The 57,671-nt window shown below is 44.2% G+C and carries 53 protein-coding genes, 1 tRNA gene, 2 pseudogenes and 1 other annotated feature (1 of these 57 running past the window's edge); of the genes and pseudogenes, 24 read left to right on the plus strand and 32 right to left on the minus strand.

Features of this window, described 5'->3' with window-relative positions; translation table 11 throughout:
• Window positions 1-182: 182 nt before the first annotated feature.
• From AAEY83_RS06205 to AAEY83_RS06240, 8 genes are all read left to right on the plus strand, one after another.
• Window positions 183-734 carry a phosphatase PAP2 family protein gene (locus tag AAEY83_RS06205; RefSeq protein ID WP_025645766.1) on the plus strand — a complete coding sequence of 184 codons (552 nt, stop codon included), beginning with the start codon at window positions 183-185 and terminating at the stop codon, window positions 732-734.
• Window positions 735-1,005: 271 nt separating this feature from the next.
• Window positions 1,006-2,247: a glutamine-hydrolyzing carbamoyl-phosphate synthase small subunit gene (carA, locus tag AAEY83_RS06210; protein WP_025645764.1), complete on the plus strand. Its 1,242-nt coding sequence runs from the start codon at window positions 1,006-1,008 to the stop codon at window positions 2,245-2,247.
• 198 nt (window positions 2,248-2,445) lie between these two features.
• Entirely contained in the window at window positions 2,446-5,700 is a 3,255-nt protein-coding gene (gene carB / locus AAEY83_RS06215; protein WP_025645762.1) for a carbamoyl-phosphate synthase large subunit, read from the plus strand.
• 330 nt (window positions 5,701-6,030) lie between these two features.
• On the plus strand, window positions 6,031-6,507 hold the full coding sequence (greA, locus tag AAEY83_RS06220) for a transcription elongation factor GreA (protein WP_025645760.1): 477 nt from the start codon (window positions 6,031-6,033) through the stop codon (window positions 6,505-6,507).
• Window positions 6,508-6,743: 236 nt separating this feature from the next.
• The gene (locus AAEY83_RS06225) at window positions 6,744-7,601 is read left to right on the plus strand and encodes a hypothetical protein (protein WP_025645758.1); all 858 of its coding nucleotides are present in this window, start codon (window positions 6,744-6,746) and stop codon (window positions 7,599-7,601) included.
• A 184-nt stretch (window positions 7,602-7,785) separates the two neighbouring features.
• Entirely contained in the window at window positions 7,786-9,054 is a 1,269-nt protein-coding gene (locus AAEY83_RS06230; RefSeq protein WP_025645756.1) for a putative DNA modification/repair radical SAM protein, read from the plus strand.
• Window positions 9,055-9,254: 200 nt separating this feature from the next.
• Entirely contained in the window at window positions 9,255-10,127 is an 873-nt protein-coding gene (locus AAEY83_RS06235; protein ID WP_025645754.1) for a TIGR03915 family putative DNA repair protein, read from the plus strand.
• A gap of 160 nt (window positions 10,128-10,287) precedes the next feature.
• Complete coding sequence (locus AAEY83_RS06240; RefSeq protein WP_025645752.1) at window positions 10,288-11,577, plus strand: glycosyltransferase; 1,290 nt, start codon at window positions 10,288-10,290, stop codon at window positions 11,575-11,577.
• 181 nt (window positions 11,578-11,758) lie between these two features.
• Here AAEY83_RS06240 and AAEY83_RS06245 read toward each other — a convergent pair whose 3' ends face one another.
• Both AAEY83_RS06245 and AAEY83_RS06250 read right to left on the minus strand, forming a co-directional pair.
• The gene (locus AAEY83_RS06245) at window positions 11,759-13,222 is read right to left on the minus strand and encodes an NAD-dependent succinate-semialdehyde dehydrogenase (protein WP_037059151.1); all 1,464 of its coding nucleotides are present in this window, start codon (window positions 13,220-13,222) and stop codon (window positions 11,759-11,761) included.
• Window positions 13,223-13,640: 418 nt separating this feature from the next.
• Complete coding sequence (locus tag AAEY83_RS06250) at window positions 13,641-14,864, minus strand: acyl-CoA dehydrogenase (protein ID WP_025645748.1); 1,224 nt, start codon at window positions 14,862-14,864, stop codon at window positions 13,641-13,643.
• 286 nt (window positions 14,865-15,150) lie between these two features.
• Between AAEY83_RS06250 and AAEY83_RS06255 the strand changes: the two genes are divergently transcribed.
• Complete coding sequence (locus tag AAEY83_RS06255) at window positions 15,151-16,911, plus strand: FMN-binding glutamate synthase family protein (RefSeq protein ID WP_025645746.1); 1,761 nt, start codon at window positions 15,151-15,153, stop codon at window positions 16,909-16,911.
• Window positions 16,911-17,738: a phosphodiester glycosidase family protein gene (locus tag AAEY83_RS06260; RefSeq protein WP_025645744.1), complete on the plus strand. Its 828-nt coding sequence runs from the start codon at window positions 16,911-16,913 to the stop codon at window positions 17,736-17,738. The genes AAEY83_RS06255 and AAEY83_RS06260 overlap by 1 nt, the downstream gene beginning before the upstream one ends.
• 49 nt (window positions 17,739-17,787) lie before the next feature.
• Here the strand turns inward: AAEY83_RS06260 and AAEY83_RS06265 are convergent, their stop codons facing one another.
• Window positions 17,788-18,159, minus strand: coding sequence for a DUF7079 family protein (locus tag AAEY83_RS06265; protein WP_025645742.1), 372 nt, complete (start codon window positions 18,157-18,159; stop codon window positions 17,788-17,790).
• A 170-nt stretch (window positions 18,160-18,329) separates the two neighbouring features.
• On the opposite strand from AAEY83_RS06265, the gene ychF reads away from it, so the two are divergent.
• The 4 genes from ychF (at window position 18,330) to AAEY83_RS06285 (ending at window position 22,347) form a co-directional block, all read left to right on the plus strand.
• Entirely contained in the window at window positions 18,330-19,421 is a 1,092-nt protein-coding gene (gene ychF, locus AAEY83_RS06270) for a redox-regulated ATPase YchF (RefSeq protein ID WP_025645740.1), read from the plus strand.
• 158 nt (window positions 19,422-19,579) lie between these two features.
• Window positions 19,580-20,077, plus strand: a complete 498-nt coding sequence (locus tag AAEY83_RS06275; protein WP_025645738.1) for a hypothetical protein — start codon at window positions 19,580-19,582, stop codon at window positions 20,075-20,077.
• Between the two features lie 65 nt (window positions 20,078-20,142).
• Window positions 20,143-21,558: a deoxyguanosinetriphosphate triphosphohydrolase gene (locus tag AAEY83_RS06280; protein ID WP_025645736.1), complete on the plus strand. Its 1,416-nt coding sequence runs from the start codon at window positions 20,143-20,145 to the stop codon at window positions 21,556-21,558.
• A 108-nt stretch (window positions 21,559-21,666) separates the two neighbouring features.
• The gene (locus tag AAEY83_RS06285; protein WP_025645734.1) at window positions 21,667-22,347 is read left to right on the plus strand and encodes a TetR/AcrR family transcriptional regulator; all 681 of its coding nucleotides are present in this window, start codon (window positions 21,667-21,669) and stop codon (window positions 22,345-22,347) included.
• Window positions 22,348-22,377: 30 nt separating this feature from the next.
• Here the strand turns inward: AAEY83_RS06285 and gspK are convergent, their stop codons facing one another.
• The 8 genes from gspK to tsaA all read right to left on the minus strand — a co-directional run bounded on the left by gspK (window position 22,378) and on the right by tsaA (window position 30,041).
• On the minus strand, window positions 22,378-23,436 hold the full coding sequence (gene gspK, locus AAEY83_RS06290) for a type II secretion system minor pseudopilin GspK (protein WP_025645732.1): 1,059 nt from the start codon (window positions 23,434-23,436) through the stop codon (window positions 22,378-22,380).
• Window positions 23,437-23,439: 3 nt separating this feature from the next.
• Complete coding sequence (locus AAEY83_RS06295) at window positions 23,440-24,255, minus strand: type II secretion system protein GspJ (protein ID WP_025645730.1); 816 nt, start codon at window positions 24,253-24,255, stop codon at window positions 23,440-23,442.
• Window positions 24,252-24,803 carry a type II secretion system minor pseudopilin GspI gene (gene gspI, locus AAEY83_RS06300; RefSeq protein WP_084212631.1) on the minus strand — a complete coding sequence of 184 codons (552 nt, stop codon included), beginning with the start codon at window positions 24,801-24,803 and terminating at the stop codon, window positions 24,252-24,254. Before gspI ends, AAEY83_RS06295 begins: the two co-directional genes overlap by 4 nt.
• Before the next feature lie 3 nt (window positions 24,804-24,806).
• Window positions 24,807-25,478 carry a prepilin-type N-terminal cleavage/methylation domain-containing protein gene (locus tag AAEY83_RS06305; RefSeq protein WP_351058714.1) on the minus strand — a complete coding sequence of 224 codons (672 nt, stop codon included), beginning with the start codon at window positions 25,476-25,478 and terminating at the stop codon, window positions 24,807-24,809.
• A gap of 54 nt (window positions 25,479-25,532) precedes the next feature.
• Window positions 25,533-26,222, minus strand: a complete 690-nt coding sequence (locus AAEY83_RS06310) for a TetR/AcrR family transcriptional regulator (RefSeq protein ID WP_025645725.1) — start codon at window positions 26,220-26,222, stop codon at window positions 25,533-25,535.
• A 312-nt stretch (window positions 26,223-26,534) separates the two neighbouring features.
• The gene (locus tag AAEY83_RS06315) at window positions 26,535-27,323 is read right to left on the minus strand and encodes a TatD family hydrolase (RefSeq protein ID WP_025645723.1); all 789 of its coding nucleotides are present in this window, start codon (window positions 27,321-27,323) and stop codon (window positions 26,535-26,537) included.
• Between the two features lie 112 nt (window positions 27,324-27,435).
• On the minus strand, window positions 27,436-29,214 hold the full coding sequence (gene tfpB / locus AAEY83_RS06320; protein WP_025645721.1) for a type IV pilus assembly ATPase TfpB: 1,779 nt from the start codon (window positions 29,212-29,214) through the stop codon (window positions 27,436-27,438).
• A gap of 35 nt (window positions 29,215-29,249) precedes the next feature.
• Complete coding sequence (gene tsaA / locus AAEY83_RS06325) at window positions 29,250-30,041, minus strand: tRNA (N6-threonylcarbamoyladenosine(37)-N6)-methyltransferase TrmO (protein ID WP_025645719.1); 792 nt, start codon at window positions 30,039-30,041, stop codon at window positions 29,250-29,252.
• A 217-nt stretch (window positions 30,042-30,258) separates the two neighbouring features.
• Here tsaA and AAEY83_RS06330 point away from each other — a divergent pair, with 217 nt between their 5' ends.
• The 5 genes from AAEY83_RS06330 to AAEY83_RS06350 all read left to right on the plus strand — a co-directional run bounded on the left by AAEY83_RS06330 (window position 30,259) and on the right by AAEY83_RS06350 (window position 34,486).
• A complete protein-coding gene (locus tag AAEY83_RS06330) occupies window positions 30,259-31,032 on the plus strand; it encodes a ferredoxin--NADP reductase (protein WP_025645717.1) in 774 nt (257 codons plus the stop codon).
• A 133-nt stretch (window positions 31,033-31,165) separates the two neighbouring features.
• Window positions 31,166-31,252 (plus strand) — tRNA-Leu (locus tag AAEY83_RS06335).
• A 328-nt stretch (window positions 31,253-31,580) separates the two neighbouring features.
• Complete coding sequence (locus tag AAEY83_RS06340) at window positions 31,581-32,858, plus strand: site-specific integrase (protein WP_025645715.1); 1,278 nt, start codon at window positions 31,581-31,583, stop codon at window positions 32,856-32,858.
• Window positions 32,859-32,937: 79 nt separating this feature from the next.
• Complete coding sequence (locus tag AAEY83_RS06345) at window positions 32,938-33,219, plus strand: hypothetical protein (RefSeq protein WP_025645713.1); 282 nt, start codon at window positions 32,938-32,940, stop codon at window positions 33,217-33,219.
• A gap of 47 nt (window positions 33,220-33,266) precedes the next feature.
• Window positions 33,267-34,486 (plus strand): IS3 family transposase gene (locus AAEY83_RS06350; protein WP_413771572.1). Its coding sequence is split into 2 segments (ribosomal slippage): window positions 33,267-33,555 and window positions 33,555-34,486, totalling 1,221 coding nucleotides; the frame shifts between segments, so codons are not numbered across the junction.
• Window positions 33,542-33,658: a sequence feature (AL1L pseudoknot), on the plus strand. It overlaps the preceding gene by 117 nt.
• 154 nt (window positions 34,487-34,640) lie before the next feature.
• Here the strand turns inward: AAEY83_RS06350 and AAEY83_RS06355 are convergent.
• From AAEY83_RS06355 to AAEY83_RS06445, 19 genes are all read right to left on the minus strand, one after another.
• Window positions 34,641-36,122 (minus strand): leucine-rich repeat domain-containing protein, encoded by a 1,482-nt coding sequence (locus AAEY83_RS06355; protein ID WP_025645706.1) that lies wholly within the window; start codon window positions 36,120-36,122, stop codon window positions 34,641-34,643.
• Between the two features lie 110 nt (window positions 36,123-36,232).
• On the minus strand, window positions 36,233-36,673 hold the full coding sequence (locus AAEY83_RS06360) for an ion channel (protein ID WP_025645703.1): 441 nt from the start codon (window positions 36,671-36,673) through the stop codon (window positions 36,233-36,235).
• 106 nt (window positions 36,674-36,779) lie between these two features.
• Window positions 36,780-37,106 (minus strand): DUF6122 family protein, encoded by a 327-nt coding sequence (locus tag AAEY83_RS06365; RefSeq protein ID WP_025645701.1) that lies wholly within the window; start codon window positions 37,104-37,106, stop codon window positions 36,780-36,782.
• A 104-nt stretch (window positions 37,107-37,210) separates the two neighbouring features.
• Window positions 37,211-38,503 carry an ATP-grasp domain-containing protein gene (locus AAEY83_RS06370; protein WP_025645699.1) on the minus strand — a complete coding sequence of 431 codons (1,293 nt, stop codon included), beginning with the start codon at window positions 38,501-38,503 and terminating at the stop codon, window positions 37,211-37,213.
• Window positions 38,504-38,678: 175 nt separating this feature from the next.
• Complete coding sequence (gene tatC, locus AAEY83_RS06375) at window positions 38,679-39,512, minus strand: twin-arginine translocase subunit TatC (RefSeq protein WP_025645697.1); 834 nt, start codon at window positions 39,510-39,512, stop codon at window positions 38,679-38,681.
• On the minus strand, window positions 39,509-39,895 hold the full coding sequence (gene tatB / locus AAEY83_RS06380; RefSeq protein WP_025645695.1) for a Sec-independent protein translocase protein TatB: 387 nt from the start codon (window positions 39,893-39,895) through the stop codon (window positions 39,509-39,511). Before tatB ends, tatC begins: the two co-directional genes overlap by 4 nt.
• A 55-nt stretch (window positions 39,896-39,950) precedes the next feature.
• Window positions 39,951-40,235, minus strand: a complete 285-nt coding sequence (gene tatA, locus AAEY83_RS06385) for a Sec-independent protein translocase subunit TatA (RefSeq protein ID WP_025645693.1) — start codon at window positions 40,233-40,235, stop codon at window positions 39,951-39,953.
• An 80-nt stretch (window positions 40,236-40,315) separates the two neighbouring features.
• Complete coding sequence (locus AAEY83_RS06390; protein ID WP_025645691.1) at window positions 40,316-42,925, minus strand: copper-transporting P-type ATPase; 2,610 nt, start codon at window positions 42,923-42,925, stop codon at window positions 40,316-40,318.
• A 138-nt stretch (window positions 42,926-43,063) separates the two neighbouring features.
• A complete protein-coding gene (locus tag AAEY83_RS06395; protein ID WP_156770962.1) occupies window positions 43,064-43,219 on the minus strand; it encodes a hypothetical protein in 156 nt (51 codons plus the stop codon).
• A 98-nt stretch (window positions 43,220-43,317) separates the two neighbouring features.
• Complete coding sequence (locus tag AAEY83_RS06400) at window positions 43,318-43,596, minus strand: DUF5676 family membrane protein (protein WP_025645689.1); 279 nt, start codon at window positions 43,594-43,596, stop codon at window positions 43,318-43,320.
• Window positions 43,597-43,708: 112 nt separating this feature from the next.
• Window positions 43,709-44,362 carry a methyltransferase family protein gene (locus AAEY83_RS06405; RefSeq protein ID WP_025645687.1) on the minus strand — a complete coding sequence of 218 codons (654 nt, stop codon included), beginning with the start codon at window positions 44,360-44,362 and terminating at the stop codon, window positions 43,709-43,711.
• A 129-nt stretch (window positions 44,363-44,491) separates the two neighbouring features.
• Window positions 44,492-45,835 (minus strand): APC family permease, encoded by a 1,344-nt coding sequence (locus AAEY83_RS06410; RefSeq protein ID WP_037059147.1) that lies wholly within the window; start codon window positions 45,833-45,835, stop codon window positions 44,492-44,494.
• A gap of 145 nt (window positions 45,836-45,980) precedes the next feature.
• Window positions 45,981-46,457 (minus strand): DUF305 domain-containing protein, encoded by a 477-nt coding sequence (locus AAEY83_RS06415; RefSeq protein WP_037059145.1) that lies wholly within the window; start codon window positions 46,455-46,457, stop codon window positions 45,981-45,983.
• A 95-nt stretch (window positions 46,458-46,552) separates the two neighbouring features.
• Window positions 46,553-47,644 carry a copper resistance protein B gene (locus AAEY83_RS06420; RefSeq protein WP_025645681.1) on the minus strand — a complete coding sequence of 364 codons (1,092 nt, stop codon included), beginning with the start codon at window positions 47,642-47,644 and terminating at the stop codon, window positions 46,553-46,555.
• Between the two features lie 25 nt (window positions 47,645-47,669).
• Window positions 47,670-49,367 carry a copper resistance system multicopper oxidase gene (locus AAEY83_RS06425; protein WP_025645679.1) on the minus strand — a complete coding sequence of 566 codons (1,698 nt, stop codon included), beginning with the start codon at window positions 49,365-49,367 and terminating at the stop codon, window positions 47,670-47,672.
• Between the two features lie 67 nt (window positions 49,368-49,434).
• Entirely contained in the window at window positions 49,435-50,064 is a 630-nt protein-coding gene (locus AAEY83_RS06430) for a DUF411 domain-containing protein (protein ID WP_025645678.1), read from the minus strand.
• Between the two features lie 136 nt (window positions 50,065-50,200).
• On the minus strand, window positions 50,201-50,797 hold the full coding sequence (locus tag AAEY83_RS06435) for a c-type cytochrome (RefSeq protein ID WP_025645677.1): 597 nt from the start codon (window positions 50,795-50,797) through the stop codon (window positions 50,201-50,203).
• A gap of 125 nt (window positions 50,798-50,922) precedes the next feature.
• The gene (locus AAEY83_RS06440; RefSeq protein ID WP_025645676.1) at window positions 50,923-51,201 is read right to left on the minus strand and encodes a hypothetical protein; all 279 of its coding nucleotides are present in this window, start codon (window positions 51,199-51,201) and stop codon (window positions 50,923-50,925) included.
• A 150-nt stretch (window positions 51,202-51,351) separates the two neighbouring features.
• Entirely contained in the window at window positions 51,352-51,678 is a 327-nt protein-coding gene (locus AAEY83_RS06445; RefSeq protein ID WP_025645674.1) for a hypothetical protein, read from the minus strand.
• Between the two features lie 227 nt (window positions 51,679-51,905).
• On the opposite strand from AAEY83_RS06445, the gene AAEY83_RS06450 reads away from it, so the two are divergent.
• The 4 genes and pseudogenes from AAEY83_RS06450 to AAEY83_RS06465 all read left to right on the plus strand — a co-directional run.
• A complete protein-coding gene (locus AAEY83_RS06450) occupies window positions 51,906-52,640 on the plus strand; it encodes a heavy metal response regulator transcription factor (protein WP_025645672.1) in 735 nt (244 codons plus the stop codon).
• A complete protein-coding gene (locus tag AAEY83_RS06455) occupies window positions 52,630-54,183 on the plus strand; it encodes an ATP-binding protein (RefSeq protein WP_025645671.1) in 1,554 nt (517 codons plus the stop codon). Before AAEY83_RS06450 ends, AAEY83_RS06455 begins: the two co-directional genes overlap by 11 nt.
• A gap of 427 nt (window positions 54,184-54,610) precedes the next feature.
• Window positions 54,611-55,609: a zinc-binding alcohol dehydrogenase family protein gene (locus tag AAEY83_RS06460; RefSeq protein ID WP_025645670.1), complete on the plus strand. Its 999-nt coding sequence runs from the start codon at window positions 54,611-54,613 to the stop codon at window positions 55,607-55,609.
• A gap of 192 nt (window positions 55,610-55,801) precedes the next feature.
• Window positions 55,802-55,906: pseudogene (locus tag AAEY83_RS06465) on the plus strand (putative quinol monooxygenase); the annotation flags it as partial.
• Between the two features lie 20 nt (window positions 55,907-55,926).
• Here the strand turns inward: AAEY83_RS06465 and AAEY83_RS06470 are convergent.
• Window positions 55,927-56,121: a hypothetical protein gene (locus AAEY83_RS06470; protein WP_025645669.1), complete on the minus strand. Its 195-nt coding sequence runs from the start codon at window positions 56,119-56,121 to the stop codon at window positions 55,927-55,929.
• A gap of 529 nt (window positions 56,122-56,650) precedes the next feature.
• On the opposite strand from AAEY83_RS06470, the gene AAEY83_RS06475 reads away from it, so the two are divergent.
• Window positions 56,651-56,986 (plus strand): DMT family transporter, encoded by a 336-nt coding sequence (locus AAEY83_RS06475; protein ID WP_025645667.1) that lies wholly within the window; start codon window positions 56,651-56,653, stop codon window positions 56,984-56,986.
• 105 nt (window positions 56,987-57,091) lie between these two features.
• Here AAEY83_RS06475 and AAEY83_RS06480 read toward each other — a convergent pair.
• Window positions 57,092-57,671 (minus strand): annotated as a pseudogene (locus AAEY83_RS06480) (IS3 family transposase); its annotated part runs 236 nt beyond the window's last position; the annotation flags it as partial.

Below are 57,671 nucleotides of genomic sequence, written 5' to 3' on the forward strand. Positions count from 1 at the left end.
TACCTGCAATTTTCACTTAGACTAGAACTATTTTAGCGATCAGCAGTGCGCATTTGTGAATGTTCAACACGCCCTATAGGTTTTATGGATTGATTGTCTTAAAATAAGGCCACGCAACCCTCACTGACGATGCAAATCATACCACTTTGAGAGTCACAGTAAACCCTTTTAGGAAGATGACTATGAATAGCAAATACTCCCTACCTCTATTAATACTCGTCAGCGGCACGCTAGCTGTAAGCCCTAGTTATGCTGACGACAGCTCTAGTATCGAAAAGGCAGGCAGCGTGGTTGCTGTTGCGATCCCTGCTATCGCTTATGGTAGCACTTATTATAAGGATGACAAAGAAGGACGCCAGCAGTTTTATCGAGGGTTTGGCACTACTGTTGCTACAACTTACGCGCTAAAAGCGGTGATAGATAAGGAGCGCCCTAACGGTGAGGGCGATAACTCTTTTCCCTCTAGTCATGCTTCAGCCGCTTTTCAGGGGGCAAGCTTTATTCATCGGCGCTATGGCCTTGAGTATAGCATTCCAGCTTATTTAGGCGCAGGCTTTGTCGCTTATAGTCGCTTAGACGCCGATGAGCACGATGCATTAGATGTGCTCGCTGGCGCAGCTTTGGGCATGGTGAGTAGCTGGTACTTCACCACTACCTATAATGATCAGTTAACCGTTGCGCCTAATTTATCGCCTGATTATTATGGCTTAAGCGTTAATTATCAATTTAAGTAATTTACTTGCACAATAAGACTAGCTCTCATTATCAAAGTTTAGTACAATGCTCAAAATCTGTGCCTAAGCGAGTGGACATGATGTAAGTTACTCTTCACCCCTATGTGAATTAAGTATCTTTTCATCTATTTGTCTTCTCGCTTTTTTGTGGGAAAATTTCAGCGATAAGCGGTTTTATAACGCTTTGAATTGGTATAAATTATCGATTATCCGCTGAAGTGACAACCACAAATATAGTAGCGCATTCATCATCAATAGCGGAGGCAAATCCTTGAATTCATCGACAACAACACAAGCAATTTTGGCATTAGCAGATGGGACGATTTTTCGAGGTGTCAGTATTGGTAGTACAGGTCATAGGGTCGGTGAAGTGGTCTTCAATACCGCAATGACAGGCTACCAAGAAATCCTAACTGATCCAAGCTACGCGCGCCAATTAGTTACCCTCACCTATCCTCATATTGGCAATACTGGTACCAACGCTGAGGACAGCGAATCTGGCAACACCCAAAGTCATGATAAAGTCTGGGCAGAGGGTCTTATCATTCGCGATGCCACTTTAACCACTTCAAATTTCCGTAGCTCTGAATCACTAAGCGATTATCTAAAACGTAACGATACTGTGGCTATTGCTGAGATTGATACCCGTCAGCTGACGCGTTTACTGCGCGAGCAAGGCGCCCAAAACGGCTGTATTATGACCGCGTCGAACGGCATTGAGGTAAGCGACTCAGACGTACAACAAGCCATTAAGCTTGCGCAAGAGTTTACCGGTCTCAAAGGCATGGATTTGGCAAAAGAAGCCACCCATCCAGAAGGTTTTGAATGGACGTCGGGCACTTGGGAATTATCCGATACGCTACTCAATCGTGATGCACCCGGTAGTCATGACAGCGGTACGGGCGGCTTCTTCAAGCAACTTGGCACGCACATCGAGCACAAATACGATGTCGTCGCTTATGACTTTGGCACGAAGACTAATATCTTACGTATGCTGGTGGATCGCGGCTGCAAGGTTACTGTGGTACCCGCGCAAACACCGATCGAAGAGGTGCTAGCGATGAATCCAGACGGTATCTTCTTATCTAATGGCCCAGGCGATCCGGCGGCTTGTGATTACGCTATTGACAGCGTGCGTCATATCATTGAAGAGACTGATATCCCTACCTTCGGGATTTGCCTCGGCCATCAGCTAGTTGGACTGGCTAGCGGCGCGAATACGGTTAAGATGAAGACCGGGCATCATGGTGCCAATCATCCAGTACAAGATTTGGGCACTAGCGCGGTGATGATTACCAGTCAAAACCATGGTTTCGCAATCGATGAAGATACCTTGCCGGATAATGTCAAATCAACGCATCGCTCATTATTCGATGGTACTAACCAAGGCATTGAGCTGACCAACAAGCCAGTCTTTAGCTTCCAGGGTCACCCAGAAGCGAGTCCTGGCCCTCATGACGCGGCTGAGCTGTTCGATAAGTTTGCGGCTATGATGGAAAAGGCAAAGGCTTAATAGACCTTAATAGATTTGCCCCACTCTTAACTCCTAGCATAAGTGTAAGCGTAGAGTTAACCTTAAAAACAAACTATCTAGGCGCTAAGACTTATCATAGCGTCTAAAATGGCAGCAGCTAAATATCGTTAAAACGAATTGCAAATTGTAGTAAGCATCTAAAAATCCCAATCCGCCAAAATAGGACTTAAAAACATTATGCCAAAACGTACCGACATAAAAAGCATTCTTATCATTGGCGCAGGCCCTATCGTTATCGGTCAAGCATGCGAGTTTGACTACTCAGGCGCACAGGCGTGTAAGGCCTTACGCGAAGAAGGTTACCGCGTTATCTTAGTCAACTCAAACCCTGCCACTATCATGACTGATCCTGTCATGGCGGACGCCACTTACATCGAGCCCATTACATGGCAGACAGTCGAGCAAATTATCGATAAAGAGCGTCCTGATGCGATTTTGCCAACGATGGGCGGTCAAACGGCGCTCAACTGTGCGCTAGAGCTAGATCGTAACGGTGTGCTAGAGAAATATGGTTGTGAGCTGATTGGCGCAACCAAAGATGCCATCGAGATGGCAGAAGACCGCGATTTATTTGACAAGGCGATGAAGCGTATCGGCCTTGAGTGTCCGCGCGCAGAGATTGCCGAAACCATGGAAGAGGCTTTTGCCACCCAAGAGAAAATGGGCTATCCGTGTATCATTCGTCCCTCTTATACGATGGGCGGCTCGGGCGGTGGTATCGCTTATAACCGCGAAGAGTTCATCGAGATTTGTGAGCGCGGTTTTGACTTGTCCCCTACTCATCAGCTACTTATCGATGAATCGCTAATTGGCTGGAAAGAGTACGAGACTGAAGTCGTGCGTGATAAAAACGACAACTGCATCATCATCTGTACCATTGAAAACTTCGATCCGATGGGCGTGCATACTGGCGACTCAATCACGGTCGCGCCGGCGCAAACCTTGACCGATAAAGAATATCAAATCATGCGTAATGCCTCATTGGCAGTACTACGTGAGATTGGTGTTGAGACGGGCGGCTCAAACGTGCAGTTCGGTATTAATCCAAAAAATGGTCGCATGGTCGTCATTGAGATGAACCCGCGTGTCTCGCGCTCCTCAGCGCTAGCCTCAAAAGCCACGGGCTTCCCGATTGCTAAAATCGCTGCCAAACTAGCGGTCGGTTATACCTTGGACGAGCTACAAAACGACATCACCGGCGGCGCTACGCCTGCCAGCTTCGAGCCGACGCTTGATTATGTCGTCACTAAGATACCGCGCTTTAACTTTGAGAAGTTCACGCAAGCCGACAATATATTATCAACGCAGATGAAATCGGTCGGTGAAGTGATGGCTATCGGCCGTAACTTCCAAGAGTCTATGCAAAAAGCCCTACGCGGCCTCGAGACTGGCGCAGACGGCTTCGATGAGCAAATCGACTTAGCGGCAGTGAAACCAGAAAAAGCGCGTAGCGAGATTATTAATCGTTTGACTGTACCAACTCCCGATCGCATCTTTTATATCGGCGATGCCTTTCGTATCGGTATGAGCGTGGAAGAGGTGTTCAAATTCACTAACATCGATCCTTGGTTCTTGGTACAAATCGAAGATGTTATCAAAACTGAAGAAAACGTAAAAGCGCTTGGCTTTGGCGACTTAAATGAGAACAATCTGCGCCAGTTTAAACGCAAAGGCTTGTCAGATCTACGTTTGGCTAAACTGCTTGGCATCTCACAAAAGCAGCTACGCGCTAAGCGTTGGGACTTAAATATCCATCCCGTCTATAAGCGTGTCGATACCGCAGCAGCAGAGTTTGCTACGAGTACCGCTTATATGTACTCAAGCTACGACAGCGAATGTGAGGCTGAGCCCACTGACAACAAAAAAATCATGGTCATCGGCGGTGGCCCGAACCGTATCGGTCAAGGTATTGAGTTTGATTATTGCTGCGTCCATGCGGCTCTTGCCATGCGCGAAGATGGCTATGAGACTATCATGGTCAACTGTAACCCTGAAACGGTCTCTACCGACTATGATACCTCCGACCGTCTCTACTTTGAATCTATCACTCTAGAAGATGTGCTAGAGATCGTCCGTATCGAGCAGCCTGACGGCGTTATCGTGCAGTTCGGTGGCCAAACGCCATTGAAACTGGCCCGCGCTTTAGAGGAAGCTGGCGTGAAGATCATCGGTACTAGCCCTGACGCTATCGACCGCGCTGAAGACCGTGAGCGCTTCCAGCACATGATTCAGCAATTGAACCTCACCCAACCGTCGAACGCACTAGCCACTAGTCTTGAGGATGGCTTGATAAAAGCCAAAGACGTCGGCTATCCGCTTGTGGTACGCCCGTCTTATGTACTCGGCGGCCGCGCAATGGAGATCGTCTATAACGAAGAGGAGCTCAAGCATTACCTGCGCACCGCCGTACAAGCGTCCAATGAAGCGCCAGTACTACTCGATCGCTTCTTAGATGATGCCGTCGAAGTCGATGTCGATTGCGTCTGTGATGGCACAGATGTAGTGATCGGCGGTATCATGCAGCATATCGAACAGGCGGGCGTGCACTCTGGCGACTCGGCTTGTTCACTGCCGCCTTACTCACTGTCAGATGAGCTGTGTGATGTGATGCGCGAGCAAACCATAGCGATGGCAAAAGAGCTTGGCGTTGTGGGTCTGATGAACGTACAGTTTGCGGTCAAAGGCGAGACCGTTTATATCCTTGAGGTCAATCCCCGCGCCGCGCGTACCGTACCTTTTGTCTCAAAATGTATTGGTACATCGCTTGCGCAAGTGGCCGCACGCTGCATGGCAGGTACGTCACTCAAAGACCAAGGTTTCACACACGAGATCAAACCTGATTTTTATGCGGTAAAAGAGTCGGTATTCCCGTTTGCTAAGTTCCCAGGCGTCGACCCCATCCTTAGCCCTGAGATGAAGTCGACTGGTGAAGTCATGGGCGTTGGCAAAACCTTTGGTGAAGCTTTTTACAAAGCGGTTATCGGTAGTAATGAGCGCTTGCCAGGTCTACCGACTGAAGGTGAAACCAAAACTGTCTTTATCTCAGTGCGTGATAGCGACAAAGAACAAATCGTTGCAGTCGCTAGTCAGCTACAAGACTACGGCTTTGAGATAGTCGCGACCACTGGCACGCAAGCGGTATTGGCTGATAACGGTATCGACTGTAAGCAAATCAATAAAGTCACCGAAGGTCGCCCGCATATCGTTGATGCGGTCAAAAACGGCAAAATTGACTTGATTATCAATACCACCGAAGGCAAACAAGCGCAAGAGGATTCGTTCTCTATCCGCCGTAACGCGCTACTAGGCAAAGTCTTTTATGTCACGACCTTAGGCGCCGCCGAAGCCGTTTGTAAATCTTATGCAATCGACTTGCCTTTCGATGTTTATAAATTGCAAGACTTACATGCAAGAGCTAAGCCTGTCGCTTAGTAGCACTCGCGGTCTGTATTGATATTCTATTGACTTGGCAGCTTAAATTCAGTAGATTAGACCTATCGTAAAGCATGTTTTAAAAGTTTATAAATCCTATTCGGCTTAAAAAAGCATAGTAGCATCACTGCTACTATGCTTTTTATTGTGCTTTGAGCAAGTCAATCAGCGTCTGTTAAACTTTTATTACTTAGCTTTTGTTAGCTGGCTTTAATTACATAGATTTATCTCCATAATCTTTATATACTCTCTCACACTCATTGCAACAACATAGCACCATCTCACTATTCACTAGGAGATGGTGTGCTGTTATTGGTTTAAGGAAAAAACATGCAACGTTATCCTATGACTCCCCAAGGTCACGCCGCTTTAGAGGCCGAGCTTAAACAATTAAAAACCATCGATCGTCCGCGTATTACCGCCGACATCGCTGAAGCCCGCGAGCATGGTGACCTAAAAGAAAACGCTGAATATCATGCCGCTCGTGAGCAACAAGGCTTCTGTGAAGCGCGTATCCGTGACATCGAAGCGAAGCTTAGCGCCGCGCAAGTCATCGACCCTGCTACCCTGAACAAAGAAGGCCGAGTGGTGTTTGGTGTCACCGTTGTTATCGAAAACGTCGATACGGAAGAAGAAAAGCAGTATCAAATCGTCGGTGATGATGAAGCGGACTTTAAAGCGGGTAAAATCTCCGTCAACTCGCCTATCGCGCGCGGCTTGATTGGTAAGTTTGAAGGCGATGAAGCCCGTATCGAGACGCCAAAAGGTATGGTTGAGTATGAGGTGATGAAGGTTATTTATAACTAATCAAGCTCAGCCCTAGCTTTCTATCAATACCTCAATGGATTAAGTTTCCTTAATCCATTGAGGTATTTTTATGCGTATTATTGCCTGCCTTATGCCTGCCTTAGCTCAGTAAATATTCATTGATGTACTTTTGGCAAATTACACAATGCTACTATTTAACTTCCTTATATTTAGCAGATAATCAGTTAACTTTTGAGCCAATCACGGACTGTCTACTTTATTATAAGGAATTTATGATGACTACGAACACTATTACGAATAAAACGGTTTTTGCAGCTACAATGACCAGCTTCGTGCTGTTCTCTTTTAGCGCCAATGCTGCTTCTGAGATTATTATCAATCAACCTGCGACTGGCAGTACTACTGTCGTTGAGCAGTATTCTGATGGCAATACGGCGACTATTACCGCCACCCCCAACGGCATCTCTATGCGAAATGGCATGCCCTACTCAGTGACGCAAGTGACTAGTGTGCCGCGTTATACAGTTAGTCAAGGATCATCGACTGTCGTTGCTAGAGGTCCGATAACCAGTCAAGTCACTCAGCAAATCGGTAATACGCCAATGACGACAGTGACTACTCCCATCCATACTGCTGCCCAAGTGATGACGCCAGTGACAACAGCTGCTGTCGTTAATAATCAAATCGTGACAAGCCCAGTCGTTACCAGTCAGACGGTGACCACTTTAGATACCCTACAACTGAACCCCACTTTTAGCACTCCTGGTGTCGTCAATGCTCATACTAAAGTGATGAAAATCCTAAAAGACAGTAGTGGCCGTGATGTCGCGGTCCCTGCTAATAGCATTAAGCCTGGTGATATCATCGAATATCAGACCACTTATGTTAATAATAGCAATCAGCCTATCAATGATGTGAATGCTATGGTTGCTTTGCCAAGTGGCGTAAGAGTGGTGTCGTTAAACAGTCCACTACCGACCTTAGCGACTACTGGCGGCGATAGCTATCAGACGATTCAACAAGTCGGTAATACTGTGACGGTGCAAGAGAATTATTCAGCTCTCAAGTGGAACTTGGCAAACCTGCCTGCTAATACGCCACAAACAGTCGTGATACGCGCTAAGGTGCAATAGTTTTATACTTAATCAATATTTAACCTCTTTATCTAAAGACGATAAGCCTTGATTCATTAAGGCTTATTCTATGTCATAGGCGACAACAGTTGTCGCATACTATTGATAATTTGCTATTAAATACAATGACTTAACGCCAAATTTGATAAAATAGCACTCTACTAATGAATGGGTACTATAAGTTATGGCAACCATCAATTATGACAGGCTACAAGGTAAGCTCAATATCTTAGCGGATGCGGCTAAATATGATGTCTCTTGCTCCTCCTCCGCTGGCACCCGTAAAAACCAAGGCGGCGGCCTCGGTGATGCCTCAGCGACAGGTATTTGTCACAGCTACACAGAAGACGGCCGCTGCGTCAGCTTGCTCAAAATCCTACTGACCAACCACTGTATCTATGATTGCGCGTACTGCACCTCGCGTAAAAGCAATGACACGCCGCGCGCGGCTTTTACGGTTGAAGAAGTGGTTGATTTGACCATGCAGTTTTATCGCCGCAACTATATCGAAGGGCTATTTCTAAGCTCAGGTATCTTTAAAAGTGGCGACTACACGATGGAGCGACTGGTGGAAGTGGCAAAGATACTGCGCACTCGCGAGCGTTTCAATGGTTATATTCATCTAAAAACTATTCCTGGCGCTTCAAAAGAGCTATTGTTAGAGGCAGGACTCTATGCAGACCGTCTGAGCGTCAATATTGAGATTCCGACTAAGTCAGGGCTTGCACTGCTTGCGCCTGAGAAGTCACATGATGAGCTAAAAGCGCCGATGGAAACGGTTAAAGAAGAGATTATCACTATCCGTGAGAGCCGTAAAACTCATAAAAAAGCGCCAAAGTTCACCCCAGCGGGCCAGACTAGTCAGATGATCGTCGGCGCTAGTAACGAGACCGATTTGCAAGTGATTCAGTTATCGAGCCACTTCTATAAACAGTACGACCTCAAGCGCGTCTACTACTCAGGCTATGTGCCGATGCTGTCTGATAATCGACTGCCTGCTATCGGCACGCCGGTACCTATGGTGCGTGAGAACCGCCTCTATCAAGCGGACTGGTTAATGCGTTTTTATGGTTTTGGCGCGCATGAGATCGTTGAGCCTGACTCGCCGTTTTTGGATTTGGACTGTGATCCAAAGCTCGCTTGGGCAATTCGTCATCGTGAGCATTTCCCCGTCAACATTCAGACAGCAAGCTATGAGATGATCGTGCGTATCCCCGGTATCGGCACTAGAACCGCACGAAAGATTATCAAAGCGCGCAAGTTCAATCAGCTGACTCTAGAGCATCTCAAAAAGATGGGCGCTGCGGTCAATCGCGCCAAGTACTTTATCGCGACTACAGGTAAGAATGAGCATCTCTCGCATTTGACTCGCAATAACTTTCGCCAATATGTGCTCGCGCAAACGCAAACCAAGTACAAAGATCAGCGCAGTGGTCAGATGGCGTTATTTTAAAAGGTTGGTTTAATTTAGTATGCGTAGGCTGTGGCTTTAGCCCAGCAAAAGTTATGTAGGATTATTATCGCAGACAATAAAAATAGTTTATGAAATAAGTAGTCTATTTTGTACTAGGTTTAAAAATCAAAAGCGCTGGGCTAAAGCGCCAGCCTACGGTAATAGCTAGCTACCTCAATCTAAATCACTGTGAGGGAATAATGTCAGTACTTAGTATCAATCAGACTTACTCTGTCGGTCATCTAACGCCGAACATCTTACTTTACGAGCCAAGCTTTGAGGGTTGGCTTAGCGCAGTCTATCAGGTGTATGAGCGTAAGCTGCAATATGATCAGTCCTTGCAATTGATCGCTGAAGATCAGTATGTACCCTCACTAATAAGCACCGCCGCTCATGTCACAACTGATGATGAGCAAGCTCAGCGCGTGCTTGTTAAGCTCAATAAGCTGCTTGGGCGCTCAGGGATGCGCCAGATCCTTTGGGGGTTTTTATCAGAAAAGCCTAACATCGGTACTACCCTATTTCATATCGTCAAATATGCTATTGATCATCCTAAACGCCAAGTGTTAGAGGATTTGGGACGTTTAGAGGTGTTGGAGCTTGCGCAAACGGTGAAGTCCGTACACCGAGAAAAGCACCGTATGGAGGCTTTTGTACGCTTTGAGCACACCACCGATGATATTTATTTTGCACGTGTTGAGCCGGATTTTAATGTATTGCCTATTATTGGCGAGCATTTTCGTCAGCGCTATCAAGATCAGCATTGGGCGATATACGACTTAGCGCGCGGTTATGGCATTTATTATGACAAAAGTCAGAGTACGCCATCACATCCTGCTGAGCTACAAACCATCACTAATCTTGATGAGGCAGTGCTACGTAATCCTGCTAGCATCCATAGCGTGGATGAGCAACGTTATCAGCGCTTTTGGCAAGGCTACTTTACCAACGTCAATATCAAAGAGCGTAAAAACACCCGTCTCCATAGACAGCACATGCCGCAGCGCTACTGGAAATATTTAAGCGAAAAACAAATACTGCCCAACGCTGATTACCTTGAGAAAAAAAGATAGCAAAAATCGTCAGACCACCTTTGCACCTACTTACAAACCTTAAGCGCTTTTATCATCCGTACTCTCGCTGTAAGGTTGAGTTTTACTCTTTTTTAACTGACAATAGCAGCTTACCTTTTTGATACTTTAAATCTTAACTTAAAGAGTGCTTGCCGCTATTATGATCGTTATGCGCTTACTATCTTCCTTAAAACACGATGAGTCCGAACGCGGAATCTTTCATCTTGGGCGCGCTTTGGTCAAGAACGGCCACACCTCTATTATCGTTTCTAGCGCGGATGAAGATAACGAACTGGTCAAGCGTCTAGAGCGTGATGGTAACTTATACCATCAGCTGCATATGAATAAAAAATCTTGGCGGTCTTTACTGCAAGTAGTACCGCTGCGTCATCTGATCGAAAAGTATAATCCAGATATCATTCATGTCCACTCTAGAACGCCGGCTTGGATACTACATTTGGCGCTTAAACGCGCCAAAGTGAAGCGCCGCCCGAAGCTTGTGTCTACTATGTATGGGTTTTATCCTATTAATAAGTACTCGCAGGCCTTGTTGGATGTGGATACTATCATCACCGTTTCTGACAGTGTCACTAACTATTTGATCAAAGGCATCCGCCGTGAGGAGCTTGGTCCTAGGCACATTAAGCGTATTTATCGCGGGGTCGATACGCGCCGTTATCCCTATCGGCACAACCCTTCTGTCTACTGGCTACGCCGTACCTTCGCTGAACACCCTGAGCTTGAGCACAAAAAATGGCTAGTGTTTCCGACGGTTATCGGTAACGAATATGGGCAAGAGTGGCTTATCGATATCTTAGGTAATCTACAAGAGCAGTTCCCTAACATTCATGTCATCATCATGGACGAAGATTACCGTGAAGGCGATGTGGTGCATGAAGACTTTCGTCAGCGCAGTAACACGTTAGGCTTAAGCGAGCGTATTACTTATGTCGGCAGTAAGCGTAACGATATGCGTGAGTGGCTGTCAGCGGCGAATATCGTCATGGCGCTCGCCAATCAGCCCGAATCTATCGGTATCAATGCCCTACAAGCGATCCATTTAGGTACACCGGTCATCGGTTGGGATCAAGCTGCCTTTAGTGAGATTTTGCAGCCCCTCTATCCGCAAGGCCTCGTCAAAAAATATAATGCTAAAGCGCTTTGCAAAGTAGTCAGAAGTCAGCTTGAGAGTGTCACGCGCCCTGAGATGACCAATAAATTCACTATGCGTAAAATGATTACCGAGACTCTAGGTATTTATCAGAAGCTGTATGAAGACTCGTTAATAGAAGGGCAGGCAAAACTGAATAAGCAATCCGATAAAAAACTAACCAAAACGCTTAAGTCAGCAGCGCAATCTTTGAACAAACCCTCTGATCATCTGACTGAACAGCAGCCAGTGAAAAAACGCCCTGCCAAAGACTCCATATCATTAACCAAGAAAAGCTGAGTCAAATCTAAAACACATCTAAAACATATCTAAGTTACCAGAGCTTTCATGTTTTATTACAAAAAGAGCCCAACCTTAAAAAGTTAAGCTCTTTTTTCTAACGTACTCGTATTGATACAGATACAATCATCATATTATACATACATAGCGACTCCCAAGCACTCTACGAGCTTGAGCAATGTTAGCTCACAGCGCTGCACCAGTATTTAATCGAGACATATTCTTCAATACCGTATTTTGAACCTTCTCGGCCAAAGCCAGATTGCTTGATACCGCCAAAAGGCGCTACTTCGGTTGAGATAAGGCCAGTATTATGACCGACGATGCCGTATTCTAATGCTTCGGTAACGCGCCATGAACGCGCATAGTCACGACTATAAAAGTAAGCCGCTAAACCAAAGATGGTATCATTGGCTTTTTGAATGGCTTCGGCTTCCTCTTCAAAAGTAAATATCGTGGCAATAGGTCCAAATATCTCCTCTTGAGCAATATCCATCTCGGAGGCGACATTCGTCACTACTGTTGGGTTAAAGCTTAGCTTTGAAGCATCATTTTTATCGCCGCCCGTCACCACTTTAGCGCCTTTATCGAGCGCATCTTGCAGCAGGGTTTGTACTTTTTCTAAGCCGTCCTCATTAATAAGCGGACCAATATCAACGTCTTCATCCATGCCATTACCGACTTTGAGCGCGGCGACTTTTTTGGTAAAGATATCTAAAAACTTATCTCTTACGCTCGCCTGTACATAGATTCGGTTGGCACAGACACAAGTTTGACCGGCGTTACGGAATTTTGAGGCGATTAGGCCATCAGCAGCGGCTTCTAAGTCGGCATCATCAAAGACAATAAATGGTGCGTTACCGCCAAGCTCTAAAGAGAGTTTTTTGATCGTCGGCGCGCACTGTGCCATAAGCGTACGCCCAACTTCAGTAGAACCTGTAAATGAGAGCTTTTTCACACGATTGTCGCTGGTCAAAACCTCGCCTATCATTGAGGATTTACCCGTGACTATCTGAATCACACCAGCTGGAATACCGGCCTGCTCAGCTAACACCACAAGCGCTAATGCGGAAAAAGGAGTTTGCGTAGCGGGCTTGATAACCACTGTACAGCCTGCCGCGAGAGCCGGTCCAACTTTGCGCGTGATCATCGCCGCCGGAAAGTTCCAAGGAGTAATAATGGCGCATACGCCTACCGGCTGCTTGATAATCACATGACGCAATGAGGTTTTGGTCGCCGGTATAACGTCACCATACACGCGCTTGCCTTCCTCAGCAAACCAGCGGATAAAGCTATTGGCATAAGCCATCTCGCCGCGCGACTCTGTCAAAGGTTTACCTTGTTCAGCAGTCATAAGCACAGCGAGATCTTCTTGGTTGTCATCAATCAGATCCGCCCACTTCTGTAACAGCTCACCGCGCTCTTGGGCTGTTTTGGCGGCCCACGACGCTTGTACCTTGTCAGCATAAGCTATGGTGTCGATGACGTCTTGTTCTGTGAGACTAGGGATAGTGCCTATGGTTTGCCCGCTAAAAGGGTTAGTGACCTCGATGGTCGCACCATCACTTGAGTCTTGCCAGCTATCTTTGATTAAGCATTGCTGTTTGAGCAGCTTTGGATTAGAAAGGGTTAAAGTATCAGACATTATTATTTTCCTTATTCTTAATTATATAGGATGTATCGATAGCCGTACGCCGATGTGTTTTTATTTATAGAAGCACATTTTATATACTGCTTTGATATGTCGGTGTAGTCGCTTGTATTTGCATCACTGTGATAGCGTATACCTTTGCAGTTGTAAACGGACTCCCTCATTATAAGAAGATGAGGAGAATATTTACAACGGCCACTAACACTTCTATTACTAATACTAGTATCAGCTATAAAACTCATACTAGGCTACCTTTTATGACCTCCCTATTTCTCATAGCATTCTCATAACCTTCTTAATATTCATTGTTACTTCTTGTTGTACTTTTAAATTCAAAATAAAAACGCACGCTAGAGTTAAGCGTTTAATAGCCAACCCCTAGCGTGCGTTAGTGTAAATCGATTAAGATAATTTAAAAGAAAGCCTGAATACCCGTTTGCGCGCGGCCTAAAATTAGCGCATGTATATCGTGGGTACCTTCATAAGTATTGACTGCTTCTAGGTTCATGACATGACGAATAATATGGTACTCGTCCGAGATACCATTACCGCCGTGCATATCACGAGCGCTGCGGGCGATATCGAGCGCTTTGCCGCAGTTGTTACGCTTAATGAGCGATATCATCTCAGGCGCTGCATTGTGTTCATCTAATAAGCGACCAACGCGAAGAGCGGCTTGCAGCCCAAGAGTAATCTCGGTCTGCATATTCGCTAGCTTGAGCTGAACCAGCTGCGTGGCGGCTAGCGGACGACCAAACTGTTTACGATCTAGAGTGTATTGACGGGCCGCTTTCCAGCAAAATTCTGCCGCGCCCATAGAACCCCAAGCGATACCATAACGCGCTTTATTTAAGCAACCAAAAGGGCCTTTTAAACCGCGAATATCAGGAAAAGCATTCGCTTCGGGTACGAATACCTTATCCATGACAATCTCACCGGTGATAGAAGCGCGTAGTGAAAACTTGCCTTCAATCTTCGGCGCGGATAGACCTTTCATGCCTTTGTCTAGGATGAATCCGCGAATTTTATCTTCATCATCTTTGGCCCAAATGACAAATACATCAGCGATCGGGCTGTTGGTTATCCACATTTTATTGCCCGTCAGCTCATAACCGCCATCGACACTGCGCGCACGTGTGGCCATCGAAGCAGGGTCAGATCCAGAATCTGGCTCGGTCAAACCAAAACAGCCTACATATTCGCCTGAGGCCAGTTTTGGTAGATACCTCTCTCGCTGCTCTTCAGTACCGTACTCATAGATAGGATGCATCACGAGGCTCGACTGTACGCTCATCGCCGAGCGATAACCTGAGTCCACCGCTTCGACCTCACGCGCTAGTAGACCATAAGCGACATGCGACAAGCCGGCACAGCCGTAGCCTTCGATAGTCACGCCAAGCAAGCCCATCTCCCCCATTTGCCGCATGATATTGCGATCAAAGCTCTCGTTACGATTGGCAGCAACGATACCAGGCATCAGCTCTTTTTGAAAAAACTGCCGCGCGCTATCACTGACCATGCGCTCTTCATCGGTCAGCTGGTCGCGCAATAAAAAAGGATCTTCCCAATCAAAGCTTGGGCTGGACTGCTTAACATTGTGCGTAGTACTGTGCGTAACATTGGTAGGTGCTTGCATATTGCTTTCCTTGGCTTTATAGCATAATTTGTGACGGGTTAGCTTATGATATATGGAATAAACAGTAAATCATAACGGTTCGTTTCATTTTAGTAGATAACAGCCGCTAGTCAAAAGCTGTGTTTAAAAGATGATAAAATCTTAATCACCAAGATGTTTGATGAGGTCTGGTCTTTGAAATAGCACACCGTTACGCAACTCTCATTTAGCCGTGATATTATAGACGTATAATATTTTTATACCTGCCTTTGAGCGGTTATTCATTGTCATACTGCTGAGTCGTCCCATGCCCCAATCTCGTACCAACCTAAACGCTGAACCCAAAGGAAGCCTTCCCTACCTTATCGGCGTATTGTTACGCTATAGTACCTTTGCCGCTGCTGCCTTTTTGTTTTTGGCAGGACTACTGCTGACGAATTGGTGGCTGATTATCATCGGCGGCCTGCTAGTGGCTTTAGGTATCTATGATATTATGCAATCCAAGCACGCCATCTTAACCAACTACCCAGTTGCCGGTCACGTCCGCTACGTCTTAGAGGATTTTCGGCCTGAGATACGTCAGTACTTACTAGAAGATGATAAAGAACAAGTGCCTTTTTCGCGCCAGCAGCGAGCGCTCGTGTATCAGCGCGCTAAAAACGTTAGCGACACCAATGCCTTTGGTACTTTAGATAATTTATATGCCCAAGGCAAAGAGTGGTTCTTACAATCTGCCCTTAGCCATCCGCTAGAAAAACAAGACTTTCGCATTACGGTTGGCGGCGAGCGCTGCATACAGCCTCATGATATGTCAGTATTTAATATCTCAGCGATGAGCTTTGGTAGTCTCTCTGCCAACGCCATTATGGCGCTTAATCAAGGCGCTAAGATTGGCGGCTTCACGCACGATACCGGTGAGGGTGCTATCAGCCCTTATCATCGCAAGTTTGGTGGTGACTTGATTTGGGAGCTTGGCACTGGCTACTTTGGTTGCCGTACTGCCGAAGGCAATTTTGATGCGCACTCTTTTGCCGAAAAGGCAGTCGACAGCCAAGTGAAGATGATTGAGGTTAAGCTATCGCAGGGCGCGAAACCTGGCAAAGGCGGCGTACTGCCAGCCGAAAAAATCACCCAAGAGATTGCCGATACCCGGCAAGTACTTACAGGGCAAGATTGTGTTTCGCCCTCTTCGCATAGCGCTTTTAGTACGCCGCGAGAGCTAGTCGCGTTTTGGCAACAACTGCGCGACTTATCAGGCGGTAAGCCTGTTGGATTTAAGCTGTGCATCGGTCAGCCATGGCAGTTTATGGCGATTGTCAAAGCCATGATGGAAACCGACAACTATCCTGATTTTATTGTCATCGATGGCGCTGAAGGCGGCACGGGAGCGGCGCCTGTTGAGTTTATGGACAGTGTCGGCATGCCGCTTATTGATGGCTTCTTATTCGTGCATAACACCTTAGTTGGTGCCGGTATCCGTGAGAAAATCAAGCTTGGCGTCAGTGGTAAGATTGTCTCAGGCTTTGATATTGCGCGTATGCTAGCGCTAGGTGCAGATTGGTGTAACTCTGCGCGCGGCTTTATGTTTGCTGTGGGCTGTATCCAGTCGCGCTCATGTCATACCAACACTTGCCCTGTCGGCGTGGCTACCCAAGACCCGTATCGTCAAAAAGCACTAGATGTCCCTAGCAAAGCAGAGCGCGTTGCCAGCTTCCACAAAAACACGCTGAAGTCCTTATCGAGTATCGTTGGCGCGGTAGGGCTTGAGCATCCAAGCCAGTTGCAGCCTTATCATATCGCTCGCCGCCTTGATGATGGGCAAATCAAGCTCTTATCGAAGTTCTTTTACTTTGCTGATGAAGGTGCGCTACTCGATCATAGCGCCCGCGCTGATGTCTTCAATCAGATGTGGGTGATGGCTGATGCTGATACTTTCTTACCAGATAATGATGCGCTCATCGCTTACAATAAAGACTCGCGTGATAAGGGTAAAAACACAAAGCTCAAGCACGAAAAAACGCTTGAAGATGTGACTGAAAACATGAATACCAATCTAAAAGAACAGTAATGTCTCTTAGCCTATCGACTACTCTGAATCGCCAGATACTGCAGCTTAGCGCAGCTTTCTTTTCAGCGGCAGCTTTGAGTGCTTGTCAGCCTTCTAGTACAGATAAGCCTGATAAAACAGCGCAGGTTTGGTCCTGTACAACTGAGCAAACTCCTTTTAGTTATAGTGCTTGTCGCATCGACAGCCAAGCACTAACCGAAGATCGTTATCAGCTAAAGCTGTTTTGGCAAGATGCTAATAAACAGACGCTACTGACTTTTGACAAACTTATTGACAGCCTACCGAGTACCCAGTCACTAAGCCTTGCGGTGAATGCAGGCATGTATAACGACAGCTACGCGCCCATTGGCTATACGGTCATCGAGGGCGAAGAAAAGCGGGCGCTAAACCTAAAAGAAGGCGGCGGTAATTTTCATCTGCTTCCTAATGGCGTGCTATGGTGGGATAAATCAGGCAAAATACAAATTACTGAGAGTCAGGCTTTAGATGACTTAATCAAAGACGATAGAGCCCAGCCTTGGTATGCCACGCAGTCAGGCCCGATGCTGGTAATCGATAATGAGATCCATCCTAAATTCAACCCTGACAGCCAGTCTTTAAAGTTTCGTAATGGCGTAGGCGTCTGTAGCGATGGCAGTATGCATCTGGTCAATAGCGAGAAGCCCGTGAGCTTTTATCAGTTTGCTGAGCTATTCAAAGAGGATCTGCACTGCCCTAATGCGCTATTCTTGGATGGTGGTATTGCCTCAGCGCTTTACGCGCCTAGCATCGACAAGCATGATAAAAAACAGATGGGCGTGATGATTGGCGTGGTTGATACTCAGTAAATACGTTAGATCTGAGTTATGAGCTAAATATAAAGCCTTACCTATTTGCTTAGCCATTAGTTTTTTGTACTTGGCATATCTCAGATATCAGCTTATGCCAGTCTTGCTTTAAGCAAAACTTATAAAATCTGATTTTTAGCGCGGTTTTTTTGCGGTATAAGGGGCTGGTTTGCCATTTACACAGGTGCTGCTCTATACTGGAGACGATATACGCTTCGCTAAAGCCTTTGTGATTACTTGGACTCAAGACCAATAAGTTGCTCATACATACAGGCGCAACGTCATAAAACAAAATGCGCTCCACCTCACTAATAGGCAGATGGGCTACTCGTTTGGCGATATACTCATAGCTTATCTCGTTATCAACAAACAAATCAGACAATGCCATCCATGCCACTTTTTTATCGCTAACCTCACTCATAGAACTTCTTTACGATCGCATGACATACCATGCCTTAGCTTAAAATTAGCACATCTATCTGCCCCTTAGTAGCTAATAGTGGCTAAATTTTGCTACAATAGCGCCAATTTTTATGCTAAACAGCAGCACCTTACAAATTACTGATTTTATTAACGTATTGAGAGACCATTATGGGTTTTAACTGCGGTATTGTCGGCCTACCCAATGTAGGCAAATCCACTTTATTTAATGCTTTGACCAAAGCGGGAATCGCCGCTGAGAACTTTCCCTTTTGTACCAAAGATCCCAACACAGGTATCGTGCCGGTACCCGATCCACGTCTCAAAAAGCTTGCCGATATCGTCAATCCTGAGCGCGTATTGCCAACAACGATGGAGTTTGTCGATATTGCCGGACTCGTCGCGGGCGCGTCAAAAGGCGAAGGCATGGGTAATCAGTTCTTAGCCAACATTCGTGAGACTGACGCTATCGCCCACGTGGTACGCTGCTTCGATGATGATAACGTGGTGCATGTCGATGGCCGCGTCAGCCCAATCGACGATATCGAAACCATCAATACCGAGCTGGCTTTAGCTGACCTCGAAGCCGTTGAGCGCGCTATATTGAACCTCTCCAAAAAAGCCAAAGGCGGCGATAAAGATGCCACTGCAATGCTTGAGGTATTCAAAAAGATTGAGCCCCTACTTGCAGAAGGCCGAGCGGCGCGCGCAGCCAACTTAGATGATGATGAGAAAAAACTGATCAGAAGCTATGGTCTTATTACCCTTAAGCCTACTATGTATATCGCTAACGTTAGTGAAGATGGCTTTGAGAATAACCCTTACTTGGACGCGGTGCGTGACTACGCTACGGGTGAAGACTCTATCGTCATCGCGCTTTGTAACCAAATCGAAGCGGAGATTGCCCAATTAGATGAAGAAGATAAAAAAGACTTCTTAGCTGAGATGGATATGGAAGAGGCAGGTCTTGATCAAGTGATTCGCGGCGGTTATGATCTGCTTGATATGCAGACTTACTTTACCGCTGGGGTCAAAGAAGTTCGTGCGTGGACGGTCGCTATTGGCGCGACAGCACCGCAAGCGGCTGGCGTGATCCATACGGACTTTGAGCGTGGCTTTATCCGTGCTGAGGTCATCGCTTATGACGACTTTATCGAGTATAACGGCGAAAAAGGTGCAGCTGCAGCCGGTAAATCGCGCTTAGAAGGCAAAACATACATCGTGCAAGATGGCGATATCATGCATTTTAGATTTAACGTATAATCTCATACGGTAATCCCTGTTTATTGAGCATTACACACTACTCATTCAGCCGGTGTTGGTACTTTATCAGCATCGGCTTTTTTTTATTTCTTTTTTGTTATATTATAACATATCTTATTTCTGACATATTTTGAAATTTCTATATAAATGAGGATTTTATGGTTACTAAATTTGCGGGTTTTGTACTTGTGGGAAGTGTCGCAATGGGGTCGTTACTGGGTTGTCAACCTAATACAGATACAGTCGATTCTGAAGCAGTCACCGAAGAACATGCTGAGCCTAGTCAAGAAGAACACGTTCATCATGAGCATGATGGACACGATCATAACGGACACGATCATGATGATCACGAAGGACATGATCACGCCAGTGCAGGCACACCGTTTGTTTGTGAGCCTACCACTACTATTAGAGTTTTTTATAATAATGATAGTACACCACAAACGGCCAGCCTACTCATTGATGGTCTCGAATACGATTTAAATGCTAGAGAAAGCACTGACAAAACAGTCTATATGAGCGATATAGGCCTAGATGACACTCATGGCATTATATGGCAAGTAGATAGAGATAAGGCAACTTTGCGCAATAAGACACTAGATGGCAGTGTGGCTATAGAAGAAGAAGATGTGATATTTAATTGCCAAAAATCTTAGTTGCTGGCTGTACCGAGAGTACTATTTTGTTATGCTAAAGGCTCCCTTGGTTCGGATATGTCACTATGCTAGGTACGCCAACTTCTTTATCGTCTCCTACCGCACAATGGTCTCACCTTCTCAACTCTCAACGTCTTGGTTCTACAAAAAAATTCGTTACTCATGGAGTTACCCGTTCCCAGTTCCATAAAGATTACGACAGATTGGTGTTTTCACACTCGTTTCGGCAGCTTAACCAAAAAACGCAGGTGCATCCTTTAACCAATCAGCTTGGCATCCACACGCGCTTGACCCATTCGCTAGAGGTGTCCTGTATCGGGCGCTCTCTTGGGATGATGTCTGCCGAAAAGCTCCATGAAAAGCTCGCTGGCGGCCTGCCTATTGGAGTGTCGTCGGCTGATGTTGGGGTGATAGTGCAAGCCGCTTGTCTGGCTCATGATATTGGCAATCCGCCTTTTGGTCATGCTGGCGAGTACGCCATACGTGATTGGTTTATTCATGCTGAGCGCCGCTCGGTACTAAAGCATTTAAGCGCCGAAGAGCGGTTAGATCTATTAGCTTATGAAGGTAACGCACAAGGCTTTCGGCTACTGGTGCGTAATGAGCATCATCCTGATAAAGGCGGTATGCGCTTAACTTGCGCCACGCTCGGCGCTTTTATGAAGTACCCTTGGCAAGCCAGCCATAGCAATATCATAGATTTTGATAATAGCTACCCCGTAGATAAAGTACAGAAATTTGGCAGTTTTGTCAGTGAAGCGCACCAGTTAGAGGAGCTCGCAACTTGCTTGCAGCTGCCACGCTCACAACTGCACGATGGCTTTGCGCGTCATCCGCTCGCTTATTTGTTAGAGGCCGCTGACGATATCTGCTACGCCTTGATAGACTTAGAGGATGGCATCCAGCTTAATATGCTCAATTTCAATGAAGTTGCAGAAATATTTTATCAGCTCATTGGTGAGCGCCCTGCTGCTATCACTTTACCAGCAAAGCTATCGGTCAGCCAGCAGTTGGCCTCTTTGCGAGCGCGCGCTATGATGCGGCTCGTCAATACAGTGACGGATGCCTTTGTAGATAATAGCGAGGCGATGCTAGCTGGCGAGCTGACTGGTAGTCTATTCGCCCACTGTGATGCAGAAGTGCAAAGCGGTATTACTCAGGCTAAGCTATTGGCTCGCGAGCGCATTTTTAATCATCCAAGTAAGGTGCGAATGGAGCTGATGGCCAATCAATGCTTGCAGCGATTGCTCGACGCTTTTATGCCGCTTGCTTGGACTGTATCGAATCATGCATCAATGCCCTTTGAGCAGCAGCGCCTGCTTAGCCTACTACAGCCGCATCTCAGCGAGCAACAGCGCCAGTTGTCTGACAATATTTATCACAACATACTGATTATTTTGGACTTTATTACCGGCATGAATGATCATGAAGCTTATCGGTTAGCGCAAGAGTTACAAGGTCACTGGGGCACGATGGTATAAGGTGTTTTTAGGCTATAATAAAAACCTAGTATAAGTGTTCTGATTTTATTCGTATTTTCATCTTTAAATCGGTATGATAAACAACAACTCAGCCACAATAGATATCTTATGAGCAGCCGCGAACAAAAAAAACTTCAAACCAGACGGGCTTTTTTTAATGCCGTTTTAGATCTGTGTATGACTGGGCAATCTTTTAGCTCGATTAGTCTGCGCCAAATCACTCGTGAAGTGGGCGTAGTGCCCACCGCATTCTATCGGCATTTCGATGATATGGAATCGCTCGGTCAAGCTTTGGTGATTGAGGAGCTTGGCGGTACGATGGCTACTTTAAGTGAAGGCTTGCATATCGGCAAGACTCGCAGCTTTGAGCGCCAGATCGCCAAGAGTATTCAGCTGTTCTTACAGATGGTCAGCGAGCAGCCCTACTATTGGCAGTTTCTAGTCAGTGAACGCTTTGGCGGCTCGGAGGCGGTGCGCAACACCATCGATAAACTATTAAAGCTGCATATACAGAGCTTATCAGAAGATTTAGCACTGCAGCCGGCTTTTAGTCACATCAACGACTATGACCGTCTTCTGCTGGCTGATGCTGGTATCAACATGTTTTTTTCTTGGATTATTGATTGGTTAGAGCTGACTTATTCTGAGGATCATGACGATGAAGCCGATTTGGATGAGATTGAGCGCAAAAAGCACCAGATGCAGCACAACTGTACTCGTCAAGCCCAGATGCTCTTTTATGGCGCTTATAATTGGAAATCTACCGAAGAGACTTTGCTTGATGAATAACGTCTACAATTCTTAAAGGATAAAACTAGCTTATTGAAAGTTAGGCGCAAAGGCCCAAAGCCGCTGCGACACTACTCTAACGGTCTTTGCGGATGTCTTATTAGAGCCGTCATTGTTGTTATTAGCAGCAACAGCAACGTTGTCAGTATTATTACCCTCAGAAGTATCGATTTTACTAATTAGCACTGTGGCAAATCTTTGTCGCGCTGCGCCTAAGTTAGCGCTATCGGTGGCAGTAATCAGCGCCGTAAAAGCTTGGCTATCGGCACCCAATAATGGCGTCAAAAGCTGACGCTGCTCAGTGCTGACCGCATTTAAAGGCGGCTGTTGCCAGATACTATCGACTGACTCGATGACTTGTTGCTTTTGCAAACGCTCTAACCCTTGCATCTGCTGCGCGCTGACATCCTCGACCAAAGCAGCCAGCACCTCAGGGTGAGCGGTATTGATATTGATCGGTAGATAATAAGGCACCGCAGTCAGATAAGGGCGCAAATTCGCTAAATCCTCCGCGCTCATATTAGGCATATCTTGCAGCTGATCAACACTGACGAACGGCTGATTGGGTAAAGCGGCGCTTAAGCCAGCGCCTTGTTGAGCATAAACTACGCCCTCCTCTCCGCCATCCTTATAGACTTCCCTATCCCCATCTTGCCAATCTAGAGCGGCGATAGCGATTTGTGGATCTAGATTGAGCTGAGTCAATAGCCGCTGAAAAACACCCAACGCGGCAACGTCTACTGTTCCGTCGTGATAAAGATTATTGATATTAAAGCGGGCGGCCTCATCGCGCAGCTCCATAGTCACGGTGTGCGACCCTAAAGGATAAGGTGGCAGCGGCTGCGCCCAAATATCTTGCAAACTATCGGTGTCATTGAGCATACTATCTGCTCGAATCAAAGTGACTGCCAGTTGCTGCGCGGCATCAATATCTTGTAGCAGTTGATTCTGATTGAATAATAAGCCGCTGCGACGAATGACAATCTTTTGACTAGCGAGCATAGCTCCTGCCACCACAGTGATACTGACCACCAATAACAGGATAGTCAATAAAGCCACGCCGCGTTGAGATCTGATTGCTATCGTCATAAGTCAGTTATTATTGCCAGTGTTGTTATTATCATTATTGCTATTACTACTGCTCAGCGCATTATCAGTCACAGGTAGAGGCTGCGGCGCTAACGCCCATTGCCAAGTAATCGGCATGTCCTGATAGGTAAAGCTAACGGCGACACCTTGTGGCAATAACTGAACGGTGTTTGCTGAGCTTGACTGCGTTACACCGTTGACTTTGTTATTAAGACTACTGCTATTCGCACTATTTTTATTGTTATTGGGAAAGGTATTAGCAGGCTCAGGCAGTAATGCTTGCCAGTTGGCAGCGGTTACGCCTTCGAGTAATACGCTATCTAAGCTCACATTTTGGCTCGTATTATCTCTGTCGCTTTGAATACGAGTATACTGACGACGAATCAAACGCTCGTCGGCAAAAATATAATCGACATGCTGCAAACTTGGGCTAGTTTGATAACGGGGGTCTGGATCAGCGAAACGCACAAAGCTTATCTGCTCGCTATATAGACGCATAAACGGCTCAGGCATCTGTACTGACGCAGTATCGCCAGTATTATTGCTCGGATTGTTATTATCGTTGTTATTGCCATTAGAGTCGTTAAGCTCACCTGCAGTTTGAGCATGAGGTGCTTGATAAGCAATAATCTGTCCCATATCCTGCTGCAGCTGCAAATAGGCGTACTGTAACGCTGCCAAATTATCCGCCTGCAATTGCGCCCTATCGCGCGCACGATTGACGCTATCGAATACTTGCCAGCCTGCCACCGCAAGCATCGCAAATATCGCCATAGCGACCATCAGCTCCAGCAAAGTAAAGCCGCGCTGCGCACTCATGGCGAGCCCCCATCATCGCTGTTATCCAAACCAAAGAAGGCGGCACGACTACTTGCTGTCTCAGGGTTACTGACTATCACTGTGATGTCCGTGACGACCGAACGCGGCTCACCATTGAGTATTGGCGCCACCTCAATAGTCACCTGTTTTAAGGCTGGGCTCAAAGTGTCGGCCACGCTCATCTGTACTTGCCAATCCCGTCCTTGCTCATTGACCGTTTGGCTGCGATTGGCAGTCAGCCAAGTCTGCTGAATACGTAAGTCAGCCGCAGCGTTTTGAGCAACGAAATGCGCTAAGGTTCGCGTTTTTAGGGTATCGACTGAAGACAGATAAGCGCTACTAGCACGGCTAGCGGCGACGGCGACGACGGCTAAGATAGCGAGCGCTACCATCACCTCAATCAAGGTAAAACCGCGCTCTGATCGGCGCACGTTTATCACTGAAGGGCTGTTAAAGGAGTAGCAAGGCTTATATGACGTATCAGGCACTTTTACAGAAGGCGGTTTATCTGTTTTTAGACTTAAGCGCGTAAATCTTTTGGTGTTCATACGCTATAACCCTTGCCCTATCATCATACTGCCATCCGGCATGATGGTAATCACCTCACCCACTAGCCGCGACTGATAACGCACTTCTATAGTGACAGGACTGGCTTGACCGGTCCCAAACCAGAGGGCTTGCGGCACCGCTTGTCCAGTAAACCACGGCTGTAGCGCCTGCGCTTTGGTGCCGCCATTGCTCGCGCTCGTATTACTAGACTCTAAGCTTTGAATCACTAAACTGACGCCTGCAGGCATCTGCGGCAAAACAATCTCTGGCTCTAGCTCCCAGCTTGGGGTCGCTACGGCCTCTTTTGGATCCGCAGACATGGCGGAGAGCTCCATGGCGTTTTTGGAGGTAGTATCGATAGCACCACTAGCGCCAAGGTTACCAGTAGCTTGATAGGCTATATAGGGATTGGAGAGACTGACGATCGCAGGGCTGATCTGTCCTTGTTTATCCGCTTGCAAGCTAAGCCCCATCGGCTGCATACGCTCAGCGGATAATAAGCGAACGTAGCTGAGTGAATCGGTTAAATGCTCATAAAAAGCTAAGTGTTTACGCGATTCACTGCTGCCAACAGACAAGCTAATCATACCGGCAAAGATGGATAAAATGACCACCACCACTATAATTTCTACCAAAGTAAAGCCAGTCTGCGCGTGTTTCATGATAGAAGGCAAACCTTAATCATTGATCATTAGCAATCAACAGCATTGCTCGCTGATGATTAGCTATTAATACTGAGTATTGCGGTGCTCTGCTGATTCTGTTTCGATTTGCTCGACGAGATCCTGCATGTCTTCATCATTGAGACTCTCATCAGCAGTATGCGCCGGATAGTGTCCAGGAAGATCTAGCATCTGCTGAACGAGCGCGTAGCGTAGCGTATCACGGCGACCCAGATAGCGCTGATAAAAGCTAGAATTAAGCAGTCCTGCCCCGCCTTGCCCCATCGCCCAAATCGTACACAGATAGTCGCGTGTGGTCATGCTGCTGTGCTGCTCTTTGAGATATGCACTGACGATATCGATCAGACGCTTCATACGCTGACGACGGATATCATAAAGCTCGGCAAATAAACGATTAAGCCCAGTCACTGAAGCGGCTAGACGCTCTTCAATCTGGTTGAGTAGCATCGCTTTTTGTGGGTTGAGTAGCTGCTGAAAAATCATCCGCGCTACCCCTGCTGAGGCGCAATCATCGACGCGGTTGATCTCAAATAGCTGCTCTTCGTAGCGAATAATAATGCGCAGATATAGCTCATCTTTACTAGAAAAATGCTTGTATAGGGTACCTTTGGCTAAATCAAGCTGATCGGCTAGGCTGTCTAAAGTAATATCACCATCGCCTGACTCAAGTAGCAACTGCTCAGCCATCGCTAAGATATTCTCTTCTCTTACTTTGAACTGGTGCTGACGACTCATAACTTCTCCTAAACTTGGTGAAATTAAGCATACAGTTATAGTTCAGCGCATCGTACGATTAACAACTCAGCTCTAAAGAGTCGCTAGTGAGGGGCAACTATAACAAGTAGCTATGCTTAGTAGTCAGTCATCGATTATCTTTGTCTCATAACAGCGGCTGGGCAAGGATACTCATTACCCAGCACTACTGGCAAATGCTTTTATTAAAAGAGATAAGAGAACGCTCAATGCTATAACAAACAAGATTTGAGTGCTCAAAGTTGAGCCATACGCCTTATTTATAAATGACTGACTGGTCATAGCATAACGACTTTAATGATATTGTGCTAGTAAATTTTCAAAGTTTTTTGCAGTTAATTGGCCGATCTCTTCGCTACTGCAGCCATACATATCAGCGATAAAGCTGGCGACATAGGGCACATAGGCCGGCTCATTGGGGCGTCCGCGTTTGGGCACCGGTGCTAAATAAGGGCTATCGGTTTCGATGAGTATCCGATCTTTGGGCATATTTTTTGCAGCTTCTTGAATCGTTTGGGCACTCTTAAAGCTGACAATACCCGAAAACGAGATGTAAAACCCTAGATCTAGCGCGCGCTTGGCAGTGTCCCAATCTTCAGTGAAACAGTGAATAATACCGTGCTCTGCGCCTTCAGACTTCAATATATCGATAGTATCTTCTTTTGCATCACGCATGTGCACCACTAGCGGTTTTTTGAGCTGTTGACTGGCATGGATATGACGCGCCAAACTGTCCTGCTGCGCAAGCTTATTTTCAGTGGACCAATAGTAGTCCAATCCCGTCTCGCCGATGGCCCAAACCTGCTCTTCTTTGGCCGTTTCCATCAGCCGCTCTACGCTCGCCGATTGCAAGACATCGATATCTTCGCAAGGATGGATACCCACGCTCATACCTAGACGCAGATCATCGTCGCTGTAACAGCTGACGATATCAGCGATCTCATCATATTCGGCAAAATCGCACATAATCGCCATCGCTCGAGTGACATTAGCTTCTTTCATAGCGGCAATGGCACCCGAAAGCTGACCGTCATATTTAGTCAAATCGAGACGGTTGAGATGGCAATGAGTGTCAGTAAACATAAATACTCTCTTTATAATCATTTAGCGAATAGTTTACTATTCATTGCTGTTAAGAAAGCGTTTTTCAAGGTTTCGTTTATGAGCTGCCAAGTCTATTTTTTTGCTAAATACACTATAACGGCACCACTCGCATCACCTCTTCTATTGTGGTCAGGCCTTCAGAGATACGCTTAGCACCAGACAGTCTTAGCGGCTGCACGCCTTCGCGGTACGCTTGCTGCTTAAGACTGTCTAGATTGACATCCGCCGCAACTAGCTTTTTGAGCTCGTTCGATAGCGGCATAATCTCATACAGGCCGATACGTCCTTGATAGCCAGTATGGCGGCAGTGCTCACAGCCTTTTGCCATATAGATCTGCGGCGGCAGTGTAGCGCGCCACGGCTGTACTAGCTCCTGCCACTGCAGCGCCATCTCACTATCGTCACTAAGTGCTTGTGCCTGTTTGCAATGCGGACACAGCGTTCTGATGAGTCGCTGCGCCATCACTCCTAGTATGGTGGCTGAGGTCAAAAATGGCTGCACGCCTAAATCATGCAAGCGCGGCAATGAGCTGGGTGCATCGTTCGTGTGCAAAGTTGAAAGCACTAAATGTCCAGTAAGCGAGGCTTGCACCGCCATGTTCGCGGTTTCAGAATCACGTATTTCTCCAACCATAACGATATCAGGGTCTTGACGCATGAGCGAGCGAATCCCATCGGCAAAATGCAAATCTATCGCGGGGTTCACCTGCATCTGATTGAAATCAGGCTCAATCATCTCAATAGGATCTTCGATGGTGCAGACATTGACCTCATCAGTGGCGAGCTGTTTGAGCGTACTATATAAAGTAGTCGTCTTACCAGAGCCGGTCGGCCCAGTGACCAAGATAATACCGTTTGGATGGCTAGTTAATTCGTGCCACATCTCGAGCTGCTTGCCGGAGAGGCCCAACTGTGCAAACGAGCGCACAAGCACTTCTGGATCAAATACACGCATGACTAGCTTTTCGCCAAAAGCCGTCGGCAAAGTCGATAAACGCAGCTCTGTCTCTAGGCCTTTATGAGTACGCGTCTTTAGCCGGCCATCTTGCGGTTTACGCTTTTCGGCGACGTTAAGCCGCCCTAAGATTTTAATCCGCGCGATCACTGCCATCAAAATCGCAATGGGCATCTCATACACAGTATGCAGCACGCCATCGATACGAAAGCGCACTTTACCCGTCTCGCGGCGCGGCTCTAAATGGATATCACTAGCACGCTGCTCAAAGGCATATAGCAGTAGCCAATCAACGACTTTGACGATATGCTGATCATTAGCATCGGGATTGGCATTATCGCCTAACTGTAGTAAGGCCTCAACGTTAGTGACGTCGGCGGCGGCGCGTCTATGGACGCTATTAGCGCCTGCGATCGCTTGGGTGACTTGATAAAACTCTTGGCGATAGCGGTTGATCTGATCTGGGCTGATATAGACGCTGCGATAGCTTTTATTACCAATTATTTTTTCGATATTGCTATGCCAGTCGCTATAAAAAGGCTGATCAGTGCCGATGACGATCTCATTAGCTGCCACCTCAATAGGCAAAATGTGCTGCGAGCGTGCATACTCAAACGACATCAGCTGCGTCACTGCTGGCACGTCCGTCTTTAAGGGGTCGATACGCACTAAAGACATATGAGCTTTAGCAGCCAGCCACTGATTGAGCCAAGCCAGTGTCAGCTTAGTATCGCCCTCTTTATCGTGCCCGTTAACTAATCCAAACTCGCTAATTGTAATCAGGGGGTGCTGAGACTTATCACGGCGACTGGTCATTACTAGATTATAACCGCGCTGATCGATCACCCTATCTGCTAGCAGCTCATCGAGACACCAGCGCAAATCTACTAGTAAAGAATAATCCGGAACCGACATAGTTATCTTCTTTTATTAGTCATTATTTAATGCTACTACACCACCTCGACCACTGAGCTAATCTGCAACTCCCCCGTCGCCACTTGGCAAAAGCTGACATCGACTGACTTGTAGCGCATGGTAAAGCTCGTATTAATCTCATTACGGCGGTAAGCGGGCCGAGGATCCTGCGCAATCAAAGCTTTTATTAACGGCAAATCTGTCGCCACTAAACGCTGCTGTATATCCTCAATAACGGACTTGCTGCTTATAGGTACGCGGCTTTTTATATCACTGTCGACCAAGACTGCAAACTGCTCCTGAGCATTAACCGTCATAGTAACCGCTGACGGGGTCGGCGATGCTGGCGCAAATCCGCTCGTCGCATGCTCAATACTATCACTATAAGCGACATAAGGCTTAATATCGATAATAGGCGTAGCATCGATTATATCGGCACCGCTGATAATCAGTATCACTCGGCCTGCGACCACCTCAATGCGTTCAAGCTTGACGACAGACAGACCCATCTGCGAGGGCCGATACATACTGCGGCTAGCAAAAACGCCGATCTTTTGATTGCCGCCGAGTCTTGGCGGCCTGACTTGCGGTCGAAAGGATTGGCTATTATAAGTGTCTTTATTATGATGAAACTGCCAGCTGAGCCACAGATGACTGAAAGCTTCTAAGCCGACAAAGGCTGCGGGCGTATCAAAAGGTGCAATCATCTCAATAGCACTCATTAGCGCGACTAGATTGGGCTGTCTTGGCGCCCCAAATTTCTGCGATAATGGCGCACGATGATAGCCAATGATAGGCGACATGTGGGTCTGTATTTGCTTACTCATGAGTTATTCCAAAACCAAAAACGCGCGGTCGTCAGAGACGCTCTATCAATCATACAAAAATAATCACTAACGATATTCCATTTTATCATGGTCAGTACGCATAACATGGCGGATTTTTATTTTGAAATTTGTTATGATGTGCCCCATTGTATATTGAGAATAACTTGCATCTGGCAGCTTGCCACTTGATGCGTTTATCGATTAATTAGAGGGCTTTATGTCAAAACTCCGCACAGAAACGGTCACAGACGTTCACCACTGGAACGATTCGCTCTTCTCTATCAAGACCACTCGCGACGATGGCCTACGTTTTCGTAACGGTGAGTTTGCGATGATTGGTATCTTAGTTGATGGTAGACCGCTACTGCGAGCTTACTCGATTGCTAGTCCTAATTATGAAGACCATCTAGAGTTCTTTTCGATCAAAGTACAAGACGGCCCACTAACCTCACGCTTGCAGCATATCAAAGTTGGCGATGAGCTACTCGTCAGTAAAAAGCCGACTGGCACGCTAGTCTTAGACGACCTACTGCCCGGTAAGAACCTTTACATGCTGGCGACTGGTACTGGCCTTGCCCCTTTCTTAGCCTTATCACGCGACCCTGAAGTTTACGAGCGTTTTGACAAGATTGTCCTCGTGCATGGCGTGCGTAACGTCGAAGATTTAGCGTACCGTGAGATGTTCGAAAATGAGCTGCCCAACGATGAAATCTTCGGCGACTGGTACAAAGAGAAGTTTGTTTATTACCCAACGACGACGCGCGAAGAGTTTAGAAATATGGGCCGTATCACCGACTTGATGGAATCAGGCAAACTGTTTGAAGATGTCGGATTGCCACAAATGAATAAGGACGATGACCGTGTATTGATTTGCGGTAGCATGCCGTTCAACGCTGATGTCTCTAGAATATTAGATGGTTTTGGTCTTACCGTGTCGCCACGTATGGGCGTGCAAGCCGATTACGTTATTGAGCGTGCCTTTGTAGGATAGGAAATACAGAGTAGAAATCTGCGCAATCAAGATAAATAATTCTTGACGGTGATAATTAGGCTGTTATAATACGCCACCTATACAGCGCAATCTGTAGCCCAATTCATAAAGCGCCTTGCTTTATACCTAACATGCCAGTGTGATGGAATTGGTAGACATGACGGATTCAAAATCCGTTGCCTTTAAAAGCGTGTCGGTTCGAGTCCGACCACTGGTACCACTATACGAAACCCTTACAGTCTATAGATTGTGAGGGTTTTTTATTGCGTGAATTATTTATAAATTGGTCGAGTAATAACAGCGTAAAATAAAATTTTGATACTATCTTGATACTTTAATACATCTGCATGTTCACGTATTATAGTGCTATAGTCGATCCTAAATAAAACTGAAACATTTTTGTCATGTGTTGTTGGTATGAATTTTACGCAGCCTCTGGAGTGACAAAGTCGCACAGCAAGCAAGAAAAATTTATACCAACGGCACTACACCGTTTTCGAAGTGTCTTAACTATATTAATATAATAACTGCGGCGTGACGGATGAATTATGAAAGTTAAGCTTAGTAAGAAGTTTATCGATTCAGTTGCATATGCTTCAAATGGTACAGACATCTACATGGATGAAGTATTAACGGGTTTTGCACTTCGTGTGGGTAAGCAATCTAAGAGATACACGCTTCATAAACGCATCAATGGTAAGCTCTATCGTGACGAAGTTGAAGAAACACATCTAATCACTTTGACTGAAGCTCGTGAAAAAGCGAGCACGATGATGGTCAACATAAAAAAGGGACTTGATGTTTACGATGGTTATCACGCTACTCCAAAGTTAAAAGACATTCAAGATTCTGATATACCAACACTTAATGAAGCATATACCTACTTTAAATCTATGAAGCCAAATCTTGCCAGCCGTACTATTGAAACTTATGATCAGCAAATACTTGGTCGACTCGATGACTGGCTTGATATATCGTTAAACGATATAACTAAAACTATGATAAGTGAAAAACATAAGGAAATCAGCAAATCTAGTCCAGCTCAAGCGAATGCTACTATGCGAGCTCTTCGATCAGTATGGAATTATTGTCAAGATAGCTTCTTAGATGACGATGAGGAGTACATAATAAAGGATCAACCCATTCGAATACTGAATGCCAAAAATGATTGGAACAAAATTAAACCTCGTACTCGTCATGTTGAAGAAGAGTATTTAGGAGTATATTTTAGAACTTTGATTGAACACCGTGACGGTAGTTCTTTCAAACAAGCATCTTATAGCAATAATGCTCGTGATCTTTTACTGCTTTTTATGTTTGCTGGAGTTCGCTTAAATGAAGCGCAGACACTAAGATGGGAAGATGTAGATCTTGACGCTGCTCGTATCGTTTTTAAAGCCACTAAAAATGGTTCTGATTACCATATGCCTACTGGAAAAATACTTCAAGCCATACTTAGTGAACGCTATAGATTGAGCAATGGAGAGCGTTGGGTATTTCCGAGTGATTTGAAAAGAAATAGCGACCACGTTAAAGATTTGAGCGGTAGTTATCATTCAATATCAAACAAAGCTGGCTTGCACATTACGCCTCACGATTTGCGTCGTACATTTGGCACTGTCGCTAATGGTCTTAATGTAACCTATCCAGTGTTAAAGAGACTGCTCAATCATCGTGAGGCTAAATCTAGTGATGATGTGACACTACATTACATACAGGTATCACAGCGACAATTACGTGAAGCTTTAGATGAGATTGAAGCTTTTTATTGCAAGCATATAGGAATGACTCAAGATGAGGTGATTAAGAGTCTCTTACAGACATAACTTCATATAATTTTTTAAAGTTCTGTACAACTAACTAATCGATAGAACATGTAATGACATTTTGATTAGGAGACATACTATGGGTATCAAACTTGAATTTGGTATGACACAGAATAGTAGAGATCAAAAAATCTGTGTTGATTATTGGGCATATGATCATAAGGAGGATTATCTTGAACATGTACAAATGCTATGGCAGAAATATAGAATCAGCTCAAATCTATTGTTTGAGACGATTGCTCAATGTTACGCTTGTTTAGATGATATGCTCTGTGAGTACTGTGCAAGTGCTTGCCCGGTAGAGATGCCAGCAGATATCCTATATATGCGTGCTCAAGATAGTTGGTGTTGTATGGTTTGAACCGCCCCGAGATTGTCGGAGACTCAACGCTCCAAGAGAATACGACAATGAAAACACGAAACTATACCCCTGAAATGAAAGAACGAGCCGTCCGTATGCTAGTTGAAGCTAAAGACGACTACCCATCCACATGGTCAGCCATCAAAGCCATAGCACCAAAGATAGGTTGTACGCCTGAGACCCTACGATCATGGCATAAAAAGCACATTGATAAAACCATTCCTGCAAAGATTCAAGCTCAAAGCCAAGCCGAGCGCATCAAAGAGCTTGAACGTGAGAACAAAGAATTAAAACAAGCCAATGAGATCATAAGGAAAGCAGCCGCTTTTTTCGCCCAGGCGGAGCTCGACCGCAAACCCAAGTAATGGTTGATTTTATAGATGACCACAAACAACAATATGGAGTCGAGCCAATCTGTAGAGTACTACCGATTGCTCCATCCACATACTATCGTGCTAAAGAGCTAGAAGAAAATCCTGAAAAACGTTCACAGCGTAGTCAGCATGATGACTTCTATCTTAATGAGATTAAACGTATTTGGAAGGACAGCAAATGCCGTTATGGTGCTCGTAAAGTCTGGAAACAGTTGAAATCTGAAGGTGTACATCCTGCACGTTGCACTGTAGAGCGGTTAATGCGGCAGCATGGTATGCAGGGTATTTGGCGAGGTAAAGGTAAGATAACCACTAAGTCTCGTGATGATCAAAAGCGTGCTGTTGATTTAGTTAATCGTAACTTTAATGCCCATCGCCCTAACCAGCTATGGGTTGCTGACTTTACTTACGTTAAAACATTGAGTGGTTGGGTCTATACTGCCTTTATCATTGATGTGTTTGCTCGCGCTATCGTTGGTTGGAAAGTATCAGATCGTATGAACTCTGATATGGTGATGGCGGCACTAAACCAAGCCATTGCAGACAGAAACAATCCTAAAGATGTGATTCACCATAGTGATAGAGGTGTACAGTACTTATCCATTCGCTATACTAATAAGATGGCTGATTCTGGCGTTATTGCATCTGTTGGTACAACCGGTAATTCATATGATAATGCGTTGGCTGAAACGGTTAACGGGCTTTATAAAACAGAGGTGATTGAATATTTAAAACAGCAGTGGCGGGATGCGTATGATGTTGAATTAGCAACCCTTGAATGGGTCGATTGGTTTAACAAAACTCGCATTCATAGTACGATTGGCTATGTGTCGCCTTTTGAGTTTGAGAGACGATACTATGATAGTTTTATTGAGTCAGACAAAGCTGCCTGACTCAAGCAATCAAGTCTCCGATATAGTCGGGGCGGTTCACTATGCTATATATAGCGTTAGTAGCCTTCGTTTAAATTGATATTTTACTCAGGTGAGGTTGTTAATATTAGGGTTTGAAGTTTGCTAAGAGTATGATGTGAATATCGCACGACCGCTAAGAGTATGATTGTTTATCCCAACCGTAGACTGTATCAATAGAACGTAAATAACATTTCACCCTCGGAGAAAGCCTATCAAGAGGATTACCAGTAAGATTGATACATCTCAAACTATTCAGCTGTGTAAAATTATCTGGCAGGTTTCTAAGATTACAATAAACAAGCTCAAGCTTAACAAGATTATTAAGCTCACCAATACTATTAGGTAGCTTGCCCAATTTACAATAACTGATAAAAAACTCAGTCAGACTCTTAAGTTGCCCTATGATTTCAGGCAGCTCTTTGAGGCTACAATGGTTAATATAAAGCTTCTCTAGATTAGTAAGTTGACCTACGCTATCAGGTAGCTTGTCAAACTTGCCATGACTAATAAAAAGCTCAGTTAAGCTAATAAGCTGCCCTATGCTATCAGGTAGGACTTCAAGCTTAGAGTGATTAAAATTGAGCTTAGTTAAGTTAACGAGCTGTCCGATGCTATCAGGCAATACTTTAAGTTTACAGTTGATAATATTAAGCTCAGCAAGGTTAATGAGGTGTCCAAAGCTATCGGGTAGCTCCGTTAGTTCAAGGTGAAGCAGGTCAAGGTGAGTTAAGCTCAAAAGCTGGCCTATGCTATCAGGTAGCTCTTCAAGCTCACAATGAGTAATAAAAAGCTCTGTAAGACTGCTCAGTTGTCCAACGCTGGCGGGCAACTCTTTAATACGACAACGATTAATATAAAGCTTGTTGAGGTTGGTAAGCTGTCCAATACTACTAGGTAGGTCTTTGAGATCACAGTTAATAAGATCAAGGTCATTTAAATTTTTGAGTTGCCCTATGCTGTCAGGCAAGTGCTTGAGCGGGCAATAACTAATAAAAAGCTTAGCGAGGTTAATAAGCTGCCCTATGCTGTCAGGCAGTTCTTCAATCTCACAGTGAACCAGATCAAGTACCGTAAGCTTAGTAAGCTGTCCTACGCTCCCAGGTAGATAACGAAGTTTACAGCGACCAATAAACATCTTAGTAAGGTTATGAAGTTGTCCAATACTATCAGGTAGCGCTTCGAGCTCACTTTGATCAATAAAGAGTTCAGTAAGATAACTCAGTTGCCCGATGCTCTCAGGTAATGCGACAAGTTTAGAGTGACTAATAGACAGTTTGGTTAGGTTAGTGAGCTTACCGATATTGGGCGGTAGCTGGCTTGAAGATATGCCACTGATAGTTATTTCTACTAGATTTGTAAGCTTGGTGAGCTCATCGGGTAGATAGGCTATTCTATAGACGTCTCTTGAGTGCTGCTCATCGAGTTCAGGCTCTACGATCTCTAGCTTTTTTAGGGCTAGCAATGGCTCTTTGTCACGAGGAATTTCAGAGTCCTTAAGCTCAAACTCATCTGCCCACGCCCATATTTTCTTAATCCAGTTGTCATCAGTATTTAACGTTTTATTAGCAATAGCAGACTGATGAATGTCTTGTTGGTCTTTATTGTTTGGATTCATAGCTTTATTCCTTATAACGATTTGAACTATTTTTTCTGTGTCAGAATAATATCGGTGTCCTGACGTGAGTTATGGATCTCAGCGCGACCTATAGTTGAGAGAGCTTGTAGCTAACTTGAGAGGGGTTTTTTACCACTCATGACCTGAAGAACAAAGCTTCCAGAGGCTGTGATCAGTAGGAAACCGTGAAAGGCTTCCATCGCGGCCATAAATCGTAGATGTCCAGTAGGCATGAGATCGCCTCGCCCAAGCGTTGTGAAGTTAACTAGCGAGAAGTAAAAGTAGTCCATAAAATTAAGGGAGCTACTATCGCTAGATGAGGACGATACGAGGTTACCGATTTCAAAGCCGTAAACAGCAATCCAAAAGCCAGCAGCGTAAAGCAAGGCCTCGAACGTGTGAGCAATTACAATTGAGCCGACTGCGACCCCAAGGCAGTGTCCCGGATGGCGCGACGGCGTCACAAACTGTGACGAGAATTTTAATACGCCATAATGTATTGCTGTGCAGACAGCGATTAGAATCGCTGCCATTATAATTGCCAGAATCATTTTTTATCCTTTTTGAGGAAGGAACGACATTAAAGGAAGATTACCCTATTTATTTTAACTAATCCTGTATAATTTTTTCACTATAGCTAACGACTACGCATAAGCACTAGAGTCTATTCAGATAGGTCATTACGCAGTCATTTGAATCAGTCAGCATATGTAGTAACAATCCTAGACCAATTATTCTATAGGGCTTTGGTAGAAATAGCATAGCCGCATAAACTGCCATTGCATAGTAAGTATGTAATGGATGAAAATTAATACTACAGCGATCAGGTAAGAAAACAGGTGTTGCTAGCAAGTGATCTAAATCTACCAGCATGGTTGCTAAAAGAATCAAATATACTCGTTTGTAATCATCACGAAAAAAAGTATAGGCAATAATCAACGGCATGCCAAAATGCAGGAAGTAGTGGATAACGGTTTGGATCATCATCTTTCCAATTCAGCATGATGTTTTATTGATAAGTTGGTATGCAGAATAATTAAACTAGTAAACGTTACTTAAGAAGCCAAAGCTACATGTTCATGCTATGTTCAGACTTGAAAAACAGGCGCAAAGCCACCCCCTGGTGTGCGAAAGTTAGTCGCTTGGCCTTGATAGATACGCCCAGCAGTTAGTAGCAGCTGTCCTGCATAGGTATAAAGACGTATATCTACCTTTCTAGTCGTCACCACATCATCAATCTTTATTGATCGCTCTGTAGCAGGGATAAAGGTCTGCGCAATATAGCTTTCATCTAAAATAGTCTCGAATACGCGGCGGGTAATCTTGCTGCCACGGTAAACGCCCTTACTACCATAACCAGCTACTGGCTTAAAAAACAATTGTCTCCGAGTACGCCATAATTCTGCTGCATCCTCTTTTGTAACCATTCTGGTAGTTGGTACTGACTTTTTTAGATATTCTGCATCATCATCACCTAGTCCCCACGACTGCAAAGTTTGCGTATCGGATAGTAAAGTCAGGTTGCGCTTATTAGCGAATATAGCATGGGCATGCGGATTGGGGGTTACTACTACCGCACCCTCTAAATAGGCACTTTTAAGCACGGCGTGGTTGGGGTTTTCAAAGGCGAAATCGACTAACCGATTATAGATCATATCAATGGGCTTGCTATGAGCTGTCAGTACACCATCAGCATAGTTAAGCTCAGACGGATCGAGTATAACGGTATCAATGCCTTTAGCTTGAAGTAGTTGGCAGGCCAGCTGAAACTCCAAATACATGAACTGGCTTTTGGGCTCATTATCCACAATAGCAATGCGATTGGGCATGCTAGTTGCCGATTGTCGCTGCCATTCTTGTATGAACATATTAGCGACCGCTTCTTCAAACCCATCAAGCATTTTAGTAGTAGCAACACTTTGCTCTGAGGGGCGACAGCAGTGTTTTTGTGCGCGGGCAAGTGCTACGTTTAAAAATGCGCCTCCAGCATTGGTATTGATCTCAATAAGCTTGGGGTCATCGCTCCCCAAGTGAAAGTCATAACCCATGAGGGCCCCTATTGGGCCTGGGTCGAAAGCAGCTATTTCTGGTGCCCACGACAGTACTTGCTGTTGATATGACGGTAGTCTAGCAGTCGACTCAATAGCTGCGATGATTCGCACCATTGCTTCTATCTCTGTCTTAGGGACAAACACCGGTGTCGCTGAAAACAGCTTATTAAGCTCATTGGCTCCTAGTGGATTATCTCTTGTGTTTACTAATTGATCTTGCAGGCTGTTATTAAGCGCTTTACGATCTAAAGTACGGCAATAGCACTCTTGATTAAGCTGATTTGCCAGATTATCATTCGTTTTGTTTTTATTATTAATTAGGAATTCCATTTAAATCTCATTACTAAGTTGAATGTACTGATAGGGTTTAGGGGACAGCCAAAATAAAAAAAGTGTCTTAAATGTTTAAGATAAGGTTATTTTTATAGTTACTTTACGAAATAGTCATTTTGCAAGATACTTAATTTGCAATATATCTAGTTTATAAATTAGCTACTTTGCAAGGTTATACGGTTTTACGCTCTTCTTTAATGAGTACTTTCGCTAAAAACAAACCTAACTCGAACAGTAGCCACATTGGAATCGCGAGCAATAGCATTGACACCCCATCGGGCGGTGTGACTACCGCTGACACAGCAAAACAACCGACGATGATATATCGGCGCTTACTCTCTAGACTCTGAGTGGATATGATACCGACCATTATCAATAATAAAGTAACCACTGGAATCTCAAAAGTGAGTCCAAATACCATAAATAACTTTAGCGCAAAGCTTAAATAACTGTCGATATCGGTCATAGGTATAACGTTTTGCGGAGCGAATAAAATAAAGAACTTCAATACGCCTTTGAGTACCACAAAGTAGGCAAAAGCGACACCAGAATAAAATAGGAATATCGAAGATATCAGCACTGGAATAGTGATTTTTTTCTCTTTTTTATATAATCCAGGCGCTATAAATGACCAAATTTGATACAGAATATACGGCATCACTACAAAGGCAGCAACGAAAATCGTCAAGCGAATAGGTGCCATAAAGTTCGAGGTAATATCAGTAGCAATCATAGTCGAATTCGCAGGCAGCTGCGCAACCAGAGGGTCTGATAAAAGATTGTAGAGCTCACGCGAAAACCCTACCAATGCTAAGAAGACGATCAAAACGGCTACGCATATTTTGATGAGATGCTTGCGTAATTCAATCAAATGCTCAGTAATAGGCATGTCGCTAAGCACATTCAGCACATTATCAGTCTCAACATTATGGGTAGCATCTGACGCCTTAGCATCTGTATTTGCTAACTTTCTTTGGCGACTTTTTTGGCGCTTAAATAAGCTCATTTATCCCCCTTCTCTATAGCTGAAGAAGAGGAAGTATCTGGCTGATGATTTTGCTGCTGAGGAGTGTTTGACTGATAGGAAGTATCTAAGCTTTGGTTTTGCGAGTTTTCAAACTTATCCATACTACCGCGCATCTCGGCTAACTCACGCCGCATGTCTGTCTCAGTCTGACGAATCTTTGCCAGCTCATCTTGCATCTGTTTTCGTGTCTCAGCTAGATCAAGCTCAGCTTCTATTTCAGATTGTAGAGTGGATACTGTACGGCGCAGTTTGGCATACCATTGCCCAGCGGTACGTGCGGCTTGCGGCAGTTTTTCTGGGCCCAATACGATTAAAGCAATGACGCCAAACAAGAGTAATTCGGAAAACCCAATATCAAACATAACAGTCACATATATTAATAGACTACTTAGTGCCGCTATTTATAAGCGGCGCGCTTCATATTTTAGGCTGGTCATCAGTGGAAATAGGGCTGATTTCCATATCATCAGCCTGATTACCTACACGCGTATTTAAATCATTACTTGCAGCTGGCGTACTATTTTCATGGCTAAGCACATGATTTTTGCGAGCATTCTCAGGTTCTTCATCTTTGACCGCTTCTTTAAAACCCTTCACCGCACCGCCTAAATCTTTACCTGCATTTTTAAGCTTGGCAGTACCAAATACGACCACCACTACGACCAATAAAATCAGCCAATGTGTAATAGAAAAGCTGCCCATAACGGTATCCTTATATTTTGTGATCTTGTTTAGACCAGTATGTGTCAGTGTGCTTTAGAACACTTTTTACCGTACCAGAATTATAGTTTCAAACGGCGCAATCGCAGCGCGTTAGCAATCACCGAGAATGACGACAAGCTCATCGCTGCCGCTGCTATCATCGGACTGAGCAGAAGCCCAAATATGGGATAGAGCACACCTGCGGCAATAGGAACACCAAGTGCATTGTAGATAAAGGCAAAAAACAGATTCTGTCTGATATTGCGCATGGTGGCGTGGCTAAGCTTATAAGCTTTGGCAATGCCCATTAAATCACCTTTTAGCAGGGTAATGCCCGCACTCTCCATCGCCACATCGGTACCGGTTCCCATAGCGATACCAACATTAGCTTGCGCTAGCGCTGGTGCGTCGTTGATACCATCACCCGCCATAGCGACCAATTTACCGCTGTCTTGCATTTCTTTGACGATACGGTTTTTATCCTCTGGTGAGACATCCGCATGAACTTCATCAATACCTAGTTTATTGGCGACTGCCTGCGCGGTTTTTTCGTTGTCACCGGTTAGCATCACAACTTTTAAACCTGCGTCATGAAGCAGTGAAATAGCCTCTTTAGTGCTTGGTTTAATAGGGTCAGCAACTGAAATAATACCAGCAGCTTTACCGTCTATAGCCACAAACATTACCGTTTCACCGTCTTTTCTACGGACATCAGCTTTAGTGGACAGCTCATTATCAAAACTATTTAGGCTTTCCATAAGCTTAGAGTTACCAATAGCGACTTTCTTACCATCGACCACGGCTTGTACGCCTTCGCCAGTAGTCGAATTAAAGTCAGTAGCTTTAGGAATAATGAGTGATCTTTCTTGAGCTGCTCTAACGATAGCTTCTGCTAAAGGATGCTCGCTAGCGCTTTCTACTGAGGCTACCAATGCGAGGAACTCGTCTTCATCTTGACCTACCTGCGCATCAATTGCGGTAAGCTCGGGCTTACCAGCGGTCAGTGTTCCGGTCTTGTCGACGACAATGGTATCGACTTTTTCCATACTCTCTAACGCTTCAGCATTTTTGATGAGGACGCCGTTTTGCGCGCCTTTGCCGGTACCAACCATAATGGACATCGGCGTCGCTAGACCAAGGGCACAAGGACAAGCAATAATCAGTACCGCAATCGCGTTAACCAAAGCATAGGCCATAGCGGGCTCAGGGCCGAATATCGCCCAGACAATAAAGGTTATGATAGAGGTGACAATAACAATAGGTACGAACCAACCCGCCACTTGATCTACCAAGCGCTGGATAGGCGCGCGGCTACGCTGGGCTTCAGCAACCATTTGTACAATTTTAGATAATACTGAATCTGCTCCAACATTGACCGCTTCGACTAATAGCGTTCCGGTGCCATTTACCGTACCACCAGTCACTGTATCTCCTGCTACTTTTGATACAGGGATTGGCTCACCCGTCACCATTGATTCATCAACACTACTATTACCATCGATCACTGTACCATCTACGGGTAGTTTCTCACCTGGTTTAACCCGTAGCTTATCGCCAGTGACGACCTCATCAAGCGAGACTTCGACTTCTTCACCGTTTTCATCGACACGTCTTGCGGTTGGTGGTGCGAGCTCAAGCAAAGCTCTAATCGCACCTGAAGTTTGACTTCTAGCTTTGAGCTCTAATACTTGACCCAGTAGCACCAAGGTTACAATGACAGCTGCTGCTTCATAGTAGACTCCGACTTGACCAGAGGCATCTCTGAAACTGTCTGGGAAAATATCGGGAAAAAAGGTCGCGACAATACTAAAAATATAAGCAGCGCCTACGCCTATCGCAATCAAAGTAAACATATTTAGATTGCGGCTTTTTATAGACTGCCAGCCACGAACGAAAAACGGGGCGGCGCCCCAAAGCACTACAGGGGTCGCGAGCACTAACTCAGCCCATTGTAAAACCTGTGAAGGTATACCATACTGACTAAAGTCAACTCCAAACATACCGCTCATCACATATATTAATAGCGGTACAGTCAACACGGTACATATCCAAAAACGACGAGTCATGTCGTCAAGCTCTGAGGTGTCCTCTTCACCGATAGTAAGCGTTTCGGGCTCAAGCGCCATACCACATATCGGACAACCGCTATTTCTAACGTCTCTCACTTCAGGATGCATAGGACAGGTATATACCGTGCCATCGTAATCAGCAGGTACTTTATCGTATTTACCGCCTTTAACAGATTTTACTCCGCTACTATCAGTATCCTTTCCATGACAGCTAGCGTGACTATCATCTTTAGCAACTTCGTCTTCAGGTTTAAGAAACATGCCACATATTGGGCAGTCACTTTTTTCAACATCTCTTACTTCTGGATGCATAGGACAAATATAGACCGTACCGCTATAATTTTCCGGTATCTTGTCGTACTTATCGTCTTCGACAGACTTTAACTCAGTACTATTATTAGCATCCGCTTTATGACAATGCGCATGACTATCTTCATGGTTGTTGGATTCAGCAACCTCGTCTTCAGGTTTAAGAAACATGCCGCATATCGGACAATCGCTCTTTTCAGTATCTCTAACCTCAGGATGCATCGGGCAGATATAAACCGTACCACTATAATTTTCTGGTACTTTATCGTACTGACCACCTTTGATAGATTTTTCATCGGCAATATGTTTCATAAAACCACTCCTTGAAGACAATAAATATTTATAATAAGTACAACTCTTAAAGCACTATCATCAATCCTCGATTGCTATTCATCTAATCATTAATCTAAAAACCTCTAAAAAATAATTTCTATACTTTTCAATTGGAATTTAGTTTTTATCACGCAAATACTTGAGCAGTGCCATGATTGTTAGTACTAGTACTGCGAAAAATAGTAGGGTGAATAACAAACAGATAAGCATCATAACCCAGCCCATGCCATACATCATTGAGCCGTTCATCATGCCATGCATTGACCCATTCATTATGATTTCTCCTCAGTCTAAACTGTGATCACTCCAACTCTTCAATTAATTTTTACTCGAACCGAAGAGGTTTACTGACTGTTAATATATCAATATCTTTAGCGCACTTTGGCGAACCAACGATATAGTGGCACGAACAAGATGGCGAAATACCAACCGTAAAGATATGATTCTACAAGTCCAATTAGAAAACCTGTCCATGTTAACCACTCAAAGCCAGGTAGTAGAGGTGCCCAAGCTTCGTGCATCGCTATCTGTTCGGGTGCGAGTAAACCAAACCCTATGCATAATAGATAACTAATAAGTAGAAACAACGATACACTATTGCCAACAGGGGCAATCCTTAAAGTACTTGTTGTTAAGTTTGATTTGACCATCTTAGTAATCCTCACTATTGTATGATGTGGTTCAAGCTCAAGATAACCAATCGTATCTAACCATGCTAACTCTAAGGATTTGTATGAATTAAAGCTTTATCCTGTATTGATATTACTTTTTAACTCGTGCGGCGGCGGCAAGTTGACGCCATTGACCCCATTGAGGAATAAACATTGGCACTTGCTGTTTGTAAGTAAGGTAGTCTTTACCAAACTCTTCAAACATATGCCGTTCCTCACGTCGAGCTAACCATGTGTATACAAGCACAATCACTGGAAACAGACCGATTGAAAACAGAGTTGGCCAATGCACCACACCCTCACCGAACAGTGCAATAAACAACCCGGTGTACTGAGGATGACGTACGTAGGCATAGAGTCCATCAGTTACTAAACGATTTTCCCCTCGTGCTTTGTGGACTTGGCGCCAACCTTGAGCAAAAAGACCGACTCCTAAAAATGCAATAGCATAGCCGAGTAGCATTGAGATCATCATGCCTGTCTCACCTAAACCAACAAGGGTCGACCATAAGCTAGCGCTGACATATTGGCTGTCCAAACCAAAAAACCGTACTAATAAATATATAGTGAGCGGAAAGCCATACATTTCTGCGTAAAGTGCAATAATGAAAGCCTGAACTACACCAGCACCCGCCCATTCACGCCAGTTCTTTGGTGCGAAATAACGGTAAAAGAACCAAGAAATCAGAACAATAACAATTAGTGCGAGACCCCAAGTTCCAGCGTGATTAAATGACTCATTCATAGCTTACTTTCCCTGTTGTCTTTATGAATATCGTATTGCATGAAATCAATTCTTGAAGATAGTAAGCAGACACTTAAATCTATGCAATTTTTAACCAAACAATTTTCTGTAAACTCTTTGATGTTACTGTCAATGATGGTCTGCAAGCGTATCTTTTTCGATAGCTTTTTTCCTCGCTGAAGATTTCAGGTAAACCTGCTCAGCCACAGCAATCACTACAATAGTGACGACTGCTACGCCAAGTACGAATGGATCTGAGTTTAGTTTAATCCAGACAAAACCGCCGAGAACCAACAGGTCAAGAAGTATGGCCACTATAGGCACCCACATCACCGCCTTTATATCCTGACGAAGGTATCGCAAAACACCCCAATGAATGGCGATATCCATAATTAGATAGAAAACAATGCCAAGCGCTGCAATTCGTGATAAGTCAAATAACGTCGTAAAAGCTAAACCCAACACCACAGTATAGACCAACGTATGTTTTTGAACGCTTCCCGGCATTCCCAAATGACGATGAGGCACCAGCTTCATCTCAGTCAACATAGCAAGCATACGAGAGACTGCGAAGATGCTAGCAAGGAGGCCGCCAGCGGTAGCTACCATTGCGATTGCAACTGTGAACCATAGACCATAGTCGCCAAGTGCTGGGCGTGCGGCGGCAGCCAAGGAGTAATCTTTAGTTTCGATGATTTCGGCAAGAGATAGATTACTAGACACCGCGAAACCGACTAGAGTGTAAATAACTACGCATATTGCGATTGATATTACAATGGCACGGCCGACGTTGCGATGAGGATTTTTTACTTCCGAGCCACTGTTGGTAATCGTGGTAAAGCCTTTAAATGCCAGTATGCCTAGCGCCGTTGCGCCAAGAAAGTCACCAACAGTATTAGTGTCACCTAATGTAGAAGAATCAACTGCAAAGCTATCAGCTAGCCAGATACCAACCAACCCGAATATAAGAATACCGACAATTTTTATAATACCGATAACCGATGCAACCCCCTGAATCCAACGATTACCAAGTAAATTGATAAAGAACGCAGCAAGAATAAGCGCGGCGCCAAGGATGGATACCATGCGACCGCTGTCATCGCCACCGAATAACTGCATAGTGTATGACCCGAACGTCCGGGCCAAAAAGCTCTGCGCTATAACCATGGAGAAATACATCAGCATGGCATTAAATCCAGTCGGTAAACGATCTCCGTATGCCTGATGCAGGTACATTGCAACACCGCCAGCCGACGGGTAAGCGTTAGAGATTTTGATATAAGAATAGGCACTAAAAGAAACAACGATTGCGGCGGCTAGAAAAGCAAGTGGGAAAAGCGAACCCGTCATCTGAGCCATCTGACCGGTCAGAGCGAAAATACCAGCACCGATCATGACACCGGTACCTAGCATAACTGTTCCTGATAATGTCAAACTATCCTTCTGATAGCGAGTCGTTCTATCTTGTTTCATACTTATTCGACCTTAATCTATTTCTTCGTAGAACTTCAGTTTTACAGGTTATTTTTGAAGTAAGGAGTAGGTATAGTTAGAATTAAAAGACGCGATATAGTAAATAGTTTTTAAAGAAGAGCTTACTTATTGGTATCATAATATATTATTCCAACTCATCAATAAGTGCTTGCATCTCACCGATTTCACGCTTTTGTGCTTCGATAATGTCATCAGCAAGCTGACGTACACGTGGATCTTCGATATCAGCACGCGAACTGGTCAAAATAGCAATCGAGTGATGCGGTATCATCGCCTGCATCCAATCCACTTGATCGACCGTTTGTTGTGATCTAACGCCCCATAAACCAAAGGCAAATAGCACGACACTAATCCCATAAACCATTAGATTGACCTTAGTCTTTTTATACATATTGGTCATAAAGGCGAGCATAATAATAGCCATCATAGCGCCCATATATAACGCCATATAAGCTCTGGTTTCGCTAAAATAAACGTGATCCCATTGATAAGTATTAAAATACATCATGATAAACATCACCACTGTGGATGTTAAAATCATGATTGTGAACTTTACATAAGGGTTCATTTGCTTCTGTTTATTATCCATATGGTTATTCATATTCTTGTCCTTAATTTAGTAAAAAGGCACCTAAATAAAGAGGTGCCTTTTTTTAGAGCTAGTGTTATAAACTGTTGTTACTTACATGGTTAACACTAGAACCAAAACATCACACCAGCAGTCAGACTATTAGAATCAACGTCTTCGTCCTCTTGACGACGTAAGTCTCGCGCATCACCCAAGGCGCTCTTGTAGCTGAAACCAACATAAGGCGCGAGCTGACGACTGAATGTCTCATAAGCCAGCCTAACTTCAGCTTCAAACTCATTAAATCCTTTAGTAATACCGTTATCGGTATCATCTTTACTAAAGGCAGTCAGCTCCAGCTCTGGTCTGACCACCCAACGCTGATCTAAGCGCCACTCGTACGCTGTCCCAAGATCAAGCTGGACTTGACCATCAGTATATAGATAAGCTCTTGCGTCAGTCTCAACGAAGTACGGCGCCGTACCAACAATGCCTGCCATGATTGCGGACTTATCGTTTTCAGTATTATAAGCAATACCCGCTTCTCCATTCCAGAAGATACCGAGCGGCTTCCAATAAGCGAGTGAGGTTAAGCTATCAATTTCTTTATCATCGTTAGTTTGAGCACTACCTTCACTGCGTAGAGTGACACGATTACTATCAGTACCGTACCACGTATCAAACTCAAAATCGATTTGGTCATTCTCAAACTGATAGCCCAAAGTTTCTACTGACACACCCCATAACGGTAAGCTATCCATCATCACAGGCTTACCAAAGCGACCATAGGGAACACCGTTCGAGTAGTCAGGACTGCGAGCATCAGCTGGAGCTTTACCACCTTGCATACCTCCTGACATATCCATACTGCCATGGTCCATGCCTGACATATCCATGCCACTATGATCCATACCTGACATATCGCCCGACATATCCATGCCACTGTGATCCATATCTGACATGTCACCTGACATATCCATACCACTGTGATCCATATCCGACATATCGCCTGACATATCCATACCACTATGATCCATATCTGACATATCCATACCAGACATGTCCATGCTGCTGTGATCCATATCTGACATATCCATACCAGACATGTCCATACTGCCATGATCCATGTTCGACATCTCAGCAGCGTTTGCTAAAGGTGACATTAGTAGCATCAAAGATGACATGCCAATAAACGGTAGACCTACTTTATATATTTTCATAATAAGGCTCATATTCGAAGGTTTATTAAACAACGGCAACTTCTCTAAACATCCCTGCTTCCATGTGATAGAGCAAGTGGCAATGCCATGCCCATCTGCCAGCTTCTCCGGTGACATCAAAGCTTATCTTTTGTGCAGGCTGTACCATTATCGTATGCTTACGTACTTGAAACTCACCTGAAGGCATCCGCAGATCGCTCCACATACCATGCAAATGCATGGGATGATTCATCATGGTGTCATTGACTAAGGTAATACGCACGCGCTCACCCGGCTTAATATTGACCGGTGCGGCATCTTTGAACATAACCCCGTCTAGAGCCCAAATATAGCGCTCCATGTTTCCCGTCAGATGTATTTCAATCTCTCTGGTGGGTTTGCGCTGCTCTGCCATTATCTCATCGCCGACAGAGCGCAACTGACTATAATTCAAAACCTTTCTATCAATGTTACGTAGATTAATACCAGGGTCATCAAGGTTCATACGCGGACTATCAACGCGCATATCGGACTTAAAGTCATATTCTGTTTTGGCATGTTTAGCGTTATAGCCATTCGATCCCATGGCGCCCATCATGTCGGCCATCGTCAGCCATTCGATTTTGTCCATAGCAGGTATCGCAGGACGAGCACCTTTTTTGGTAGCAAGCGTTGTCGCAACATAGCCTGACCGATCTATGTTTTGAGCAAATATGGTATGCGCGTCTTTAGTGGGCGTCACGATGACATCATAAGTCTCGGCCACCCCAATACGGAAATCATCGATATCGACGGGACTGACATCAATCCCATCCGTCGCGACGACTTTCATTTTTAGGCCGGGGATGCGTACATCAAATATCGTCTGCGCTGAACCATTGATAAAGCGTAGTTTGACAGGCTGTCCAGCCTTGACAAGTTGCGTCCAGTTAGCCGCTGTCGTTTTACCATTCATAAGATAAGTAAACGTGGTCTCACCAGATAAATCAGTAAAATCAGTCGGCATCATGCGCATCTGGTTCCACACTTTACGTTTATCATAAGCCGCCTCAAGATCCGTAGCGGCAATATCGGACAATAGCTTTTTAAAGTCTGGCAGATGATAATTATCAAAGTCAGCACGCTGCTTAAGTAGTTTTAGCAGATTATGCGGATCGCGATGCGTCCAATCACTAAGCAGGATAACGTGATCTTCCTCGATAGGATAGCGTTCGCGCCCTTTAGGTTCAATCACAATAGCCCCGCGCATACCGGTCTGCTCTTGGAAGCCAGTATGCGAGTGATACCAATAAGTGCCTGACTGTGTCAGTTTAAATTTGTACGTGAAGGTGCTACCCGCAGGAATACCATCAAAGCTGATACCCGGTACGCCATCCATCTCAAACGGCACTAAGAGGCCATGCCAGTGAATAGAGGTCGACTCATTCAGCTGATTATGGACTCGAATGGTGACCGTATCGCCTTCTTGCATCTTAAGCGTTGGCGCAGGCAGTGAGTCATTTATCAGCGTTGCCATGCTTGACTTGCCGTTGACCGTTATCATCTTCTCACTGACATAAAGATCAAATTCATTACCCGTTAGTATAGGTACAATGTGATCGGCTCTATCACTATTGACTACGACATTTTGGCTTTTAGTTAAAGCACTATTAGCCATCGTCGGTAGTGTGGATAGCATCGACGCGCCGAGCAAGGTGGATGACCCTGTCAAAAAACGCCTGCGGTTAAATCTGTTTTTATTCATAATATTGACCTAAGTTAATCCATGAAATGAGAGTTGAACTTATATATCTGATAACTTATTAATAGAACTACATCTGCTGCGCTGGCGACTCAATAGCCGCATACACTTGAGTGCTGCCATCCTTGTTCAATTGCATGACTTTATAGGGCATAAATTTATCTTGATATTCCATGCCCGGACTACCAACTGGCATACTCGGTACCGCAAGACCGATGGAATCAGTTGGCGGATTGGCTAGAAACTGTGCCATGTATTTGGCAGGAACGTGACCTTCAAAAACATAACCATTAGTAGTGACGGTGGTATGACAAGAGCGCATTTGCTGCGGGACACCGTAACGCTCTTTAAATAAAGATAAATCTGTAACGTCTTGCGCAGTTGCGCTTAGACCATGACCTTCGGCATAGCCTACCCATTCTTTGCAGCAGCCACAATTAGCATCTTTGTAAACTGTAGCCGAGACGTTTTGTAGAATTGTCGACCCAGTACCTGAATTAGCACTGACAGACATCATTTGCGGTTGTGGTTGCTCTATTTGAGCACTTTTGGTGGCAAGCGTTGGCTCAGTTTGAGTAGAATTTGAAACACTAGTATCGGGCTGACTACAAGCCATTACTGTTGACGTTGCTACTAGTAAAAGAGCAGAAGCTGATACCTTTTTATGTCCATTGCCCATTATATTTATATAGCGTCTCATAACTTACTCCTAAGCGTCTGCTTATCTGTTGAACTTTCTAAAGATTTATACCCTATAACTAGTAGTATAGGCAAAGTTTAAATCCCAAAAGGCAGCACTATTTAACACTGCGCTTTTATAAAGGAATATGGAAGAATTAATGCTGCATTCCAGCTCCACCTTCTGACATATCCATCATGTCGCTATTCAGTGACATATCCATCATGTCATCATCCAGTCTAGTGGTTAGCATGGTATACTGATTCTCATTTAACTCAGGTAGTGATCTAATAAAAGCGACCATTGCCCACATTCTATCGTCGTCATGAGAAGCACCCCATGCTGGCATGCCTGATGCCATAATACCGTGCTTAATCGCCCAAAAACTTTGCTGAGCTCCTGCATCCGTTTTATAACGATCAACTACTTGCGCATTAGTGAAATTAGGTGGCTTAGGGTATAGGCTCTCACTAAAATCAGTGCTCTCTACCCCAGGAGACAAATGGCAGCCTGCGCACATATCTTTGTAATCGGCACCGCCTGAGCTAATCATCTCTACTTTTTCTAAATCTGGAACAATAATGTCCTTGCTAGCGTAGGCTATTGAACGGGTGCGAGCCGTCTCCAAGAAATTATAAACCAATGGACTATGTCCTTGATCAGCGCCAATATTAATGACACCACTCATAACCACAGTAAAGACACCAACAATAGCGACCACGACAGTGAAAAGTACTCCTAGTAAAAACTTCATGGGTTTATCCTATAATCCATTTTCTTTAATACCCTACTCTTAGCGTCTACAAATATTTCCTACAAACCCTTATTACTGATTGATGAAACTATCTAGCAGTAATAAAGGATTTATAAAATCAATGTTTAAGAGTCACTTTTATCTGTTACGCAGTGTTTTTGGTACATTTGCTTCATTTTACCCATGTTAGCCATCATCGCTTTCATGGCAGGATCGCTCATGTCCATCTTGCTATGATCCATTTTTCCCATCATATCCATATGCTTTTGCATTTTTTCACAGTTCATTTGATCTTTTTCAGCATGCATTTTAGGATCATGTGCTAGAGCTGAGGTTGAAACGACTAGAGCGACGGCAGTGGCTACGATTGCTTTAGGTAAAGACTTTGATTTAAAGAGTGACATGGTTAATCCTTAATTGATTTAGTTGAGGGTACATAAAGCTTTAGGATATTAATTCAGTCTAAAGCATAACCAGTCTAAAGCATAACTTATTGATTCTGACAGAGAGATGACAGCAAGATGACAATATTGTCATCTTGCTACTTTTATATTTTAATCCGGCACGTATTCATTTAGTATGGCATCAGCATTTCTATCACGATCGCTACCATATTTTTTTATAAAATACTTTTCAGACTGCAGATGTTGATCTTGATGCTGAACTTGGCAAGCGACTCGTGCATCAACATAGCTTTTCATTTGAGCATCAGACATCTGCGCGTTATTGTGATCTAGATTTCTGGCAAACGTAGTTAAGTTATCGCAATTATCGATAATTGAAGTGCTTAGATTGGTAGTATGCGCATTAGCTGCTGATATACCGATAAGCATCGAAGCGGATAGCAGCACCACTTTTTTGAATGAACGATAGCTTTTCATATAACATCCTTAATAAATTATTAAATATTGAAACTAATTACCTGTAGTAATAATTCATAGTAGCTACTCGTATCAAGAATGAGCCGCTATGTACTATAGGTATAGATTAACAAACGAAGACTGACCATTTGATGACGAGCGCATGACATCTTTGTCAGATACCAGTCCGTTTTGTCATTTATATTGATTTGGGTATTATAAAATCATAATTATATTGAAGGATTACTATGAAAGTACTACTAGTAGAAGATGAATTAAAACTCGGCGAATATGTAAAAAAAGGCTTAAGTGAAGCAGGCTTCATTGTTGATCATCAGCTGACAGGTTTAGATGGCTACCATGCTATGATGACTGAAGAGTTTAGCGTGATACTCATGGATGTTATGCTGCCTGATGTTAGCGGTTTTGAGCTAGTACGTAATTACCGAGCGGCTGGCAAGCATACGCCAGTGTTATTTCTAACCGCAAAAGATGATTTAGATGACAAAATCAAGGGGATTGAGATTGGCGGTGATGATTATCTGACCAAACCTTTTGCCTTTGCAGAGTTAATAGTCAGGATAAAAAGCTTATTACGACGCGCCAATCAAGCCGACTATAAAAGTACGCTCATGCAAATAGCGGATCTCAAAATGGACATTGCCAAGCGCACTGTACATAGAGGAGACACGCCCATTAAACTAACCGCAAAAGAGTTCTCCCTATTACAGTTTCTATTAGAGCGCCGCGGTGAAGTATTACCACGCTCAATCATTGCTTCACAAGTATGGGATATGAACTTTGATAACGATACTAATGTGATTGATGTGGCAATAAGACGTCTGCGTATAAAAATAGACGATGAGTTTGATACCAAGCTAATTCATACTGTGCGTGGCATGGGCTACCGATTAGATGCTGTCGACGTTTCAGCTAGTAATAAAGCTGCCAGCGAAACGGAAGATAGCCAATATGATAAATAGATTGGACAATCGACGCTTACCCTTACTATGGCGAACTGTGTTTTTATTGACGATATTTGTCGTTTTATCGCAGTTGATAGTCTATATCTGGGTACAGCACTCTGTTAAAGGCCATTTTGAGCAAATGGATGCTGAAATCATTACCCACGCAGCCTTTAATCTACGTAAGCGCGTAACAGAGGCGGATAACCAAATAGCCTCTCAGACACTACCTAAGCCTCAAAGTCCATCAAACACTCAACAACCGCTAAGCTCGAAAGCTTCTTCAAATCTACTTCCTACAATAGCCACAGAAAATGATGATCACCTGCATTCATCAGCGCTAGATTACGATCTAAAAACTATCATTGCTGATAAAGAGGGGCGATTGCTATCTAGTACTCCCAAAAACTTTGCTAATGAATTAAGTGCCGACTTTAACCTATTATCATTACAGCAAAATCATGATGACAGACAGTTTGTAATAAATATTAAAGACAGACGTTATCGAGCTATGGTTATTGGAGACGATGACATGCTTGCCCTTATCGCCTTACCCATTGACGTGCATCATCAGTATTTATTACAGTTTAACCGTCAACTTAGTCTGATCCTATTTGCCATCACACTACTGTTGGTTTCAATAGCAGCCTTAAGCGTGTATTGGGGTTTTGCCCCTTTATCCACTATCGTGCAAAGGATGAAAGGTATTCATCCTGAAAGATTGAGCGAAAGAGTAATAGTTAGTGATATGCCATTAGAGCTAAGACCTTTAGCAGAATCCTATAACTCGATGATGGCTAAGCTTGAAAGCAATTTTGAGTCGTTGTCGCGATTTTCAGACAATATCGCGCATGAGCTACGCACGCCAATAGCGACGCTGATTACGCAAACGCAAGTCATGTTAAATAAGCCTAGAGAGGAAGAGGAATATGTCGAACAATTACATCAGCAACATGACACCTTAGAGCAATTATCGGCGATGATTAACAACATGCTACTGCTAGCAAAAACCCAAAAAGGACTGAGTGATTCGCAAGTGACTACTGTAGATACTGAGGTCCTAATCAATAAGCTGTTAGATTACTTTGAAATGATTGCCGAGGATCGTAAAATAACTTTTGTAAAATTAGGAGATTTTAAGGCAGTATTAGGCGATGAAGGTTTATTACAAAGGCTATTTGCTAATCTGCTATCAAACGCGATCTACTACGCCGCTAGTAATAGCGTCGTCACAATATCAGCCACTGTCAACACTCCAAATACTTCCGTTAATAATTATAAGATGCTTGAAGACGATCAAAGTAACACTCAAACCGCGAAGCAATCTTGGCTAGAGATAACTTTTACTAACCTTCTAGAAAAACCTCTAAACCAAAGCGAAGCAGATCGATTGTTTGAGCGCTTTTATCGTCATGATAAAACTAGCCAGCACCATTCAGGATCAGGTTTGGGTTTATCTATCGTTCAGGCTATTGCTAATGCTCATAAAGGGACGGTCAATATCACTAACAAAGATGAGTATTGTTTTGAAGTTACTGTAGGATTATTGATTGCTAAGTAGCATACACCTCAATATCCTAGTGTTCAAAATATTAATAATATGTAGACCTACTATAGGTCTATTTTATTTTGATAAGTCGAAAGGCTCTGAATGCTATTATTCATATAGTGTATAAGGCTAGATTATGAAGTCTAATTTTCTTAGGTGATGTTGTTGATATGGGGGTTTGTTCCAGACAAGGCACAAAGCGACGATAATGCAGATGCCTTAGCGAGATTTGTAACGCAGTATGGGGCAATTTTAGCATCAGCCCTCACGACAACAACAGGGACAGGACTCTTTTTTGCCGCTTCATCGTTAAAAATAAGCGCTTAGAATGACTAAACTTATTATTTTTAACATCGAATCGCCTAAAAAATAGTCGCTGTCAGTGCCATGGTCGAATGTTCAACACGCCCTATATTTTTTTAAAATTGAGGACAAATCTATGAAAGCCGTATCGTATGTTATCAATAACCATGATGATTTTAAAAATTCATTGGTAGATATTGAAAAAGCGAAGCCTACGCTTAAAGAGCGTGATGTACTAGTAAAAGTTCAGACAATCTCTGTGAATCCAGTGGATACCAAAGTGAGAAAAAATTCGTCTGAAGCAGACGATCGTATTTTAGGTTGGGATGCCGTTGGGGAAATTATTGAAATTGGCTCAAAAGTTACCTCGTTTAAAGTAGGAGACTCTGTTTGGTATGCTGGCGATTTAACCCGAGATGGTAGTAATGCTGAGTATCAAGCAGTCGATGAACGAATTATCAGTCTTAAACCAACTACCGTATCTAATGCAGAAGCAGCAGCATTGCCATTAACTGCAATAACGGCATGGGAAATGCTGTTTGATCGGCTTCAAATTTCAGAAACCGAAGTTGGCAGTATTTTAATTATTGGTGGTGCAGGCGGTGTAGGATCAATCGCTATCCAACTCCTAAAAGCAAAAACAAATCTGACCGTTATAGCAACAGCATCACGTGAAGAAACGAAATCTTGGGTGGAATCATTGGGTGCCGACCATGTCATTGATCATAGCAAAGATTTAAATGCACAAATCGAGACACTAGGCATTGCAAAACCAAAATACGTATTCTCTACCAATCATACAGAAACCTATATCAAGCAAATAGTTTCTCTGATTGCACCACAAGGCAAGCTTGGATTGATCGATGATCCACAAACATTTGATATTATGCCGTTTAAGACTAAATCTATTTCTATCCATTGGGAGTTGATGTTCACACGTTCAATGTATGAAACCGATGATATTGAAAAGCAAGGTGATCTATTGCAACAGGTTGCCCAATTAGTTGACCAGCAAAAAATTAGAAGTACCCTCAACCAAAATCTAGGCAACATTAACGCTGCAAACTTGGAGAAGGCGCATAAGTTGCTTGAATCAGGCAAGTCAAAAGGCAAAATTGTACTAGAAAATTTCTAGAGCGTGTCCCTAATTCAAGCGTTTATGACTAAATGGGCTAAAAATGGCTAAATCTTTGGCAAACGGTGTCAAATAGCTGACCAATATCTTGATATTACCTGCGCTATTTTTCTTGTTTGCCTTTAATTTATCTCATTTTTATCATCATTTTTAAAATAGGGACAAGCCCTAAAACAAATTCAAGGTGAAATAATGACTATTTCAATAATTGCGAACTTTAAGGCAAAATCAGATCAAAAAGAGACGTTAGAAGCGCTTTTAAAAAGTGTAATAGAGCCTACGCTTCAAGAAGAAGGATGAACCGCCCCCGGTAGTGTTCAAAATTCTGTCGCAACAATGCGACCCTTATAACCTAGTGCTTTCATAGTTTTTTTAACCTTACGCATACCCCATAATTTGATAAAGGCTTTCTTTTGACCCTGTAGTAGATCATCTAAGTTATCACCGACATGGTGAGTATTGGTAAACGTGATTAGATACACTGCACCACCTTGAGTCGTCCAGTTGTCCATACCTGTACTTAATTCTTGTCTTCTACCCTCACTAATTTAGGCTGAACATACAGGGCACACCCAAACAGAAACACAGCGTTGAACATTACTAAAATGAGCCTTTTCTCTTTTCTCGTTATATCTAACATCAATCCCACTGTCGTTTGAAATGCGATACCGTAGGCAACCCCTGACCCTTTCAGTGGGTAATAATCGAATTGACTCATTTTGTAACTCGTACTTTTCGGCTCGTTTTAGGGCATCCCTCTGTAGCCCTTTATCTTCAGGCGTGGCCTGCAATTTCTTATATATACCGAGAGATTAAACAACGAGAACAGACAAATGGCGAACATCAACGCACAGCAGAACGATTTACTCACCAAGTTATTAGGGAAGTCCAAAATGAGATAAACCCACAGCAGAGCAAGGGCATGGAACGCTAACGTCTCTTTATGACATTTTGCTCAGGGTTTTCATTAAAAAACAAGATTGTGCTTTAATTCGTAACTAGCTATAATCATTAGACTTTCTATAATACAAGGCAATAAATATGCAAGCACATTGGTTATTTTTGGCAGGGGCAATTTTGAGCGAAGTTTTTGCATCCTCAATGTTAAAATTGAGTGAGGGTTTTTCTAAGCCTTTGCCAACTGTTGGGGTTGCAGTTGGGTTTATCGTGTCATTTTATTGCTTATCATTGGCACTTAAAACTTTGCCGTTAGGTACGGGATATGCTATTTGGGCAGGGGTCGGATTGGTTTTGACATCTTTGGTTAGCATCATGTTTTTTGGTCAAAAAGCCGATTTAATGGGAGTTATTAGTATTGGATTAATTTTGCTAGGCGTGATTTTACTTAATACCATGTCGCATATGTCAGGGCATTGAAATCAATAAAAAAAACAACCGCCAAGCATGGCGGTTGTTATGTGTAGAACAATGCGACTTCAAGTGTGAACCGCCCCGACTATATCGGAGTCTGGTTTACTTGAGTCAGGCAGCTTTGTCTGACTCACTAAGACTATCATAGTATCGTCTCTCAAACTCAAAGGGCGACACATAACCAATTTTACTATGCAAACGGGTTTTGTTAAACCAATCGACCCATTCAAGGGTTGCCAGTTCAACATCGTTCCCACCAGTCCAGTTTTGCTTTAAATAATGAATCACCTCGGTTTTATACAGCCCGTTAACCTTTTCAGCCAACGCATTGTCGTATGAATCACCTTTGGTACCAACAGAGGCAATGACGCCAGAATCCGTCATCCTAGAAGTATAGCGAATGGATAAGTACTGAGTCCCGCGATCACTATGATGAATGATATCTTTGGGATGGTTTCTATCTGCTATTGCTTGATTTAATGCCGCCATTACCATATCAGTATTCATACGATTAGAGACTTTCCAGCCCACAATAGCGCGGGCAAACACATCAATGATAAAAGCGGTATAGACCCAGCCACTCGTTGTCTTGATATAAGTAAAGTCTGCAACCCACAACTGGTTAGGGCGATGGGCCGTGAAATCACGGTTGACTAAATCATCAGCGCGTTTTTGGTCATCACGGCTGTTG

Origin of the sequence: Psychrobacter sp. TB20-MNA-CIBAN-0197 (assembly GCF_040309765.1) — a bacterium.
Lineage (GTDB): Bacteria > Pseudomonadota > Gammaproteobacteria > Pseudomonadales > Moraxellaceae > Psychrobacter > Psychrobacter submarinus.

Excerpts from the sequence above, each read along its gene's own strand:
- AAEY83_RS06310 (WP_025645725.1), bottom strand. The coding sequence starts at position 26,222 with ATGAGTCGTCAGCACCAGTTCAAAGTAAGAGAAGAGAATATCTTAGCG.
- AAEY83_RS06425 (WP_025645679.1), bottom strand. The coding sequence starts at position 49,367 with ATGAATAAAAACAGATTTAACCGCAGGCGTTTTTTGACAGGGTCATCC.
- AAEY83_RS06360 (WP_025645703.1), bottom strand. The coding sequence starts at position 36,673 with ATGATTCTGGCAATTATAATGGCAGCGATTCTAATCGCTGTCTGCACA.
- AAEY83_RS06410 (WP_037059147.1), bottom strand. The coding sequence starts at position 45,835 with ATGAAACAAGATAGAACGACTCGCTATCAGAAGGATAGTTTGACATTA.
- AAEY83_RS06370 (WP_025645699.1), bottom strand. The coding sequence starts at position 38,503 with ATGGAATTCCTAATTAATAATAAAAACAAAACGAATGATAATCTGGCA.
- AAEY83_RS06340 (WP_025645715.1), top strand. The coding sequence starts at position 31,581 with ATGAAAGTTAAGCTTAGTAAGAAGTTTATCGATTCAGTTGCATATGCT.
- AAEY83_RS06365 (WP_025645701.1), bottom strand. The coding sequence starts at position 37,106 with ATGATCCAAACCGTTATCCACTACTTCCTGCATTTTGGCATGCCGTTG.
- AAEY83_RS06455 (WP_025645671.1), top strand. The coding sequence starts at position 52,630 with ATGATAAATAGATTGGACAATCGACGCTTACCCTTACTATGGCGAACT.
- AAEY83_RS06345 (WP_025645713.1), top strand. The coding sequence starts at position 32,938 with ATGGGTATCAAACTTGAATTTGGTATGACACAGAATAGTAGAGATCAA.
- AAEY83_RS06265 (WP_025645742.1), bottom strand. The coding sequence starts at position 18,159 with ATGAGTGAGGTTAGCGATAAAAAAGTGGCATGGATGGCATTGTCTGAT.
- AAEY83_RS06460 (WP_025645670.1), top strand. The coding sequence starts at position 54,611 with ATGAAAGCCGTATCGTATGTTATCAATAACCATGATGATTTTAAAAAT.
- AAEY83_RS06355 (WP_025645706.1), bottom strand. The coding sequence starts at position 36,122 with ATGAATCCAAACAATAAAGACCAACAAGACATTCATCAGTCTGCTATT.
- AAEY83_RS06280 (WP_025645736.1), top strand. The coding sequence starts at position 20,143 with ATGCTAGGTACGCCAACTTCTTTATCGTCTCCTACCGCACAATGGTCT.
- AAEY83_RS06285 (WP_025645734.1), top strand. The coding sequence starts at position 21,667 with ATGAGCAGCCGCGAACAAAAAAAACTTCAAACCAGACGGGCTTTTTTT.
- AAEY83_RS06235 (WP_025645754.1), top strand. The coding sequence starts at position 9,255 with ATGTCAGTACTTAGTATCAATCAGACTTACTCTGTCGGTCATCTAACG.
- AAEY83_RS06420 (WP_025645681.1), bottom strand. The coding sequence starts at position 47,644 with ATGAAAATATATAAAGTAGGTCTACCGTTTATTGGCATGTCATCTTTG.
- AAEY83_RS06295 (WP_025645730.1), bottom strand. The coding sequence starts at position 24,255 with ATGAGTGCGCAGCGCGGCTTTACTTTGCTGGAGCTGATGGTCGCTATG.
- gspK (WP_025645732.1), bottom strand. The coding sequence starts at position 23,436 with ATGACGATAGCAATCAGATCTCAACGCGGCGTGGCTTTATTGACTATC.
- AAEY83_RS06405 (WP_025645687.1), bottom strand. The coding sequence starts at position 44,362 with ATGAATGAGTCATTTAATCACGCTGGAACTTGGGGTCTCGCACTAATT.
- AAEY83_RS06260 (WP_025645744.1), top strand. The coding sequence starts at position 16,911 with ATGTCTCTTAGCCTATCGACTACTCTGAATCGCCAGATACTGCAGCTT.
- AAEY83_RS06240 (WP_025645752.1), top strand. The coding sequence starts at position 10,288 with ATGATCGTTATGCGCTTACTATCTTCCTTAAAACACGATGAGTCCGAA.
- AAEY83_RS06440 (WP_025645676.1), bottom strand. The coding sequence starts at position 51,201 with ATGTCACTCTTTAAATCAAAGTCTTTACCTAAAGCAATCGTAGCCACT.
- AAEY83_RS06470 (WP_025645669.1), bottom strand. The coding sequence starts at position 56,121 with ATGGACAACTGGACGACTCAAGGTGGTGCAGTGTATCTAATCACGTTT.
- AAEY83_RS06250 (WP_025645748.1), bottom strand. The coding sequence starts at position 14,864 with ATGCAAGCACCTACCAATGTTACGCACAGTACTACGCACAATGTTAAG.
- AAEY83_RS06450 (WP_025645672.1), top strand. The coding sequence starts at position 51,906 with ATGAAAGTACTACTAGTAGAAGATGAATTAAAACTCGGCGAATATGTA.
- gspI (WP_084212631.1), bottom strand. The coding sequence starts at position 24,803 with ATGAACACCAAAAGATTTACGCGCTTAAGTCTAAAAACAGATAAACCG.
- AAEY83_RS06430 (WP_025645678.1), bottom strand. The coding sequence starts at position 50,064 with ATGAGACGCTATATAAATATAATGGGCAATGGACATAAAAAGGTATCA.
- greA (WP_025645760.1), top strand. The coding sequence starts at position 6,031 with ATGCAACGTTATCCTATGACTCCCCAAGGTCACGCCGCTTTAGAGGCC.
- AAEY83_RS06435 (WP_025645677.1), bottom strand. The coding sequence starts at position 50,797 with ATGAAGTTTTTACTAGGAGTACTTTTCACTGTCGTGGTCGCTATTGTT.
- AAEY83_RS06475 (WP_025645667.1), top strand. The coding sequence starts at position 56,651 with ATGCAAGCACATTGGTTATTTTTGGCAGGGGCAATTTTGAGCGAAGTT.
- AAEY83_RS06255 (WP_025645746.1), top strand. The coding sequence starts at position 15,151 with ATGCCCCAATCTCGTACCAACCTAAACGCTGAACCCAAAGGAAGCCTT.
- AAEY83_RS06315 (WP_025645723.1), bottom strand. The coding sequence starts at position 27,323 with ATGTTTACTGACACTCATTGCCATCTCAACCGTCTCGATTTGACTAAA.
- AAEY83_RS06395 (WP_156770962.1), bottom strand. The coding sequence starts at position 43,219 with ATGAATGGGTCAATGCATGGCATGATGAACGGCTCAATGATGTATGGC.
- AAEY83_RS06225 (WP_025645758.1), top strand. The coding sequence starts at position 6,744 with ATGACTACGAACACTATTACGAATAAAACGGTTTTTGCAGCTACAATG.
- tfpB (WP_025645721.1), bottom strand. The coding sequence starts at position 29,214 with ATGTCGGTTCCGGATTATTCTTTACTAGTAGATTTGCGCTGGTGTCTC.
- AAEY83_RS06275 (WP_025645738.1), top strand. The coding sequence starts at position 19,580 with ATGGTTACTAAATTTGCGGGTTTTGTACTTGTGGGAAGTGTCGCAATG.
- AAEY83_RS06390 (WP_025645691.1), bottom strand. The coding sequence starts at position 42,925 with ATGAAACATATTGCCGATGAAAAATCTATCAAAGGTGGTCAGTACGAT.
- AAEY83_RS06330 (WP_025645717.1), top strand. The coding sequence starts at position 30,259 with ATGTCAAAACTCCGCACAGAAACGGTCACAGACGTTCACCACTGGAAC.
- ychF (WP_025645740.1), top strand. The coding sequence starts at position 18,330 with ATGGGTTTTAACTGCGGTATTGTCGGCCTACCCAATGTAGGCAAATCC.
- tsaA (WP_025645719.1), bottom strand. The coding sequence starts at position 30,041 with ATGAGTAAGCAAATACAGACCCACATGTCGCCTATCATTGGCTATCAT.
- tatB (WP_025645695.1), bottom strand. The coding sequence starts at position 39,895 with ATGTTTGATATTGGGTTTTCCGAATTACTCTTGTTTGGCGTCATTGCT.
- tatA (WP_025645693.1), bottom strand. The coding sequence starts at position 40,235 with ATGGGCAGCTTTTCTATTACACATTGGCTGATTTTATTGGTCGTAGTG.
- carB (WP_025645762.1), top strand. The coding sequence starts at position 2,446 with ATGCCAAAACGTACCGACATAAAAAGCATTCTTATCATTGGCGCAGGC.
- AAEY83_RS06205 (WP_025645766.1), top strand. The coding sequence starts at position 183 with ATGAATAGCAAATACTCCCTACCTCTATTAATACTCGTCAGCGGCACG.
- AAEY83_RS06230 (WP_025645756.1), top strand. The coding sequence starts at position 7,786 with ATGGCAACCATCAATTATGACAGGCTACAAGGTAAGCTCAATATCTTA.
- tatC (WP_025645697.1), bottom strand. The coding sequence starts at position 39,512 with ATGAGCTTATTTAAGCGCCAAAAAAGTCGCCAAAGAAAGTTAGCAAAT.
- AAEY83_RS06245 (WP_037059151.1), bottom strand. The coding sequence starts at position 13,222 with ATGTCTGATACTTTAACCCTTTCTAATCCAAAGCTGCTCAAACAGCAA.
- AAEY83_RS06445 (WP_025645674.1), bottom strand. The coding sequence starts at position 51,678 with ATGAAAAGCTATCGTTCATTCAAAAAAGTGGTGCTGCTATCCGCTTCG.
- AAEY83_RS06415 (WP_037059145.1), bottom strand. The coding sequence starts at position 46,457 with ATGAATAACCATATGGATAATAAACAGAAGCAAATGAACCCTTATGTA.
- AAEY83_RS06400 (WP_025645689.1), bottom strand. The coding sequence starts at position 43,596 with ATGGTCAAATCAAACTTAACAACAAGTACTTTAAGGATTGCCCCTGTT.